Origin of the sequence: Arthrobacter sp. AG367, assembly GCF_007828995.1 — a bacterium.
Lineage (GTDB): Bacteria > Actinomycetota > Actinomycetes > Actinomycetales > Micrococcaceae > Arthrobacter.
Window position 1 is genome coordinate 871,103 of sequence record NZ_VIVE01000001.1, and the last position, 57,671, is coordinate 928,773.

48 protein-coding genes and 1 pseudogene (2 of these 49 running past the window's edge) are annotated in these 57,671 nt (G+C 65.8%); 25 read left to right on the forward strand and 24 right to left on the reverse strand.

Annotated features, from left to right (window positions below; genetic code table 11):
* From FB478_RS04030 to FB478_RS04070, 10 genes and pseudogenes are all read right to left on the reverse strand, one after another.
* Positions 1 to 25, reverse strand: the 5' portion of a protein-coding gene (locus tag FB478_RS04030) for a DUF3145 domain-containing protein (RefSeq protein WP_026265612.1). 479 nt of this gene lie to the left of the window's left edge; 25 of the gene's 504 nt are visible here — the first part of the coding sequence; the start codon lies at positions 23 to 25; the stop codon falls past the left edge of the window.
* Positions 26 to 265: 240 nt separating this feature from the next.
* Positions 266 to 1,192, reverse strand: coding sequence for a tyrosine recombinase XerC (locus FB478_RS04035; RefSeq protein WP_018768275.1), 927 nt, complete (start codon positions 1,190 to 1,192; stop codon positions 266 to 268).
* A gap of 46 nt (positions 1,193 to 1,238) precedes the next feature.
* The gene (gene dprA / locus FB478_RS04040) at positions 1,239 to 2,426 is read right to left on the reverse strand and encodes a DNA-processing protein DprA (RefSeq protein WP_018768276.1); all 1,188 of its coding nucleotides are present in this window, start codon (positions 2,424 to 2,426) and stop codon (positions 1,239 to 1,241) included.
* Positions 2,423 to 3,292 (reverse strand): annotated as a pseudogene (locus tag FB478_RS04045) (YifB family Mg chelatase-like AAA ATPase); the annotation flags it as partial. The gene dprA and the pseudogene FB478_RS04045, both read right to left, overlap by 4 nt.
* Before the next feature lie 81 nt (positions 3,293 to 3,373).
* Positions 3,374 to 3,544, reverse strand: a complete 171-nt coding sequence (locus FB478_RS21045) for a hypothetical protein (protein WP_156400141.1) — start codon at positions 3,542 to 3,544, stop codon at positions 3,374 to 3,376.
* 10 nt (positions 3,545 to 3,554) lie between these two features.
* Complete coding sequence (locus FB478_RS04050) at positions 3,555 to 4,406, reverse strand: hypothetical protein (protein WP_056387349.1); 852 nt, start codon at positions 4,404 to 4,406, stop codon at positions 3,555 to 3,557.
* Positions 4,407 to 4,524: 118 nt separating this feature from the next.
* On the reverse strand, positions 4,525 to 5,616 hold the full coding sequence (locus FB478_RS04055) for a hypothetical protein (RefSeq protein ID WP_056387352.1): 1,092 nt from the start codon (positions 5,614 to 5,616) through the stop codon (positions 4,525 to 4,527).
* 3 nt (positions 5,617 to 5,619) lie between these two features.
* On the reverse strand, positions 5,620 to 6,828 hold the full coding sequence (locus FB478_RS04060) for a GIY-YIG nuclease family protein (protein WP_056387355.1): 1,209 nt from the start codon (positions 6,826 to 6,828) through the stop codon (positions 5,620 to 5,622).
* Complete coding sequence (locus FB478_RS04065) at positions 6,825 to 8,801, reverse strand: DEAD/DEAH box helicase (protein WP_056387358.1); 1,977 nt, start codon at positions 8,799 to 8,801, stop codon at positions 6,825 to 6,827. Before FB478_RS04065 ends, FB478_RS04060 begins: the two co-directional genes overlap by 4 nt.
* Positions 8,798 to 11,497, reverse strand: coding sequence for a DNA methyltransferase (locus FB478_RS04070; protein ID WP_056387359.1), 2,700 nt, complete (start codon positions 11,495 to 11,497; stop codon positions 8,798 to 8,800). The genes FB478_RS04065 and FB478_RS04070 overlap by 4 nt, the downstream gene beginning before the upstream one ends.
* Positions 11,498 to 11,852: 355 nt before the next feature.
* On the opposite strand from FB478_RS04070, the gene FB478_RS04075 reads away from it, so the two are divergent.
* Positions 11,853 to 13,025 (forward strand): hypothetical protein, encoded by a 1,173-nt coding sequence (locus FB478_RS04075; RefSeq protein ID WP_056387362.1) that lies wholly within the window; start codon positions 11,853 to 11,855, stop codon positions 13,023 to 13,025.
* Here FB478_RS04075 and FB478_RS04080 read toward each other — a convergent pair.
* Entirely contained in the window at positions 13,006 to 13,497 is a 492-nt protein-coding gene (locus tag FB478_RS04080) for a helix-turn-helix domain-containing protein (RefSeq protein WP_082581619.1), read from the reverse strand. The two genes, FB478_RS04075 and FB478_RS04080, sit on opposite strands and share 20 nt — an antisense overlap.
* Positions 13,498 to 13,939: 442 nt before the next feature.
* Between FB478_RS04080 and FB478_RS04085 the strand changes: the two genes are divergently transcribed.
* The 24 genes from FB478_RS04085 (at position 13,940) to FB478_RS04200 (ending at position 47,723) form a co-directional block, all read left to right on the forward strand.
* Positions 13,940 to 14,323 carry a hypothetical protein gene (locus tag FB478_RS04085; RefSeq protein WP_056387364.1) on the forward strand — a complete coding sequence of 128 codons (384 nt, stop codon included), beginning with the start codon at positions 13,940 to 13,942 and terminating at the stop codon, positions 14,321 to 14,323.
* Positions 14,324 to 14,495: 172 nt separating this feature from the next.
* On the forward strand, positions 14,496 to 15,797 hold the full coding sequence (locus tag FB478_RS04090) for a hypothetical protein (protein ID WP_056387367.1): 1,302 nt from the start codon (positions 14,496 to 14,498) through the stop codon (positions 15,795 to 15,797).
* A 58-nt stretch (positions 15,798 to 15,855) separates the two neighbouring features.
* The gene (locus tag FB478_RS04095) at positions 15,856 to 18,147 is read left to right on the forward strand and encodes a phage tail tip lysozyme (protein ID WP_144599818.1); all 2,292 of its coding nucleotides are present in this window, start codon (positions 15,856 to 15,858) and stop codon (positions 18,145 to 18,147) included.
* Between the two features lie 133 nt (positions 18,148 to 18,280).
* On the forward strand, positions 18,281 to 19,255 hold the full coding sequence (locus FB478_RS04100; protein WP_144599819.1) for a hypothetical protein: 975 nt from the start codon (positions 18,281 to 18,283) through the stop codon (positions 19,253 to 19,255).
* Positions 19,255 to 19,977 carry a hypothetical protein gene (locus tag FB478_RS04105; protein ID WP_056387377.1) on the forward strand — a complete coding sequence of 241 codons (723 nt, stop codon included), beginning with the start codon at positions 19,255 to 19,257 and terminating at the stop codon, positions 19,975 to 19,977. The genes FB478_RS04100 and FB478_RS04105 overlap by 1 nt, the downstream gene beginning before the upstream one ends.
* A 73-nt stretch (positions 19,978 to 20,050) precedes the next feature.
* Entirely contained in the window at positions 20,051 to 20,854 is an 804-nt protein-coding gene (locus FB478_RS04110) for a hypothetical protein (RefSeq protein WP_056387380.1), read from the forward strand.
* Entirely contained in the window at positions 20,851 to 21,582 is a 732-nt protein-coding gene (locus tag FB478_RS04115) for a hypothetical protein (RefSeq protein ID WP_056387381.1), read from the forward strand. Before FB478_RS04110 ends, FB478_RS04115 begins: the two co-directional genes overlap by 4 nt.
* 57 nt (positions 21,583 to 21,639) lie before the next feature.
* Positions 21,640 to 22,176: a hypothetical protein gene (locus FB478_RS04120; RefSeq protein WP_056387384.1), complete on the forward strand. Its 537-nt coding sequence runs from the start codon at positions 21,640 to 21,642 to the stop codon at positions 22,174 to 22,176.
* Positions 22,176 to 23,192 carry a hypothetical protein gene (locus tag FB478_RS04125; RefSeq protein WP_056387386.1) on the forward strand — a complete coding sequence of 339 codons (1,017 nt, stop codon included), beginning with the start codon at positions 22,176 to 22,178 and terminating at the stop codon, positions 23,190 to 23,192. Before FB478_RS04120 ends, FB478_RS04125 begins: the two co-directional genes overlap by 1 nt.
* Before the next feature lie 94 nt (positions 23,193 to 23,286).
* Positions 23,287 to 25,563, forward strand: a complete 2,277-nt coding sequence (gene mobL, locus FB478_RS04130; protein WP_160141486.1) for a relaxase MobL — start codon at positions 23,287 to 23,289, stop codon at positions 25,561 to 25,563.
* 160 nt (positions 25,564 to 25,723) lie between these two features.
* On the forward strand, positions 25,724 to 26,263 hold the full coding sequence (locus FB478_RS04135; RefSeq protein ID WP_056387390.1) for a hypothetical protein: 540 nt from the start codon (positions 25,724 to 25,726) through the stop codon (positions 26,261 to 26,263).
* Between the two features lie 87 nt (positions 26,264 to 26,350).
* Positions 26,351 to 27,145: a hypothetical protein gene (locus FB478_RS04140; protein WP_142133568.1), complete on the forward strand. Its 795-nt coding sequence runs from the start codon at positions 26,351 to 26,353 to the stop codon at positions 27,143 to 27,145.
* Positions 27,146 to 27,170: 25 nt separating this feature from the next.
* Positions 27,171 to 27,443, forward strand: a complete 273-nt coding sequence (locus FB478_RS04145; RefSeq protein WP_056387396.1) for a hypothetical protein — start codon at positions 27,171 to 27,173, stop codon at positions 27,441 to 27,443.
* A gap of 153 nt (positions 27,444 to 27,596) precedes the next feature.
* The gene (locus FB478_RS04150) at positions 27,597 to 29,363 is read left to right on the forward strand and encodes an AAA family ATPase (protein ID WP_144599820.1); all 1,767 of its coding nucleotides are present in this window, start codon (positions 27,597 to 27,599) and stop codon (positions 29,361 to 29,363) included.
* 132 nt (positions 29,364 to 29,495) lie between these two features.
* Complete coding sequence (locus tag FB478_RS04155; protein WP_142133567.1) at positions 29,496 to 31,565, forward strand: hypothetical protein; 2,070 nt, start codon at positions 29,496 to 29,498, stop codon at positions 31,563 to 31,565.
* 50 nt (positions 31,566 to 31,615) lie between these two features.
* Entirely contained in the window at positions 31,616 to 35,785 is a 4,170-nt protein-coding gene (locus FB478_RS04160; RefSeq protein WP_200953125.1) for a type IV secretory system conjugative DNA transfer family protein, read from the forward strand.
* 166 nt (positions 35,786 to 35,951) lie between these two features.
* Entirely contained in the window at positions 35,952 to 41,513 is a 5,562-nt protein-coding gene (locus tag FB478_RS04165) for a hypothetical protein (protein ID WP_056387406.1), read from the forward strand.
* On the forward strand, positions 41,485 to 43,278 hold the full coding sequence (locus FB478_RS04170) for a hypothetical protein (protein WP_142133566.1): 1,794 nt from the start codon (positions 41,485 to 41,487) through the stop codon (positions 43,276 to 43,278). The genes FB478_RS04165 and FB478_RS04170 overlap by 29 nt, the downstream gene beginning before the upstream one ends.
* Positions 43,279 to 43,308: 30 nt before the next feature.
* On the forward strand, positions 43,309 to 43,674 hold the full coding sequence (locus FB478_RS04175) for a hypothetical protein (protein WP_056387413.1): 366 nt from the start codon (positions 43,309 to 43,311) through the stop codon (positions 43,672 to 43,674).
* Between the two features lie 109 nt (positions 43,675 to 43,783).
* On the forward strand, positions 43,784 to 44,155 hold the full coding sequence (locus FB478_RS04180) for an HU family DNA-binding protein (RefSeq protein WP_056388141.1): 372 nt from the start codon (positions 43,784 to 43,786) through the stop codon (positions 44,153 to 44,155).
* Positions 44,156 to 44,299: 144 nt separating this feature from the next.
* Positions 44,300 to 45,358 (forward strand): hypothetical protein, encoded by a 1,059-nt coding sequence (locus tag FB478_RS04185; protein WP_056387415.1) that lies wholly within the window; start codon positions 44,300 to 44,302, stop codon positions 45,356 to 45,358.
* A 111-nt stretch (positions 45,359 to 45,469) separates the two neighbouring features.
* Positions 45,470 to 45,667, forward strand: a complete 198-nt coding sequence (locus FB478_RS04190) for a hypothetical protein (RefSeq protein ID WP_056387418.1) — start codon at positions 45,470 to 45,472, stop codon at positions 45,665 to 45,667.
* A gap of 228 nt (positions 45,668 to 45,895) precedes the next feature.
* The gene (locus FB478_RS04195) at positions 45,896 to 46,915 is read left to right on the forward strand and encodes an ATP-dependent DNA ligase (RefSeq protein ID WP_056388143.1); all 1,020 of its coding nucleotides are present in this window, start codon (positions 45,896 to 45,898) and stop codon (positions 46,913 to 46,915) included.
* Between the two features lie 28 nt (positions 46,916 to 46,943).
* A complete protein-coding gene (locus FB478_RS04200) occupies positions 46,944 to 47,723 on the forward strand; it encodes a hypothetical protein (protein WP_056387420.1) in 780 nt (259 codons plus the stop codon).
* Positions 47,724 to 47,793: 70 nt separating this feature from the next.
* On the opposite strand, the gene FB478_RS04205 is transcribed toward FB478_RS04200, so the two are convergent.
* The 13 genes from FB478_RS04205 to FB478_RS04265 form a co-directional block, all read right to left on the reverse strand.
* A complete protein-coding gene (locus FB478_RS04205; protein WP_142938892.1) occupies positions 47,794 to 48,036 on the reverse strand; it encodes a hypothetical protein in 243 nt (80 codons plus the stop codon).
* An 11-nt stretch (positions 48,037 to 48,047) separates the two neighbouring features.
* Positions 48,048 to 48,389, reverse strand: coding sequence for a hypothetical protein (locus FB478_RS04210; RefSeq protein ID WP_142133565.1), 342 nt, complete (start codon positions 48,387 to 48,389; stop codon positions 48,048 to 48,050).
* Between the two features lie 54 nt (positions 48,390 to 48,443).
* Positions 48,444 to 48,950 (reverse strand): hypothetical protein, encoded by a 507-nt coding sequence (locus tag FB478_RS04215; RefSeq protein ID WP_056387430.1) that lies wholly within the window; start codon positions 48,948 to 48,950, stop codon positions 48,444 to 48,446.
* The gene (locus FB478_RS04220; protein WP_056387433.1) at positions 48,943 to 49,314 is read right to left on the reverse strand and encodes a hypothetical protein; all 372 of its coding nucleotides are present in this window, start codon (positions 49,312 to 49,314) and stop codon (positions 48,943 to 48,945) included. Before FB478_RS04220 ends, FB478_RS04215 begins: the two co-directional genes overlap by 8 nt.
* Positions 49,315 to 49,471: 157 nt before the next feature.
* Positions 49,472 to 49,966 carry a hypothetical protein gene (locus FB478_RS04225; protein WP_056387434.1) on the reverse strand — a complete coding sequence of 165 codons (495 nt, stop codon included), beginning with the start codon at positions 49,964 to 49,966 and terminating at the stop codon, positions 49,472 to 49,474.
* A gap of 28 nt (positions 49,967 to 49,994) precedes the next feature.
* Positions 49,995 to 50,279 (reverse strand): hypothetical protein, encoded by a 285-nt coding sequence (locus tag FB478_RS04230; protein WP_056387438.1) that lies wholly within the window; start codon positions 50,277 to 50,279, stop codon positions 49,995 to 49,997.
* Positions 50,276 to 50,539: a hypothetical protein gene (locus FB478_RS04235; RefSeq protein ID WP_056387441.1), complete on the reverse strand. Its 264-nt coding sequence runs from the start codon at positions 50,537 to 50,539 to the stop codon at positions 50,276 to 50,278. The genes FB478_RS04230 and FB478_RS04235 overlap by 4 nt, the downstream gene beginning before the upstream one ends.
* A 2-nt stretch (positions 50,540 to 50,541) precedes the next feature.
* Positions 50,542 to 51,243, reverse strand: coding sequence for a hypothetical protein (locus FB478_RS04240; protein ID WP_056387443.1), 702 nt, complete (start codon positions 51,241 to 51,243; stop codon positions 50,542 to 50,544).
* Between the two features lie 36 nt (positions 51,244 to 51,279).
* Positions 51,280 to 52,221 (reverse strand): hypothetical protein, encoded by a 942-nt coding sequence (locus FB478_RS04245; RefSeq protein ID WP_056387446.1) that lies wholly within the window; start codon positions 52,219 to 52,221, stop codon positions 51,280 to 51,282.
* Between the two features lie 62 nt (positions 52,222 to 52,283).
* Positions 52,284 to 52,904, reverse strand: a complete 621-nt coding sequence (locus FB478_RS04250) for a hypothetical protein (protein ID WP_056387450.1) — start codon at positions 52,902 to 52,904, stop codon at positions 52,284 to 52,286.
* A 107-nt stretch (positions 52,905 to 53,011) separates the two neighbouring features.
* Entirely contained in the window at positions 53,012 to 55,801 is a 2,790-nt protein-coding gene (locus FB478_RS04255; RefSeq protein ID WP_056387452.1) for an AAA family ATPase, read from the reverse strand.
* Positions 55,802 to 56,129: 328 nt separating this feature from the next.
* Positions 56,130 to 56,339: a hypothetical protein gene (locus FB478_RS04260; RefSeq protein WP_142133563.1), complete on the reverse strand. Its 210-nt coding sequence runs from the start codon at positions 56,337 to 56,339 to the stop codon at positions 56,130 to 56,132.
* Between the two features lie 106 nt (positions 56,340 to 56,445).
* Positions 56,446 to 57,671: the 3' portion of an AAA family ATPase gene (locus FB478_RS04265; protein WP_144599821.1), read on the reverse strand. It continues 718 nt past the right edge of the window; 1,226 of the gene's 1,944 nt are visible here — the last part of the coding sequence; the start codon falls outside the window, past its right edge — the gene reads right to left on this strand; its stop codon occupies positions 56,446 to 56,448.

Genomic DNA, 57,671 nt, shown 5'->3' on the forward strand with positions numbered 1-57,671 from the left:
CACCGCGGGTCATTGCAACAGACATTCCATCCTCCATAGCTCTAGGTACGTCTTCCCCAACGACCTCGGCCTGGATGGAACTGCTTGCGCCCTGCACTGCGGCGATGGTTCCCTGCCTGTATTCAGATGTATCAGATTAAGCTGTGTCCGGGCTTGCCGCGCGGTCCGAAGCCGTATGAGCTTCAAGCCGCACTTGAAAGTTGCCGGACGTGAATCTTATTGTGCCGTACGCCATGGAATTACGCCAGTGCGATTACCTCGGCGATCAGGCCCTGGGATGCGCCTGCTGGTAACTCTTCCGGAGCCGGTCAACCGAGACGTGTGTGTAGATCTGGGTGGTGGCCAGGCTGCTGTGGCCAAGAATCTCCTGCACTGCCCGGAGGTCCGCGCCGCCGTCGAGCAGATGAGTGGCCGCCGAGTGGCGCAGGGCGTGGGGCCCGGACGCGGAGGTATCACCGAGCGCCTCAAACAGGGCGTTGACCAGGGCGCGCACCTGCCGCTGGTCGACCCGTCCACCGCGGGCACCGAGGAAGAGGGCGGGCCCGCTGGTGTCCTTCACCAGTCCCGGGCGCCCGCGCCGGAGCCAGTCGTCCACGGCCACCGCGGCCGGGACTCCAAACGGAACCGTGCGTTCCTTGTTGCCCTTGCCGATGACCCGCAGCGTCCGGCGGTCCGGGTCAAGGTCGTCGACGTCCAGTCCGGCGAGTTCGCCTACCCGGATACCTGTGGCGTAAAGGAGTTCCACGATGGCGCGGTTGCGTACAGCCAGCGGTTCGCCCTCCGCGGCCGCCCTTTCCAGGCCCTCCAGTATGCGCGCGAGCTGGGAGGCCTGCAGGACCCCCGGCAGGGACCCCTCGCGTTTGGGTGCCTTCAGCCGCAGGGCCGGGTCTGCGGTGATGAGTTCCTCCCGTACGGCCCAGGCGGTGAAGGCCCGTGCCGTGGCAGACCGGCGTGCCAGCGTCGCCCGCGAGGCGCCCGCCGAACTTTGGCTGCCAAGCCAGCGGCGGAACGTCCCCAGTTCAAGCTCCTTCAGCCCTGCCACGCCTTCCGATGCAGCATGGGCCAGGAGGCTGCGCAGGTCGCCCAGGTACGCACGCATGGTATGGGCGGACATCCCGCGCTCCCCTGACAGGTACCCGGCGAACGCGTCCAGTGCCTTGGCCAGTTCCCCGGGCAGTTCTTCATTGTCCACTCCTCCACTTTCCCAGTTGCCCGGCCGGTACCGCCGGTGGACACGGTCATGCCTTGCCGCGTTTCCAGCCGCCCCGCTCCGATACGGCGAGTCCCAGCAGCCCCAGCCTCCCAAGTCCTGCCCTTACGGAGTCCTGGCCAAGCCCGGCCACGGCTGAGAGCTTTTCCACGGACGCAGTGGAGCGAAGCGGAAGCGCGTCCAGCAGGATCAGGTCCTCCAGGGTCAGCCCGTCCTGCACTGCAGCGTCTGCGGTGGGCTGATCGGGAAGGGCAGCTCCACTCGGCGAGGCGAGTTCGGCCACTTCAGCCGCGTCGGTGACGCAGACGGCTCCCCCGTCCCGGAGGAGTCGGTGGCAACCGGCGGAGTTGGCACTGTGGACGGATCCGGGTACGGCCCCGACGGCTCGGCCCAGGGTCTCTGCGTGATGGGCGGTATTAAGCGCCCCAGACCGCCAGCGCGCCTCCACCACCACTGTCACCGCGGAGAGGGCAGCAATGAGGCGGTTCCTCTGGAGGAAGCGGTAGCGGGTAGGGGCCGACCCCGGTGGTACCTCGGCCAGCACCGCACCCTGGTTTGCCACGGCCCGCAGCAGGTCGTCATTACCGGATGGATAGAAGCGGTCCACTCCCCCGGCCATGACGGCGATGGTGGGGACGGCGGAGGAACTGCCGGCGAGGGCGGCTCTGTGGGCATGAGCGTCGATACCGTAAGCTCCGCCGGAGACCACCGTGAAACCCCGCTGCGCCAGCGAGTAAGCGATGTCCCCTGTCACGGACGCACCATAGCTGGTGCTGTCCCGCGATCCCACGAGGGCGATGGATTTGTCCGCACCCGGCAACGGTTGTTCCTGCCCGCGCCACCAAAGGCAGATGGGCTCCTGGATTCCCAAGTCGGCAAGTTGGGCCGGCCACAGCTCATCACCGGGAATGATGAGGCGTCCGCCGAGCCGGGCCATGGTGGCCAGGTCGCGTTCGGGCGCAAGGTCGGGCAGCCGTGGCCGCCAACGCTTCAACGCGGCTGCCAGTCCGGCCCAACTGCCGGCAGCCCCGCTGTCAGCCAGCAGCGATGTCATCCCGCGCTCCAGGTCGGGCCCGGGTGCCACCTCACCGGCAGCGATGCGCAGCGCGTCCGTTGCCCCTGCCATCTGGACAAGGGCCAGGCCCGCGGTGTCCTGGGGCTCCATGAGCCGTGACAGGGCGGCCCGGGCCAGCCGTTCGGCATCCCTGGGTGTCATGCCGCGGCCGCCGAAGCCTGCCGCAGGCCCAGGGCCTGTCCGATGTCGTTCGGGTCCGGCGTATCGCGGTGCCCCAGGTCCGCCAGCGTCCACGCGAGCCGAAGGACACGGTCATACCCGCGGGCGGTGAGTACCCCCCGCTCCAGGGACTGGTCAAGGATCCGGGTCGCGGCCGCGGGGAGACGCAGTTCACCGCGGAGGATGCGCCCCGGCACCTGGGAATTGGTCTCCAGGCCGAAGCACCGTAACCGTTCCGCCTGCCGGGCACGCGCATCCAGGACCCGGCCTGCCACTGATGCAGTGCCCTCTTCCGCGCCCGCTTGGCCAAACTCGGCCAGGGATACGCGCTCCACCTGCAGTTGGATGTCCACCCGGTCCAGCAGAGGCCCGGACATCCTGGCCAGATAGCGGCGGCGCATCACGGGTGTGCAGGTGCAGTCCAGCCCCTTGCCCGATGCCTTGCCGCAGGGGCAGGGGTTGGCGGCGAGCACCAGCTGGAAACGGGCCGGATAGGCGGCTGTTCCGGCTGACCGGTGGATAACCAGCTCCCCGCTCTCCAGCGGCTGCCGCAGCGCGTCCAGGACACGCCGCTCGTACTCCGGTGCCTCATCCAGGAAAAGCACGCCCCGGTGGGCACGTGATGCTGCCCCCGGCCGGGGCAGGCCGGTCCCGCCGCCGATGATGGCGGCAGCGGTGGCTGAGTGGTGCGGGTTCTCGAACGGCGGCCGGCGCAGGAGCTGTACCGAGGATGCGGGCAGGCCGCACAGCGAGTGGATGGCCGTGACTTCCATGGACTCGTGGTCGCCAAGGTCCGGCAGGAGGCCCGGCAGCCGCTCGGCCAGCATGGTCTTGCCGGCTCCTGGGGGACTGCACACTTAAGTATGCATGCGCGCTGACCTGCGGTTATGTCCGAAAACGGACATCGCAGCGTGGGAGTTTTTGGAGGCTCAGCTCTCGTCGAACGGCAGGCCGACGACCTCATCGCCCGGGTCTTCCGGACCTGCTGGCGGAGCCGCGCTCGGGTGGTCCTGGTACAGCGCGTCGGAGGCGCTCTGGTCGTAGGCGTCGGAGAGGTCTGCACCCTTGGTCCCGAGGACCTGCTCCCAGTTGAATCCCATACACACGACTTTATCGGCCGGTATCGAACTCGCGAAGGATCGCCTCGACGCGCGCGGTGAGTTCGTCGGCGCGTTTGAGGATCTGCTCTTCCTCCTCATGTGACATCTGCCGCCGGGGGCTGGCCGGCATCGCAGCTGCAGCAGGCACCGGCGCAGGTGCGGGCTCCGGACCGTCGAGCAGCAGGGCCGCGGCACTGATGACCGCCGACAGCGAGGATGGGTGCATGGAGCGGTAGGCATCGATCCATCCCCAGCGGTCCATGGCTGGCAGCAAGCCGATGGAGAGGTGCCAATCCGGATTGGGATCCGGCCGCAGGTGCCGGTGCGCGGAGCCTACTTCGTCGCGGCGGTGTCCCAGGACCCGGACGGAACTGTGCGACCACCCGCTGTTGGTGCCGATCACATCAAGCCACGACCAGGTGGCGCACGCCGGGCAGGCGCTCGGGTCCTCGGCGATGCCAATCCACTGGCGCAGCTCGCGCATGCTGTCCGACCGCAGTCCCAGCGCACCTGACCTGTCCAGTCCGAGGCCTCCGTGGGAGCGCGGTGCGAGTAGCACCGCAGCGAACAGAATCCTACGCAGCCGCAGCCGGAAGACCCAGTGCGTGCCGGGGTGCTGGATGATCGCCGTCCCACGCCGGATCAGCCGCTGCAGTGAGCCGGCGTCCTCCCTGTGCCCGCGCGGCCACGCCGGGGCTGGTGGATCTTTGGGAGCCAGCCGCCGGCGCAGTGTCATGAGGACAGCCCGGGACGGCTGTACTTGCTGCACAAAGCGAGAGACTGTGGCCTCGTCGATTCTTCCGGCAGGCACGCCCGTGACCGAGCACCAGTCGGTCCAGAGGTCGGGAAGCGCCGTCGTCATCCTAACGATTCTCCTACCGCGGCTTGGTTCGACACGAGCGTCGCCTCAGGCGAGGGTCAGGCCTGCTATTCGCGACCGCTATTGTCCGCATAACTCTCGATGGGCCATCCGCCGATGCTCAGCTATCAAGCCCGAAAGCAGCGGTGACGTGCTCGATCGTGAACTGGTTTCGCAGCCTTGTAGCCGTGTTCTGGTTGGCGAAAAGACCCGTTTTCCGCACGGCCTCCGCTTGCGGAACGGCCCGTATCCATTCGACCGGAACAACCCATTCAGCATTGTCGTCGTTCTCATCACCCTCGTGGCGATAATTCCCGGAGAGGTCGAGTTCACGCAGCTGTCGCTCGGCCCCGTTCACGAGAAGCGTGCTTTGGTCGTATCGCTGGGCTTCGCCGGCGACGGTACCAACTCCTACATACCCAATCTTGGGAATGTAGGCGAAGACTCTGGCACCAATCGGCAGATTCTTGAGCGTCTGAGAGTACCTCTTGCCGCCACCGCCCGAGACGAAACCGTACTTCATGCCGTCGACCCATTGCCGGCCTGTTGGCTCTTCACCAAATGAGACGTACCAGTCAGACCCGTTCCAAGGCTCACGTGTCTTATTCTTCCGCGAGATCGCGGAAATGGACGACTTGGCTTGTTCGCTCTGATCGACCAGCCAGCTGCGGGCAAGGTACGAAGATCCGTTGTCCTGAAAATGTCTGAAGAAGACGACGTTGATGGGAACATCGAAGTCTTCATTGAGGAACCGCACGATGCGCTCGGTAGCGTTGTCAACGCTGGCGGCAACGATTGTAAATTCTTGTGCAGTGTTGACCTCTTCAGGAAGAGTGTCGCCGAAGCGATCGGCAAACGCTTCTTCAAGAGCAAGGCCTGGACGGTAGGTGGCGAAGATATTGTCGATATCGCTTCGGCCAAGGGTTGCTGCCCAGGAGCCGTAATCGAGGGTTTGAGCGGCAACATCGCGTGGAGTTTTGTCGCGTTTGAGTTCGATTACGTGCAGCGACGCCGTTTCGTCCAGGGCGAGCAGATCTACGAATCCCCCGTGCGCGGTCGGAACCTGCCGGCCAATGACGAGAAGCGGCTCGCCAAGCACTGACGGGTCAGACTCGATGTAGCCCTCCAACTGGGATTCCAAGCCGATTGATGTCGGCACTATCCGGCTGAGTTGGCCGCCCTCTGCCCGCCACAAGCCCATCTCAACAGCCATTCGTCATTCCCATCCTGCCTGTTGTCGTTCGACGAGTTTCTTGAGCTGAGCGTCGTAGACATAGTCGGTGATCTCGCCGGACATGATCATTGCGACGGCTTTGTTGATGGTTTCCAGCGGCACCACGAACCACTCCGATGGGTCGTAGTCGCGTCCCTTCCGGTCGACCTGCGTCAGGTCCAGACGCACCTCGGCGAACACCCGGTGCAAGAGGTGCTCCAGCCACGACGCACGCACATTGTAGAGGCGGTAGTCTGCCAGCACCTTCACGGGTGCCATCAGGTAGGTCGGCGACTTCGCCGCGTTTTTGATGCGGGTCTCGACTTTGGTAGTCGAGAAGCCGATCTTGTGGAGATCCTTCATCCCAGCGACAACAGGATCCTTGCTGAGCGACTGCAATACGTAGATGTGGCCGCTCTCCACGTCGGCGTCGAGGGCTTCGGTAGCATCGTGGCCTGTCCGCGCCAGGACCTGGCCCTGTGCTTCGTACATGCGGGTCATGAGGCTCTGTTTGTACATCGCCGATTCAGTGCCGTTTTCGAAGACGAGGCGGAGCCGCTGCTTCTGCCTGGGCTTGCCGCCGACAATCAGGTCCACGTCTTCACCGACCTCAGCGACAAAGCACATAACGCCACTGAGAACGAAGAACGCACCCTCACGGATAAGATCCATGCCGGTGAAAGGCACCAGACTATATGTGCCTTCGGCCAGCTCGGCGTGCTTCGCTTTGAACAAAGGTTCGAACAGGTCGAAGTCCTCGGCCTTTACCCGCTGAGCGACCGAGTCCGGAGACTCGGGCCGTTTGATCACGGGAAGATCCGATACGTCGAGGATGCCACTGTCGTCGCCGAGCAGATCGTCCAGGTCATCGCTGTCAAGAAGCTCGTCCAATGACTCTGGCGCTGCCTCTACAGCCAGGAGTTCGAACTCCGTGTCGAGGTGTTTGAGCGCTGCGATCTTTTCGTCGTTGGCCAGGATGCCCTCCAGGCGGGCCCCAAGCTTCCGCTCGGCGATCTCCCTCGTCGCCGAGCTCGGCAGACGCTCGTGTGTCCGGCGGAACTCCACGATCTCTAGGAAAGCCCGCTCAAGGCGGTCAGACGAGGTTACCTTCTTGGCTTTCTCAGGCACGTTGAGCAGGCCATCGAGGTCGTTGTCGATGAGGTCTTGCAGGGAAGCCGGCGCTTCCTCGAAAATTTCGTCGTTATCGATCATTCGTCCGTTGCCATTTCAGTCGCACGCTTTTGGGCTTCAAGTTTCTGCTTGGCCCGCTGGAGCCAGAGCAGCGCGTCGGCGTATCGTTTCTCAGTCGGTTCCTCGGCACGGGAGTCTGGCCGTCGATTGTTGACCTTGATCCAGTTCTTGATCCGGGGAACAAGAGCCAGAGCCTCTTCCTCAGTGAACTCGACGCGGGTAGCCGTGATCTGGTCCTGGATGATCCGCAGTACGGAGGGAGTCACCGACTTGGACATGACCTCGAAGGCGCGCTGGAAGGGGTTCACCGAGTCGATGAGGTTGATGGAGAGTTCATCGATGTTGACGAACTTCTCTGCCATCTTGATGAAGCGTTTGTCTCCGACTTCGCGGACCTCACCGTTCTTGACCACTGAGTCCACGACGACCTGCTGCCGCACCTCCTCAACCTGCGAGTCGCTGAGGTCCGGGTACTTTTCCCGGATGATCTTCGGGATCAGGAGCTTGTTGGCGGTCTCAGCGTCGATTGAGCCGGCAGCTGCGCGAGCGAAGGTGTCGTCTTGCAAGATCGTAGCTTTCAGGTCGTTCAGGTCCGTCTCGACGATCTGCCTGACACGCTCCGTCGAGGGCTCCTTGAAGCCCTTGATCTTCAGCTGACCGGGGATCTTCGAGTCGTCACCATCGAACTTCTTAGTTTTGAAGGTGAAATTCTGTGCGAGTACCTGCTCCATAAGCAACGATGCCGTAATGGCCTTCAGCATGTTGTTCACCGAGACCTTCACTTCACCCTGAGTGGCGTCGGGCTCAGCGATCAGGTTCGTGAACTGGGCATGCTCCTTGCCGGGGCTGTCGCGGGTAACGCGGCCGATGATCTGGATGACCTCGGTCAGCGAGGCACGGTACCCGACGGTCAGGGCGTGCTCGGCAAAAGGCCAGTCGAAGCCTTCCTTCGCCATGCCCAGGGCGATGATGATGTCCACAGCGTCGCGCTCTTTCGAGGCGACATGGGAGAGATAGTGGAGCGTGTCAGCACGTTTTTTCTGGTCAGTGTCATCCACGAGGTCGGCGACGCGAAGAATTTCACCGGTATCTTTGTGGCGAATGCTGATGATTCCGGTATCGGGGTCAGTGGCTTCGACATGGCCGATCGCATCGATGATGAACCCGACTTCTTCGATCTTGTCCTTGGTGGACTCCCCCGAGTTGACGTTCGGAATATGAACGATGGTCTTCTTATCCAGGTGCAGGACTTCACCTATAGCGTCCGTATAGCGGCCCTGGTAGAAGTGATGGCCGATGCCGAGCGAGTGCAAGTGCTCATAACCGTTGAGCTGGTCGTAGTAGTTGAACGTGACCGGCGTGAACTGTGCCTCGTCTTCAGCGGACAGAACCGGCACTGAGTCTCCGCGGAAGTACGAGCCGGTCATTGCCACGATGTGCACGTCCGAGCCGTTCATGACTTCACGCAGGAGCGCGCCGAGGCGGTTGGCTTCAGTATCAGCGGAGACATGGTGGAACTCATCAATCGCCAGCACGATGCCGTTGAACGCTTCCGGTGCGAGTTTCTCAAAGGCGAACCGTAGCGTCGCGTGCGTGCAGACCAGTGTGGCGTCGGGGCCTTTGAGAAAGTCGATGAATGCTCCGACCTTGCCCTGCGAGGAACCGGCGTCGCAGAGGTTGTGCTCGGCTTTGATTTCCCAGTCTGCGAAGAATCCGTGCGAGGTGAGCTTCGTCGAGGAGAAGGAGGCTCCGATGGATCGCTCGGGGACGGCGACGATGACCTTTTTCCGGCCCTGGTTATAGAGCTTGTCGAGCGCAACAAACATCAAAGCCCGCGACTTGCCTGAGGCCGGCGGGGCCTTGACCAGAAGGTGCTGGGCATCTCTCTTGGCGAAGACGCGCTGCTGCATCTCTCGCATACCTAAGGCATCGGTGTTAACCGACGCCTTGGTGCGGGCATAGGTCACGTCGACGATGTTGATCGGCTTGTTCACTTCTTCTTGCTCCCCTTTGCAGATTCCGCTGCCATCTCTTCATACATAGCAAAGAGGTCCGACAGTCTTTGCTCATCGGTCTCGTATCCGCGCTTGGAGTAGATCGAATCCACCAACACATCAATCTCGGCATGCGCCGTCCGCAGGTCCTCCGGCATAAAGTCCGGATCGTACAAATCGGCGAAGTTGCTCTCGCAGTGGTACTCACGTACGTCAAGCACACGCAATGCCGTAATGGTCAGCTTCTCCTTCATCGCATCCGACAGGGGCGGCAGCGGGAAATTGTTGTAGACGATCGTATTCGAGTAGCGGATTCGGGTTTCCAGTTGCCCGCCAACAGCTCGGGTCCAAACCATGTGCATCCGAGACATTAACAAAGCGAAGACCCAAGGCTTCGCGTCATACACAGCGTTCGCCGAATCTCCGACAACGGTCTCTGGCCCCAGATAGCCAAAGGGTATGTACTTGCGTCGCTCGGAAGAGTGCCGAGGGACAATGATGGATTCCGTCGGCTTGTAGCTAATTTGTACAAATCTATGAGGTTGAGAGGCGTACGCGGCCGTGCTGGCCGCTTTGCTCTTGCTTCGTTCCTCCGCTACGCGGGCCAGTCGGCTGGCGATTGGTGCGATGGATAAGGCAGTCGCAGCGAAGCCGTCAGGAATCCAGAGGCAGTAGCGTTCTCCATCGTTGATCACTTCGGATGTTCCCATGAATCGCTTGATGAACTGACCGCTCTGCGGGTCGTTGTCGATCATCTGCTGGCGCTCATCCGGAGACAGTAGGAGACCACCACCGTCACGCGGCATCGAGCCGAAAACCATGTCGGGCAGCTGAGCACTGAGTGGCTTCTTGCGCCGTTCCATGACGACATTGGGTCCATCAGCGAGATAGCCGTTGATGTTGTCCGCTGTAATCTGAAGGTCCTCGGTATAGAGGTACTTCGGCTCCGTCCGAGCCATTCGCAGGCTGATTACTGCGACGGTGACGCCGGCGTTGCGTTTGGCGTTGTTCTCCCACTTGAAGGACGTGTAGGCGAACCCGATTTCTATACCCTTGGTGAAGATCATCGGGAACATCAGGCCAACGTGTTCGCCCTGAGACACCGAGTTCGTAGTGACGAACGCGAGCTCGGCTCGCGTGCCCTCGATATAGTCCGCACCCTTCAGGAACCAGAGCGCGATGTAGTCCAGGTTCTTCGAGTATGGACGGCGTCCGAACACGAAGTCGTAGTCCGCCTTTTGATCCTTGGTCTGGGTCTTCGCCCCGACGTACGGAGGGTTTCCGATGAGATAGATCTCCGCCTGTCCGTTGTTCGAGCAGACCGTGTTCCAGTCGGTACGTGCGGCGTTGCCAGCCTGGATCTGTCCGGTCTCCTTGAGCGGGATCAGCGGGATAGAGATGTTGAACTTATCTTTGAACTCTGCATTCATCTGGTGCTTGGCGATCCAGAGGGAGAGGATCGCCACCTCGACTGCGAAATCGTCGATCTCAATACCGTAAAAACTCTCGATGTTGATCTTCGACTCGGCATACAGCATCTGGTGCTTCGGATCGATCTCGAAAAGGCGTTCAAGGATCGCGTGTTCCAGCCGGCGCAGTTCCTTGTACGCAATGATGAGGAAGTTGCCGGACCCACAGGCAGGATCGAAAACTTTGATCGCGCTGATTCGCTCGAGCAGTGCTTCAAGCTTTTTGACTGAGTCGAACCCTGCATCGAGCTGTTCCTTCAAATCATCCAGGAACAGCGGCTCGATGGTCTTGAGGATGTTCGGCACTGACGTGTAGTGCTGGCCCAGGTCGCTGCGCTTGCCCGGGGTGACAATGGCCTGGAACATCGAGCCGAAAATGTCCGGGTTGATGTCACGCCAGATCAATGTGCCCAACTCAATCAGCAGGTCGCGGGCCTTTTTCGTGAAGACCGGAACGATGTGCTCAGATGACATCGTGAACAGTCGGCCGTTGACATACGGGAACCCTGCCAGGTGTGTGGGCTTCTCGGCGGCATCTTCAGTATCCAGTGCCAGAAAGACCTCGGTGAGGAACTCCGCGACGTCGGATCCATCAAGCTGAGTATGAGAGCCGACTGCATTGACGAAGACACCCTCTTCGAAGATGCCGGTGTCTTCGGCGAAGAAGCAGAATAGGAGCCGGGTGAAGAACACGTTGAGCGCGTGACGCCCGTGCGCCATGTCGAACATTCCGGGGTTCGCCGCCAGCAGTTCGTCGAACAATTTGCCCATTTTCTCGGCAGCTTTGACGTCAGCGTGCGCCTCAGCGACATATTGTGCCTTCTCCATGCCGGCCCAGGGCAGGAAGAACGTGAAGTACTGGTCGATGTCCCGGATCGGGATCATCAGGTTCTCGCCGGTCTTCGTATCGATGGCCAGCAGTTCCGTGTAGTCGGTGACGATCACGAAGCGGGTGTTGTATCGGACGACCAGCGGTGAAGTCTTCAGCTCGTCGATGACGGCGAGAGGATCACCGGTCGTCTCCTTGAAGTAGACGACGTTCTTTTGTGCCACTTCAGTGGACGGGTCATGGGCAACGTTGAGCGAACCATTCCGCAACCTGGTCACGTTGCCTTGCGGCTTGCCGTAGGCCAGCAGCAGGCTGAAAATGAACTCGCGATCGTAGGATTCACGGCCCCCGAGCGGGGCAACGCGTTCCTCGACGGCTTTCAGGTTGAGCTTCACCATGAACGAGTTTCCTTCGCGAACATGATCCCATCATGGGCCGCGGTGCAATTGGTGATGAGGCCCTTGTCCCTGGCACTAGCTGAAATACCGTCGGCAGACGACCACGGTTCACACACGTTGTTACTCCTTACATGGCAGGGCGGGACGCTCTACCTCCCCGTGATCTTATCCGGGACGGTGCGGCGGTTGTTTTTCCCTCACCGCGTCACGCGAGGGCAGTCTTCCTCCATGCCCCGATAAGCGCCCTTACCAGAGACCCGGTTCGAAGCCGCCCCGTCGATCGCGGGTATGGGGAATCGCCACTGACAGACCATTGCGACTTGGATTCTCCGGCCAGTGAGTCGAGACTGGAGTCATGGCAGTACAGGTGAGGCTCGCAGCGCTCAGCGCTCCCACCGTCCCACCTGAACCGGAGGTGGACGACGAGCTGCGCGAGCTCGAAGAAATTTCGCGGTCTTTGGAAGGACACACGCTGTCTGCTGCCACCCGGCGCGCCTATGCCACGGCGTGGCGTGCCTTTGATGACTTCTGTACCGGCCACGGACTGGAGGCGCTGCCTGCGCATCCGGAGACCGTGCGCTGGTACGTCGCCTGGATGTCCACGCAGCTCGATGACGACGGGCTCCCCCGGTTCTCCGTCGCGACGATCCGCCAGCGCCTGGCCGGTATCGGCGAGAGGCACCTGCGCGGCGGGCTTCTGGATCCCACGGCCCACCGCGGCGTGGTGGATCTCGTGCGCGGGCTGGCCAAGCTGCGGGCCACCAGGCCCCGGCGCAAGCGCCCTCTGCTTCTGGACGACGTGGTCCGGATCATCGCGGTGATGGAGCACGACACATATCCGGCAGGCGTGTCAGCCACCAGGGACGCCCTGGCGGTGTGGCTCGGGTTCGCAGGGGCCCTGCGCAGGAGCGAGGCGGCGGCCCTGACGCTGAACCGGCTCGAGCTGCACCCGGTCGATGGTGTCCACGTTCATGTGGGGGCCTCGAAGGCCGACCCGGAGAACGCGCTGCCGGACGTGGTCGTGCTGCCGTTCGGGAGCTCGCCGGCATCCTGTCCCCCGTGTGCGGTGCACCGTTGGGTCGTGCTGCTCGGGCTCGCCCGGCAGGACGATGCGCGCACACGGCGTCGCGGGATCATGCAGCAGCTGTTCTCGTACGGTCTCGAGGAGCACGTCTGCGGAGCCGCCGGCTCAACGGCGCTCATCAGCAGCGCCGACCTGGCCTCGGGCGCGCCCCTGCTCCGGGCAACGTACCGCAACAGGAAGGACGCCCGGATCCATGCACGGGCGGTGAGCGGCGACGCGCTGCACACGATGCTGCTCTCGCGCATGGTCGAGGCGGGGATGAACCCTGCTGCCTACGGCTTCCACTCGCTGCGGGCCGGGCACGTCACCCAGGCGCGGCGCAACGGTGCGAGCACGGAGGAGATCATGCGCGCCGGCCGGTGGAGCCGGGCAGCGACGGTAGACGTTTACGACCGCGAGTTCAATCCTGCGGCACGCAACAGCGTCATGCGTCTGGGGTTGTAGACCCCTCGATGCCGGGGGCAAGCCGGTGCCCGTACTGGTCGTCCTCCTCGACCGGGACGCGGGCGTCGATGCTTTCCATGAGGCGGAAGTCGACGACACCTTTGAGTTGAGCGCCGCCGCCGAGCACTTGAATGGCCTTGGAGAGCCGCAGCACCTCCAGCCTGTTCTTCTCCCACTCGCGCTGGGCCGCTGCCAGGTCGGCGAGGTACTGCTGCAGCTGGGCCTCGCTCTCTGCCTCCGGATCCTCGGCGACCAGGATCGCCAGGGGGACGTCCAGGGCCTTGGAGGCGGCGACCGCCTCGTCCAGGCGGACGGCGCGGATTTGCTGCTCTATCCGGGTCACCGCCGAAGGGTCGACGTTCGTTCCAAGGATCTCGGCAATCCTGCGGGCCAGCTCAGCCTGGCTGATGCCCAGGCGTTCCCTCTCCTGTCGCAGTCGGCGGGCGAAGAGGTCTCCGGGCAAGGCGTTCATCTGGTTTGGGCTCCTGGTCGGGTACATGGGCGCGAAGGGCTCAGCAAGAAGCGTATGCCGAGCCGTGCCGGAGCCGCACACCGCGCGCCCCGTCATGTGAAATCTACACGTTTTTGAGCAGAACGTCAGTCCTCCCGCCGACACCTCGTTTGCGCTGGTCTTCGAGCACATTTTGGACTCGTATCCGACTCGTCACGGATACGACTATGACTAATGACTCGAATGATGTAGATTGGTCACTGAAGATGTGCACGTATACGAGTCCCTAGAGAGGGGTCGGCCGCATGATTGCAGGCATGTCGTCCCGCTCAACGGGGAGTCACGTCGCATCGGGAGAGACCATTGATAGGGCGCTGTGCTCTGTCTAGGCGAATCGGTTGTGCCAGTCGCCTCGTGACACATGTCATGCAAGCGACCATTCGATAGGCGAGAGGAAAGAACCATGACGAAGATTTACGAGGCGGCACTCGAGCGGGTCGCCCTGCCCACCGCGGCCTGGGACCTGACGAGCTTCCTGGAGAACGCGAAGTCCCAGATCCAGCTCTGGGGCGGGCTGCTGCTCATGCTCCTGGGTGCGGTCGGACTGGTCTGGGGCGGCGTGCTCCTGATCAAGAAGCTGATGGCCACCCCGCAGTCCGCGGGCCAGCAGCAGGGCTGGGGCACCATCGCCCTGCTCATCCTGGTCGGCGGCGCGCTCGGCACCGGTGGGTGGTCGCTGATCAACACCATCGGCTCCGGCGGCCAGAAGACCCTCGAGGACCTCGGCGGCGGCTCTGTCCTCGTGCAGACGGTCAGCCACGTACTGACCAGCGGCGTCCTGGGCTAAGCCCGGCGCGGCAGGAATCAACGGCCGGGCACACAAAGCGTCGACGGACCGCACCGGGTCGGTTGAGGTCACCAGGCCTCAACCGGCCCGGTGCGTCGTTTCCGGGGTCGGACGACGGCGCTGACGACGAGCAGGACAGGCAGAGCAAGGAACAGGACGAACGGGAACGGACATGGGGATCAAGGACAAGGCGCTGGCCTTCGGCAAGCGGTTCAAGCTCGACTCGCACCACGCAATCGAGCGCTTCGGGGTGTTCTTCGGCATCTTCGCTGTGATGGGGCTGGTCGTGGTGGCCGGCTCGGGTGCCGCCGCCTTCAAGGCGGGCAGCGACGCGGTGTCGCACACCGCGCTCTACAACACCGAGTTCACCTCCTCGAAGACCCAGCTCAAGGGCACGGTCGACGGGGTCTACACCAATCACACCGGCAACAGGGCACTGGTCATGATGCACTTCCCCGCCAGCGCGGCGATCTCGTACAACGCGGCGGACTACCAGGCCTTCCTGCTGGGCACCAACGACAAGCTGCAGACCGAGAAGGTCAGTACCAGCGGAATCAGGGGCACCTTCCACGTTTTCGGCTCGACCGGTTACGTCGGGGTCCTCCTGGACGCGGACCGGCCCTTCGACCGGCAGGTGCTCAACCTGACCGTCCGCGCGAACGCCGAGCTGACCTACGACGAGCGGCAGCAGAGCAGGGATGACCAGGTCGTGGGCGACTCGAGCTTCAAGAAGTACGACCAGTGGCGCGTGATCATCAACCCGGGTGCGTCGGGCACCACCGACATCCCGGCCCTGGACGCGGCCAGCTTCGACCCGGCCCGGGCCTATTACGACGTCGTGCTGAAGACCCAGGAGCAGCAGACGCGGGACAAGCTCGACCAGAAGCTGCTCGCGATGCGCACGAGCCTGAAGCAGGTCGAGTCGTACACCTCCGACCTGGCGACCACCAAGGTCGATGGGCTCTTCCTCCGTCCGCCGGCCGTTCCGACCTCCATCGCAGGTGATCAGGTGGCTGGTGTCTCGGCGGCCGAGGCCAAGGACGGGAAGGCGACGCTGGAGCTGAAGACGGGCCATGTCGTGCCCGGCGGATTCGACTTCAACTGGCGCGCGGGCAACGTCTATGCCGGCTACCTCGACACGCTCGTGCCCGCCGGTAAGGGCTATGTGCAGTTCCTCGCCGACAAGCGCGCCGAGGGCAGCGACAGCACGAGCCAGCAGGTCTCGGACATGAAGTGGGTCCTCTCCGACGGCACCGACCTGAAGAAGGACTACCGGTCCTCCGAGGTGACGATGCGCCCGCTCACGAACGTGATGAACAACCTCTCTCAGGCCTACCAGGACTACGGCAAGGCCAAGTCGGAGTACCAGTCCGGGCTTCTGCTCGAGCTGCTCGGCCTGGACGTGAAGCTGCGCGATGTGCAGTCCAACAGCACTGCGAACTCGGCCGGGGACTTCCTGACCGTCTATCACTGAGCGCGCTCCACGGAGCGGGCAGTCACCACCCAGGCATCGAGCCGGAAAGGACAAGCTTATGGCCATCGACCAGCCGACGCGGCGGGATGACCCGGCCCGGCGCGCTGCATCGCCCCGCGGGGACCGCAGGTCCGCCGACGGGGGTGCGAAGGAGGAGTCGCAGCCCCCTCGTCGTGAGGGGTCCGGCGTACGCCGCGCCGGGCCCCGTACCGGAGCGGCCTCCGCTCCTTCCCCGTCCGGGGATGCAGCCAAGGGTCTGCCGAAAACCCCGGGGGCCGCCCCCGCGCCGCAGCCCGTGGACCCGACGCCTGCGGGCCGCGGGTCGAAGCACCTGGGAGCCGCACCGGCCCCGGACGCAGCGGCTGCCGCTGGCAAGGCCACAGGTGCGGCCGACACAGCCAGCAAGACCAGCAAGGCCGCCAAGGCTGCCAAGAGCCTCGACGGTGTCGCCGCCGGGGCGGCCGGGGGAGCTGCCCGCAAGGCGGTCGAGGGTGACGGCAGCAGCGCGGTCCGCCGCGGTGCCGGCCGGTACGCGGGAGCGGCTGCCTCGGGAGCTGTCGCCGGGGCGCAGGCCGGAGCCGCCGCCGGTGGTGTCGGCGCGCTGCCCGGGGCAGCGGTCGGCGCTGCCAAGAATGTGGGCCTGGAGACCGGCAAGGATGTTGTCGACGGTGCGTCCAAGGTCACCGGCGGAGGTCCGGACGCCGAGCCTGCCGACAAGCGGCTCGGTGCCGGGGGCACCGGCTACGAGCGGACCTCGCAGAAGGAGAAGGACGGCCAGCTGCTGTCCAAGACCGCCAGGGGTGTCGCCGTCGGCGGCACCGCGGCGGCCGCTCCCCCGGCTGCGGGGCTTCTCATGGTCATGACCTTCCTGAAGTGGCTCAAGACCATGTTCTTCGCGATGCTCGCGATGGCCGCCAACGCGGCCAGCATGATCTGGGGTTTCATCCTTGGGATCGCCAAGGCGGTCGGGCACACGATCGCCGCACCGTTCATCGCACTGGGCGGGCTGGTCGGCAAGGCGGCAGGAGCCGTGTTCGGGGTCACCGTGACGGCCACCGTCGCCCCGGTGGCCACGGCCGCATCCGGGGTGGCTGCGACCGTTGCCGCGGTGGCTGTGCTCAGCACGGTCCTCACGGGTGTGCTCGACCAGGCCGGCCTCGATGGCGGCCGCGGCTCGACCATGACCAACTGCATCGTCAATGTCAGCCGCAACGGCCCCGGCGCTGACGTCCCGGCGAATACCGAGGCGAACGCCCGGGCGGTCTACTCCGTGCTGAAGACCTGGGGTATGCCCGAGGAGAACATCGCGGGCATCCTGGGCAACTGGTCGCAGGAGTCGGGCGTGGACCCCACCAGCGTGGAGGGCATCTACAACGAGCCCTACCAGATCGGCCCGCGCAAGCAGACCGCCTGGGACGGGAACTTCACCCACATCCCCGGCCAGTCGCACGGCGGCATCGGTCTGGGCCAGTGGTCGAACGGGCGCACCACGATGCTCCTGGATTATGCCAAGTCCAAGAACCTGGACTGGTACACCATCAAGGCCCAGCTGGCATTCATGGCGGAGGGCGACAGCCCGGGGGACGTGGCCGTGTTCAAGGACATGATCAAGACCTCGCAGGGCTCTCCCTCTGCTGCTGCACTGCACTTCCACGACAAGTGGGAGCGCTCGGCCGACAACGCTTCACAGCTGCAGGAGCGTAAGGCCGACGCCGAGATGTGGTTCGGCAAGATGAGCGGCTGGACCGTCGACACCTCGGTCGTGGGCGGGGTCCAGGACATCGTGGGCGGCATTGTCGACACGGTCGGCAGCGGGATCCGCTCCATCTTCGGCAACTGCGACAGCGACACCAAGGTGCGCCCGGGCAGCCTCGTCGACGGCGGCATGAACGAGGAGCAGGCCCGGCAGCTGATCGACCTGTACAACCAGGAGGGCGACAAGTTCCTGGACGACAAGTACGGCGCTGGCGGACCGGGCTCCTGCGGCGACAACCACGCCATGAACTGCGTGTCGTTCTCGGTCTACTTCATGAACAAGTACACCTCGTTCCAGCAGTACCCGCCGGGCGACGGCATCCAGACAGCCCACGCGATCGCGTCCATGACGGGCAAGCAGGTCTCGAGTACGCCGACGGCGTACTCGGTCGGTTCCGGGCCGGGTACGGGGTCCGAGGGCCACACCCTCGTGGTGCTGGGCGTGCAGGGCGACAAGGTCATCCTCGGTGAGGCCGGCTACTGCGCGTTCATGGGCCGCGTTCGCGTTGACAGTGCGGAGCGGATGAAGTCCGAGGGGTGGGTGTTCGTCGACGTCACGGACCTCATCACCACGGGCGGCAACCTGCCGGCGTAGCCGGCGGAAGCAGGGCCGGTGTCCGGACGATCCGGGCACCGGCCCTTTCTGCGTCCCGATCCGTGCGCAGTGACCTGTCGAATTGGGCAGACTCGTTATTGAATGACCATTACAGATAGACTTGGAGTCATATATGAGGACAACACGAGAAAGGGCGGGCATCGTGACGAGTGCGGACGATGATGCGCATGGCAGGGCCGGGGACACGGTCAAGGACGAGGACGGCGCGCCGAAGAAGCTGAAGGCCCCCGCCACCCGCAGGCGGGTCAGCGGGGTCGAACTCGAGGCCCGCTTCGAGGGCTGGCGCTCCGAGCGGCGCGGAGAGCGGCAGGCACGCACTCCGGAGGAGTCGGCGCGGCGGACGCGCCTGGTTTTGAGCGCCGCAATGGGCGTGGCGATCCTCGGGCTCGCGGCGGCCGCGGGAGTGAGCGGCAAGGGATTCGAGGTGGAGCACGCGGCCAACGCCGACCGGATCTCCGCGCTCCAGGTCCAGATCGAGGATGCCAGGAGCACTCCGGTCGCCCCGGATCTGCCCGGAAAGATGACGCGGCTGATGGAGGCAGCCGCAAAGGACGCCCAGAAGGTCGCGGAGGCCCAGCAGCGCTTCGCGCAGCTGCACCACGAGGCGGCGACACAGCCCAATGCGGGCAACGGTACGCCGAACGCGGCGACACTGCAGATCGCCGAGCACCGCCGGACGCTGGCACCCCTGTTCAGCCCGCGCTCGTTCCTGGCCGACGAGAAGGGGGCCTACTCCTGGACCTCTGTGACGCCGTTCGACCCGAGCACGCAGATCGACCCGCGGTTCCCCTGGTACGTGCGCTACGAGGGTTTGAAGGCTTCCTCGCCCGGAGCGTACGCCTGGTCGGTCGAGTCGGTAATGCCGGACCTCGCCACCCAGGACGCCACGGGCACCACGCGCACGGCGCGGGTGATCTGGCTGTGCCGGGACACCGCGGGTGGACAGGTGCTGGCGTGGGCGAACGCGGCCTACTCCTACGACGGGAAGGCCGGGACTTTCGCGGATCTCAAGGTCTTGGTGACCGCCGCCGGCGCGGAGCACCAGCAGGGCGCATCGACGACGGGTAACGGAAGCGGAGAGGGCTGATGATGCAGGAGCAGCAGATTGACGGCACGGACGAAACGGCAGCGCCGGAACCGGGCTTCATGCGGCGCAACGCCCTGGTGGTCGGGGTCACGGTACTGCTGGTTACCGCCGTGACGGTGACCGGCCTGACATGGGGGTCCCAGCGCAGTGCACTGGATCAGCAGCAGCAGACGATCACGGGCCTTCAGGGCCAGCTTGCCTCGGTCGGGACCGCGAAGTCCGAGCAGGTCGAGCAGGATGTCATGCAGTCGCTCGGCGTGAGCCAGAGCCGGATCCACGACGACACGCAGATCGTGGACCGCCTGGTGAAGACGGCATTCACCTGGGACTCCGGCCAGGCCTACGAGGCCGCTCGCCGGGACCTGAAAGAGCGCTACCACCTGTCCGAGGACGAGCAGTTCCTGAAGCAGTTCATGCCGCCGGCGCGCTTCAACGAAGACGCCGCGGGCAAGCGCTACTACTACATCGACACCCAAGGGCTGAACTCGGCGGTCAATGCCGACGCGGACCTCGAGGTCGTGAAGGTCACCGCGGACGAGTACACGTATGCCGTGCAGATCGAGGTGGCGGCTACCTCCGATGCGGTGTCCCAGAACAAGGTGGCACCGGACCGGGTCAAGTCGTACCGGACCGTGCTGGTGTACCTCACCGTCGACGCGCAAGGGAAGGTCTCTGGCCTGTCCGCCATTCCCGCTGGCGGTTCGACTCGTCATTCCAGATGATCCGACTCCCTTTCGACTCATCTTCTTGATAGAGTTGTACTGGTATTCGAGACGAAGAGCGAGTTGAGGGGCAATGGCATCGACAAAGATCGGCCAGTCGGGTGTGCAGGCTGACAAGCCTGTCCGCAAGACCCGCTTCGTGGCCGCGCCGGACGCCGGTGCGGCACCGGGCGACGCCGACCCCACTGGGGACGGAAATGTCCCGGGTGCGCTGATGAGCCGCCGGGCGGCCATCGGCGGGGTGTGCACGGGGGCAGCTGCGCTGCTCTGCTTCCTGGTCGGCGCAGGTCTCTCTGGTGGCGAGGCCACCGTCAGCCAAGACAAGGCTCAGCAGATCGTCTCCCTGCGCGAGCAGATCCGCACCGCCGAGGTGCGCACCGACGCCCTCCCGGAGGCCAAGGACGCTGACCGCGCCCTGGTCACGGCACAGGGAGCTGCGGAACAGATCGCCCGGTTGCAGAACGAGTACCGCTACCTGACACCCTCGGTGGCGGACTCGGGCGGGACGCTGGACCAGGCTGCCGCCGAGCCGACGCGCCGGAACCTCACCCCGTACTTCGCCCCCGACGTCGGGACCACTCTCCAACCCTGGTACCTGCTGGCCGCCGACAAGGACGTCGCCGCGGGCAACGAGATTCCGATGAGCTTCGACTCCGGCTTCAAGTGGGTCGCCCAGCGCCCTTACTCGGTCGAGGTGGACGGCACGATCCGGGTCACCTGGTTGGCGGTGCAGACCCGCCCGGCGGCCGGGCAGGCCCCGGCGGTACTGGCCTGGGCCCGGGCTGACTACGACATGACCCGCAAGAGCTTCTCCGGGGTCCAGACCGGAACGACGACCACGGGCGAGGCCCTGCGGCAGGAGGTGAAGGCACCGTGATCGAGGACGTGAAGGACTGGGTGCGCGCGAGGGCCGGGAAGGTCCTGGTCTGCAGCACCGGAACGCTGCTGGCGCTGTCGCTGCTCTCTCTGGCCCCGGCGCTGCTGGCCGACGGTTCGGCGGACGCCGACGCCAAGGCCGACCAGCTCATCGTCCAGCTCCAGGGCAAGCAGGAGGACGCGCAGGCGGCACTTGAGACCAAGCATGCCCGGTTGCTGGCTGCCCTGCCGGGGATGGATGCCGAGCGGGCCGACCGGGACCGGGCCGCAGCGCGCTCGGTGCTGCTGAGCCTGACGGATTCTTCGGCCGCCTCGCGGACCGTCAAGGAGACGCAGGCCGCCCTCGACGCCCGGTACGGGTTTCTCGGGACCTCGTCCCGGGCCCTCACCGAGTTCATCCCGGAGTGGATGGCAGCGACCGGTGCCGGAAAGGGCGCGGGGACGGCGTACCAGCTGGCCGACTTCGACGTCGACGTTGCCGCGGTGAAGGGCCTGGACTACTCCGTCATCGGAGTGGCGCGCCTGGACCCGGTGTCCGCCGACGGCAAGTCCACGGCCAAAAGTGAGTACGTGGTCTTCACCTTCGCCACCGGACAGGACGGCACGGTCGCCTCGTTCGAAGCGTACCGGGCCTCGGGCCGGACGCGGGACCAGCTTGCCGCGCAGAGGCCACCTGCCTCTGCTTCACCGGTCGATACCGCCAGCCCCGGACCCAGCCACAGCGGCTGACCGGCGGGACACCCGCACAGACACGACACGACACGACAACCACGAAGGACGAGACGAATGACGATCCAGACTCTGGACAAGACCGGCAGCGCGACCGAGCACGAAGCCCGGGTGGAGGCTGCCACTGCAGTCCCCGTCGAGAAGGCCCCGGTCAAGCCGAAGGCCGGGCGTGGCCCTTCGAAGCTGGCCGGCGCGCTGCGCCGCCTGGCCCCCGGGAAGGGCTTCGGCGGATCGCCGGTGCTGATCTGGGCGGTGTTCTTCCGCTCGGTCGTGCTCATCGCCGACTACGTGCTGGCCTCGATGACTGCGATGGTCGTGATCCCGATGCTCGGCGCGTGGCTGCACCGGCAGTCGGGCGCAGCAAGCGGCGACCTGACCATGGCCGGGACCGTCGCGATGTGGATCGCCCCGCTGCTGTTTGTGGTCCTGTTGCTGGCCGCCGCGGAGATCGCCGCGATGCGCGGGATGTGGCGCTGGTCCACCCGCCGGATCCGGGCTGTACGCGACGCCCGCACCCCGGCGCTGGCCCCGGCCACCTCCGCCCCCAGGACCACCCGCCCGAGCAAGAAGACCAACCGGAAGAGGAGCAACTGATGCGCACTGCTGGACTGATGATGAATGACGTGTGGGCCGACCGGGCCCTGCGGGAGCGTGGCGTGCAGGCGCACCGCTACGACGGCCTCGATGCCCAGATCGGGGTGCTGGTCGACTCTGTCGAGCTCAAGCACCGCGGCAAGGAGGAGAACTACCGGCCCTACCTGCACGTCGTGGGCGAGCTGCGCTCGATCACTCCCGCCGAGCCGCTTCCGTACGGGATCACCCAGGTGACCTACTCGCACGGCCAGGGCGAGAAGGTCGACGCCTTCTACGAGTTCGACGACGAGCAGCTGGTCGCACTGGCGGCCAAGGGCTACTTCAGCCCTTCGTTCACTGTGCCCGACCAGCTCACGGGGATCGAGTGGGAGCTGCCCGCCAGGGCGGATGCCCTCGTGCTCACCCCGTCCGGGGACCAGGCCGATGCCCCCGTGGTCTTCATGAACGTGCACCGCATCGCCGATCTCGAGATCGACCTGGCCTCCACCGAGTACGACCTGGCGGCCTACTTCGCTGACCGCTCCAAGGATGGTCATGGTCCGGTCGAGTCCGTCGTCGACCAGCGGGGCCTGCGGGCCCGCTCCGACGCGATCAACTCGCTGTTCAGCGAGGACGAACTCGACTTGGTCGCGCAGGCGGAGAACCTCCAGCGGCCCGAGGAGCAGCAGCCGGCTGCCGAGGGCGTCACCGCGCAGTTGCTGGCGGTCGAGGCTGAGATCACCGCGGAGCGCGAGCGGTATCAGGCTGAGCTGGAGCGCACTGAGGGCACGCCCGAGCACCTGTACCACCAGCGTGTGGCCCCGGCCCTGCACCTGGACGGACCGGAGGATGCTGCCGTCCCTGCGGACGCGGAGCCGGATGCCAGCGCGACCCACGATCTGGACTTTGGTCTGGATGAGGAGGCCACCGGGCAGGAGGTGCCCGCGCCGACGCTCGAGGAGCGCAAGCGCGAGGCCTCCCGCCGCGCCGCCGACCTCGACTTCGGCGAGGAAGACGGGCACGGCCTGGGCCACTGAGGCCGAGGCGGGCAGAGCAGTCAGGACGGGCCCCGGTCGCTGGAGGACAGCGGCCGGGGTTCTGTGCATTCACACGACGGAGGGATGAGGCGGGATGGGCCTGAAGCAGTCAGTGGTCATCGTCAACGAGTTCAGTGTGCCGCTGCCCGGCGGCAAGGGGTCCCGGGGCGGCACCCCCGGCGACTACGTCACCCGGTACATGGCGCGCGAGCAGGCGACTGAGTCGCTCGCGCCGATCCAGCGGCTGCGCACGGACGACTTCATCCTGCGCTACATGGCCCGCGAGAGCGCGGTCGAGCGCGCCGGGACGAGCAGGGTCGAGGCCAAGACGATAATGCGCCAGGCCCAGGGCGATGGCGGCGTGGCCTTCGGCTACGGCTCAGTGTCGCTCTCCGACGAGCAGCTGCGGGCTGCATCCCGGGACATCCAGAAACACTTCGAGAGCGGCAAGACGGTGCTGAAGACCGTGCTCTCCTTCGATGAGGAATACCTGAAACGGCACCGCATCGTCGGCGAGGACTTTCACTGCGAAGGCCGCGGGGACTACCGCGGCCACATCGACCAGATGAAGCTGCGGATGGCGATCATGCACGGGCTGGAGCGGATGAGCTCGGGCACGAGCGGTTTCGACGACCTGCGCTACGTCGGCGTGATCCAGGTCGACACCGAGCACGTCCACTGCCACCTGGCGATGGTCGACGCCGGACACGGCCACCTGGCCAAGGACGGCACCCAGCGGGGCAAGCTTCTGGACCGGCACAAGTCCCGGTTGCGGCGCGGCGTGGACGCCTGGCTGGACGAGAAGCAGGCCGTCGCGCACCTGTCCAGCGCCGTCGGTTACGAGCGCAGGAACGTGACGACCTTCATCAAGCGCTGGGCACACGAGCGCATGCGCTCAGAGGCCCTCCCCCAGTTCCTGTTGGCCTGCCTGCCCGCCGACCGCTCGCTGTGGCGCGCCGGAACCAACGATCTGCGGATGCGCAAAGCCAACCGTCTGGTCTCCGAGCTGGTGGCCGAGCAGCTGGAGCGGCCGGGCTCTCCGCTGCCGGCGGCAATGGAGAGGGTCGTGGAGTACGCCAATCAGCGCCGGGAGGCCGAGGGCCTGCCCACCGACGCGTGGCAGCGCCTGGTCGACGCGGGCCGCAACCAGATCACCGAGCGGGCGGTCAACGGGGTCTACCAGATGCTGCGCGCCCTGCCCGAGGAGGAGCTGCGGGTGCGTACGCCGATGCTTGAGGTGATGGGTATGGACTACGCCGAGATGGCCGCCCTGGCCGCAGAGCGCCAGCAGCAGCACGGCAGCTCGGAGGACGACGTCGTCTCCTTCGGCTTCCGGCTGCGCAGCTATGCCTCCCGCCTGCAGCATCACAAGTCCAAGGCCAGCGCCTACCGCGACCTGGCCCGGCAATGGGAGCGTGCCGAGAAGGCCGAAGTGGCCGTAGAGGACTCCCGGCCGCTCTACGACTTCTACCGCTACGAAGAGGACTGGCACCGGCGGGTGATGAGCAAGTACCAGCACTTCCTGCCGTTTGTCGGCGACGCCAGCCAGTGGTACGCCCAGCAGCAGGAGGTCGCCGCGTACGGCCAGCGCCTGCTCTCGCTGATGGCGCTGCGCCAGGACGCCTCGCTGCAGCGGATGAAGGACGCCGACCAGGCCGAGGAGATGGGCCGCGAGATCTACGGCCAGCCCGGCGGACGGCACCTGACCGCGGGCAAGGCCGGACGGGCGGTGCTGGACGCGCGCATCGAGACGATGAAGCAGGTCTACGACGAACGGCTCCAGGAGCTGCGCACCGACCTGGCCGACTCGGGGCTGGTGCTCGTCGCCGGTCCTGCTGACCAGCGCAGCGCCGTCGCCGGCGGGGATCCGGAGGTCTCCACCCAGCTGTCGATCGAGACCGGGACGGCGCACCCCTTCGACGACGTCAAGGCACTGGACCTGCATCACCTGGGCTACGACTTCGTGGCCGATGTCGAGATCGGCGAGCGGGCCCGGCGGGAGTTCACCGCAGCCGCGGCCGAACGCCGCCGGCTGCTGCTGGCGGCCATGGAGTACCTCGACCAGTCAGGCCAGTCTGAGGCGATCGCCGACCTCCCTGTCGACGACATCGCCGCGATGACCCGGGTCTCGCGGGAACTGGTTCCGGTGGAGGACGGCTCCATGCGGCCGCTTCTGCGTTCGAGGATCGCGGCGCTGCGCGAAGAGCAGGAACAGGCGGCCCGGATGCGCCGTTCGAAGGCCTCCTCGCTCGACGCCGGCCTGGTGGTGCGTGTCCAGCAGCGGGTCGACGCCGCGGTGGCTGGTGCCGGGGTCCTCCCCGGCCCCGAGCAGGAGCCGGCAGGCCGGTCCGACGGTATCCAGCACGAGTAGGGACACGAGTCGAAAGATCATTCGAATGGTTGCGGAATGCTCTATAGGAGTATTAGTGTATAGAGCAGTTCGGCACTGCACTTCGGGGCTTTGCTCGGACGACGTGAATGATCAAGGCCGTTCTGCCGAGTGGCGGACGGAACGACGAAAGGACGAGATCATGGCACTTCTCAAGGGCAAGGGCGCAATGACCGGGGTCAACCTCATCGCCAAGGTCTATGACAACGGCGCGACCAAGGACGGCAAGTCGCACTACGCCGACATCCAGGTCGACGCCCGCGACTCGCGCGGACCGGAGCAGAGCAACCTGCACCTGAAGTCCGAGCGCGTGAAGGGCCCGGACGGCAAGGAGCGCTTCGCCAACACCGCCCCCTACTCGGTGGGCCAGCTGGAGGAGATCGTCAAGGCCGCGGGCCCGAATACGGAGCCGCTGCTCAACAAGGACGGCGAGAAGGTCGGCACCGTCTACGGCTTCAAGGGCAACGTGATGCCGGCCTCGCGCGGCACCGGTCTGGTGGTCAACACCAAGTCCGTGGAGGCCAGCGACTTCAAGGTCGACGCCAAGACCCTGGACAACCAGTTCGCCTCCATGAAGGCGGCCAAGGAGACCCAGGCGGCTGCCAAGCAGAGCCAGGCCGGTCCGGAGCAGACCGCCCAGGCCGAGCAGGTCGTCGAGGCCGAGGCCCCCGCGGTCGGCTGACACCGATCCACGGCTCAGCAGAACTCATTGAAAGGCCCCCGGAGAAACCTCTCCGGGGGCCTTTCGCATAGAGAGGAACGAATCATCATGGCAGATCTCAGTAAAGGTTCCCAGGGCCGACCGGAGCACGGCCAGCGCCCGACGTCGTACACGCCCGAGCAGCTGGCGGCGATCCGCGGGGCCACCCCCGATACCGGAGAGCAGCGGGGCCCGAGCTCGCAGGCGGGCCTCGGCGCGGTGCGGGGTCCCCGATACAGCTTGCCCTCCTCCCCCGCTCCCGGCCAGCCGGGCTCGAGGTTCAACCCCAACGTGGTCGAGCGGCGGCCGCGCCCGCAGGCTGAGCCGGCACCGGGGATGATCACTTCAGCGGATGTGCCGAAGCCGGAATCGTCCCGGCAGGAGCAGCCCCAGGCGAAGCAGGCCCATGCCGGCGGCACGGTTCAGGGTCCGGTGAAGGTCCCGCTCACCCAGCGGGCCGCCGGGTCGAAGGTCGGACAGGCCGTGCAGTCCGCGGGCCTCCGCGAGGGAGCCAGGCGGCTCGGCACCGAGGCCATGCAGGATGCCGCGGCCCACGCCCAACGTGCCCAGCAGTCTGGTGCATCGACCAGGGGCGTCGCCGCCAGCGCCGCCAGGGGAGCTGCCGTGGGTGCAGCCCGCGGGCTGCACACGGAGCTGGCCGGACATGGCGGACAGAAGGCCCCCCAGGGCTCCGCTGCCGGGGCGGACCTGGTCGGGCGGATGGGCTCGGTTGTCGGCCGTGGTGCTCAGGAGCAGCTGCCGGGCACCTCGCCGCAGGGACGGAAGCCGGTCAGCGAGAGGTACGACTATCAGTTCGAGGGCCAGGGCGGGCCCGAGGGCACCGAGCAGCAGCGCGGGGCCTGAGACAGGCACGGAGGAGGAGAAGGCTATGGCGACGAACGATCCCAGCCCACTGAGCGGCACGAGCCTGCTGGAGCTGGGCCTGGACGAGATCACGGCCCCGGACGAGGGCAAGGACATGTGGGCGGAGGCCGGGCGCGCACTGGTCGACCGCGTGGGTGCCTCGATGCGTCAGCAGCGGGAGGCGAACGAGCGGGCACGGCGCGACCGGGAGTCCAGCAGGCCGCTGAGCGAGCGGTACGACTACCAGTTCGAGCAGGATGGGGCTTCGTCCCAGGAGGACCGCCAGCCGGGGCTGTGACAGCACCCCTACGGAGTGAATGGCCAGGAGGCCCCCGGATATGAGTCCGGGGGCCTTTCGCTGTCCTATCACAGTCGAGCCGAATGGTGCCATGATAGACTTTTGACTGATCTATCAGATGAATTCAAGTCTTGGCGAGAGGTCTTCCACGGCATGTTCCATGAAGTGCACCTGAATGAGGGCTATCCGCTCCTGTCGAAGCTGTCGGACCCGCTCAAGAGGGCCGAGCGCGAGATCGTCGGCCGCGAGCACGAGAAGCTCCAGCTGCTGGCCTCGATGAGCAGGCCGGAGCTCTGCAACGCCCTGCTCCTGGCCGAGGCAGGTACGGGTAAGACCGCTCTCGTCCAGGCCACGATGGCCGCTGACGCCGAGCGGCTCTATCTCGAGGTCGATCCGTCCCGGATGATCTCCGAGGCCGGCGACTCGGACCGCATGGCCGCCATGCTCAAGGGCTTCTTCGACGAGGCCGAGCACTTCGTGGCGGACGAGAAGCAGGAGCTGGTCCTGTTCATCGACGAGTGCCACCAGATCATCCAGCTTTCCGATGCTGCGGTTGAGGCGATCAAGCCGGTGCTGGCGGCTTCCGGGGCACGCGGCATCCGAATCATCGCCGCGACGACCTATGACGAGTTCCACAGGCACATTGCGCCGAATCAGCCGCTGGTTGAACGGCTGCAGCGCATCAACCTGACGCCGCCGGACCAGGAGACGACGATCCGGATTCTGCAGGGCATGGCCGAGCACTACGACGTCGCCGACCAGTTCTACGACGACCACATCTACCGGCAGATCTATGAGTACACCACGCGCTACATGCCGGCGAGCTCGCAGCCGCGCAAGTCGATCCTGGTGCTGGACAGCATGGTTGGCTGGCACCGCCTCACCAAGCGGGCGCTGGACCGCGATCTGCTCTCGGACGTGCTCCAGGAGTCTCTGGGCGTCAACGTTGCCTTCAAGGTCGACGGCGCGAAGATCAAGGAGCAGCTGGACTCGAAGGTGTTCAGCCAGGACCTGGCCACGCGTGCGGTCGCGCGGCGGCTGCAGCTGTCGGTCGCGGACCTGAACGACAAGGGCCGGCCGGAGGCCTCGCTGCTGTTCACGGGGTCGACCGGTGTGGGTAAGACCGAGCTTGCCAAGCAGCTGGCACGGCTGCTCTTCGGTGACGACCAGCGCCACCTGATCCGATTCGACATGTCCGAGTACGCCCAGGACTCCTCGATGGACCTGTTCCGCTCCGAGCTGACGAAGCGGGTCTGGGACCTCTCGCACGCCGTACTGCTGTTCGACGAGGTCGAGAAGGCCTCGGCGATGGTCACCCGCCTGCTGCTGCAGGTGCTCGACGACGGCCGGCTCTCCGACGACAACAATCGCGAGGTCAGCTTCCTGAACACCTACATCGTCATGACGACGAACGCAGGCTCGGAGATTTACAAGACCATCGCGCAGTACGCGGCCGACGACACGGGCTCGGGCGAGCAGCTGCTGAAGTACGACAAGCTCATCCGCCGCTCGATCACCGAGACCTCGGCGGATAACCGCTTCCCGCCCGAGCTGCTGGGCCGTATCGACGCCATCGTCCCGTTCCAGCCGCTCTCTGAGGACACGCAGCGCAAGATCGTGCGCAACAAGCTGCGCCACATGGTGCAGGAGGTCCTCATCAAGCACAACGTGCGGGTAGACATCGACCAGAGGGTCCTGCAGTACCTCATCGACGACAAGGGCGACACCGACTCCAATGCCGGCGGTGCCCGTGGCGCGGTGGCGAAGATGACCGACGAGGTCACCACCGGAGTGGCGACGTTCATCAACGAGCATCCCTCTGAGCGGCGGATCCGGATCGACGTCGTCGGCGAGCTGGCGAGCGACCACAAGGACATGCTCACCTCCGATGCGTGCATCGAGGTGAGCGCCGTGCGCTGATCTGCGCCAGCGGCCATTGTGGGTCATTCGGCGTCGTGTCGAATTGTCTATCATTGCACCTATCGACTCATAAGCGATAGGATACTCATAAACCAGGCGAACTGCGTTTCATCATCGAAGGGATCGACACCAATGGGCATTCTGGGCACGGCTGCGGGAAGCCGGAACAAGGATCGGAAGAAGAAGCCTGACGAGCTGCTGTCGTCCGTGGTCAGGGAGACGGCGATCCCCGCAGCAGTCGAACTGCTGCGGTCGAACGCGAAGTTCGTCTTCCCCAGCGGCACGGCGTGGGTCATGCTCGTGCTGGCCGCCGAGTCCATCGGCGGGCTGAGCAAGCGGCACGGCCGCGACGAGGCGAAGGGCTCGCTCATCGAGCTCATTGACTCCGACCAGATCAAGACCGTCGCCACGGCAGAGATGTTGGGCGAAGAGGTCTTCGGCATCATCCCCAACACGGAGACGCTTGCGCGCATGGAGGAGTACTCGCTCCTGGCTGGCGCGGAGTACTCCTGGGCCGTCGTCTGGCAGAAGCCCAGCGGCGAGCTGCTGGTGGACCTGGTCGCCGAGGCCACGTTCAAGCAGGCCCAGGAGGTCGCTTCCGGCACGCTGAGCCTCGAGGAGGCTGTCGGAGCGCAGGCCTGGCGCGAGCACAGCGGCGTCACCACCGACGAGCCCGGGACCCGTCCCGCGGCGGACGCGGACGCTGTTGCTGCCGTGGATACCGCCGACGAGGGTGACCCGATCTTCGACTCGATCTCCGGCGGGGACGAGGGTGCCGGTGACGAGCCGGTCTTCGACGCTGCGGGCGATGAGCCCGTGTTCGACGACGAAGCCGTCGACTTCGGAGACGAGGACGCGGCCCCGGTTGCGGTGGAGCCGGAGCCCGGCTTCGACGGCACGGCCGGCTTCGAGGAGTTCGACGAGGAGTCCGGTCCCGTGACCGCCGACGATACGGCGTACGCCCCGGCCGAGGAGGAAGCCGTCCTGCTGGAGAACCAGGAGCAGGTGCGTGAGGTCATTGCACGCCGCTTCCTCTCCGAGGACCTGGACCTCGACGTGCGCCTGGACGAGTTCAATGCGACCTTCGCCATCGGCGCGCCGGTCGTGCAGATCGAGGTGCCGCAGGGTGCGACCGAATGGCTCGGCGACCAGGTCGCCCAGCTCAACCGGCAGGCCAACGCCGACCTTGCCCAGCTGCGGTGGGCGCACGAGGACGAACTGCGCACGCTGTACGTGAACCTCATGTCGGCCCACGTCGAGCAGGTCATCCGTGACGTGGCCACCGACCGCGAGGGCTCGCGCTACAAGGCACTCAAGGACGGCACCGAGGCGGCGCACCGCGAGCGGGAGTCCGAGAAGGAACAGCGGATCCGCACCCGCAAGGCCGAGATCGTCCAGGACTACGAGGCCCAGGCGAAGAAGCTCGCCGAGCAGGCCGCCCTCCAGGCGGAGATCCAGTACAAGGAGCGCAACCGCTCCCGCATGGAGCGCGAGCAGGCCGACGCCGTCGCCGAGATCGAGCGGGTGCTCGAGAACTCCTACTCGCACGACCGCCAGGAGATCCTGCGCGTGCGCCGCTCCGACGCCGCCCTGAAGATGCAGGTCGGCACTACGCGGATCTTCGAGGTCCTGGCCGAGAAGCAGAAGGCCTACCTCGAGGCCGAGGAGCAGCGTCTGGGGCAGTGGAAGGCCGAGATCCAGCGGATCGTCGACGACAACCGCAAGGCGGACATCGCCCAGGCCGAGGCTCTGGCAGAGCACCAGCGCACCACCGACGAGATCGGCGTCCTGCGCCGCGAGCAGGAGGCGCTGCTGGAGTCGATCCGCAACGAGCACGCCGACCGCATCCGCCGGATGGAGGACGAGCTCGACCGCAACCGCAAGGACGCGATCACGCAGATGCAGGCCCGCGAGACGGAATGGCAGCACAGCCTGTCCCTCGAGAAGGAGAAGACCGACTCGGCCACGCAGCGCAACACGGACCTGCTGCAGCAGATGGAGGTTGTCGAGGACTCGGTCAAGCGCCGTTACGAGGCGCGGCTGGAGGAAATGGCTGCGGACAAGGAGTCCTACGCCAGCGAGCTGGCAAGGGCTTCGGAGATCCAGAGCCGCTACAACAAGATGCTCATCGCCCTGATCGTCGCGCTGCCCGTGCTCGGCGGCCTCGCCGGCTTCATCGGCGGGGCGGCCATGGGCGGCTGATCCGACTCGGAGATCGACGGGGGTCTGACGGCGCATGGGGCTCGCACCCCGTGCGCCGTCGGCGTCTTCCGGATCACAACAGGCGCAGGACACACAGACACACGCGGAAACAGGCAGGGAGAACCATGGCAGGCAGCAAGCGCAGGGCGGCACGGCCCAAGGCCAGCGGCTGGGAGAAGATCTCGGCGCGTCGGCCGGAGGAGACGCTGACGAACCGGGACGTCTATGAAGACCAGCAGCTGGACCGCGGCGAGCGGCTGAGCAAGAAGTCGAACACGTCGGGCCTCGCGCTCGCCGGCGTCGCCGGCCTGCTGGTCGCGATCGTGGCGTGGGTGCTGTACTCGGTCATTGCTACGGCAGTGCTCACGCTCGGGGCGACGATGGGCGGTGGCCTGGGCGGAAACAGCAGCGGAAAGCCGGACTCGTACTACGTGGAGGACACTACGACAGGCCAGGGCGGGGCCCCGATGACGTGCTACCGCGCCGTCAACGAGAAGGGTAACCCCGAGATCGGCTCGAAGTGCTACCCGGATCTCAAGGACGTCCCGGTGCCAGCGTGGTGGACCCACGCAGGCAGCGCCGCCCAGGACGCCCCGGAGGCTGACCAGGGGGCCACGCCCACGGCGACGAACGTGGGCGGGCAGCTGGGGTCCGTCACCGGGTTCAAGCTCTTCCTGACGCTGGGATCGGGCGCGCTGGTCATGATCATGATCTCCACCTGGACCGGACGCCAGGTCGCCAAGCACAACGCGACGGTCGACCACACGGACATCAACGACCACCGCAACGACCAGCACATCGCGCTGCCGGAGGAGGTCCAGCAGAACTACGACTGGTTCCCGGACGCCGGTGCGCACTCGGGGGTGCAGGTCAGCTCCATGATCAGTCACATGATGCTCAGCAAGAAGGGGCTGGGCACGGTCAAGGTCTCCCGGCGCGCAGAGTCCGACGTGATTGACCAGGACGGCAACGTCGTCTACTACAAGGGTGAGGTCATGGACGGCGACGACGGCGAGCCGCTGGTCGAGACCCTGCCGCTGATCGACGAGGAGTTCGGCGAGGCGCTCTTCGACGCCTCGGGCCTGCCCCGGGACAAGCGGCTGCGCCGGAAGTATGACGCAACGGTGATCCCGTACAACCCGCCGACCGAGGAGAGCCGGCGCAAGGCCAAAGAGGCGATGGACCCTGGGAAGCTCCAGGGCGCGAACCGTGACAAGCTCGGGCCCTACCGTACGGTGTCGGACCTGATCACTGATGATTGGGAGTTCCCGGCGTACGAAGTCCAGCGCCCTGCCGGTGCCTACATCGTCGACACTGCTCCCGTGAACACGATGGTGCTGGCCATCACCCGGGCGGGCAAGGGCCAGACCTACATCGAGCCGATGATCGACATGTGGTCGAGGGAGAAGGAGCCCTCGAACATGGTCATCAACGACCCCAAGGGCGAGCTGCTCGTCAAGAACTACATCCCGCTGGTCACGCGCGGCTTCGAGCCGGTGCAGTTCAACCTGATCAACGCGATGAAGACCGACATCTACAACCCGCTGGGCATGGCCGCCGACGCCGCCCGCGAGGGCGACTCGACCAAGTGCGCGCTCTACATCGAGAACATCGGCGAGGTTTTCTTCCCGCTGGACGGCGGTGAGGACCCGGTCTGGCCGAACGCGGCGAACAACGCCTTCAAACGGGCCGCCTACGGTCTCATCGACTACTACCTCGAGGAGGAGCGTGAGCTGCGCGAGTACGCAGCAGCCACCGGCATGGACCCGGGCACGCTGGAGCAGCGGCTGGACGACATGTGGGGAAAGGTCACGCTGTACAACTGCTACCAGCTCTTCGTGCAGCTGACCTCGAAGAAGTGGAAGAACCCCGCTGCCGAGCTGGAGAAGCGCATCAAGAACGGCGAGTTCGAAGAGGACGAGGACGCCCTGGCCGAGGAGCAGGCCAAGGTCGCCGAGAAGGATTTCCTGTGGGAGGGCAAGGCCGAGCAGGACCTGCTCACGCTCTACTTCAACGCCACCCAGGCCCTGCCGCGCAACTCGATGCGCACGCTCGTCGGCAACGCCCACAACGCCCTGGTCGCCATGGCCGGTGCGGAGAAGATGATGTCCTCGGTCTACGGCATCGCGATCACGGGCATGAGCTTCTTCACCGACCCGACGATCTCGACCCTGACCTCGGGTAAGCCGAGCCAGAACACTGACCTGGCGGGCCTGTCCTTCCCGCGGCGGCTGGGCGTGCGGTTCTCGCCGAACTTCATGAAGCGCGACCACCTGCTCGGCCAGATGGCGAGCTGGTCGGCGTACGCGGACCCGATGTTCATCCAGAACCTTGGCAAGGACTTCGAGCACTCGGAGATTGTCGGCCGCGTGGGCTGGGCGCGCTACAACTTCAAGGGAATCTTCCCCGGCGACGAGGCCTGGCTGAAGCTGGAGCTGAAGAACCCGCAGAGCGGCATGCTCGTGCGCACTTTCTACTTCCACTTCCGCAAGAGCTACCAGCTCTCCCTCAACGGCCGGCACTTCGTGGTCGAGCCGGTCACCGGCAAGAAGATCGTGAAGAACGGCGTGCTGCGCGAGCTGCGGCCGGTGCGCGAGGGCGGCACCCGCGACAGGAAGATCCTCTCGTTCCAGCCCGGCGACACGACCTTCCCGAGCCGCAAGCTGGACTTCTCCGGTGGCGGGCACCCCGAGGAGGTCGAGGTCCGGGCGCGCGCGATCACGCAGACGATGGCGCGGTACTCGGAGTCGCCCAAGGCGGTCTTTCTCGTCACTCCCCCGCACCTGATGAAGTACGCCAAGCTGATCCTGATCCTGGTCAAGCAGCTGGTGGACGTCTCGTTTGACCAGTCGTACATGACCAAGTCGAACCAGAAGCCGCTCTACCGCACCCGGTTCATGCTCGACGAGCTCGGCAACCTGCAGTCCGACGGCAACGGCATCGCCGGCTTCGAGACCATGCTCTCCATCGGCCTCGGCCAGGAGCAGCAGTTCACGCTTATCCTGCAGACGCTGCAGCAGCTGCGCGACGTCTACGGCGAGTCGGTCGACAAGATTGTGCAGGGAAACACGAGCAACATCGTCTTCCTCAAGTCGACCGACGACTCGATGATCGAGACGCTGGAGAAGATGAGCGGCAAGACCCACCGTACCCACGCCAGCTCGAAGCAGATCACGCAGAACTTGGACAAGGTGGTCGGCGGGAAGACGGACGGAGCGATTTCGCGCACCTGGTCGACGGAGGAGGAGCCGCTGATCAAGTACAACGATTTCGCCTTCCTCTCGCCGCGCAACTCGATCGTGCTGCGCGCCGGCGACGCGCCGGTCTGGAACCGCAACGAGACGATCCTGCCGATGTCATTCAAGCTGCTCGGCAACACGATCACCCACCCGGGGCACGAGTACTCGCTGCAGACGATCCCCACGCTCAGCTCCGCGATGGAGTTCGACGTGCGCATGAACCAGCCGGACTTCGTCAAGATGCTCGACAAGCGCATGGCCCAGGCGGTCAGGGCGGCCGACGCCAAGACGCTCTACCAGGAGACGTACGACTACAAGGACATCGACATCGAGCGCCTTGACCCGGACGTCTACTCGGACGAGGTCATGGAGGTCATCACGCGCATGGTTTTCACCGACGAGAGTGGCGACCCCAACGCCCCGGTGGTCGTGGACCCGGACGACTACGAGGCCATGATGCTGGGCAACGACGAGGAGTTCCTGGAGGACGTGGAGGTGGCCGCGACCGTGGCTGCCCACCAGGCGACGCAGAAGGACCACAAGCGCCTGGTCTACGCCGAGGGCACGGTCAGCAAGGAGATGCTGATCAATCTCGACGGCTCGGCGAAGGTTAAGGCCCTGGACCTTGAGATCGGTGAGGCGTACAAGACCGCGCTGGTGGAGATGCAGCGGGACCGCGAGCACTTCTCAGTCGGCGGGGACGGCGAGCTGCGCAGCGCCGACGGGTCGAAGACCTACATCAGCCAGGTCCGCTCCGATGCCTACACCGACGCCGCCCGCAGGATCAACGGCCAGATCAGCGACGAGGGCTCGCGCGTGTTCGCCGAGCAGGACGTGACCGAGGAGGATCTGCGGTCGCTGGCCACGGTCAAGGTGCACGCCGCCTTTTACACTTACCTGGCCTCGCTGCCCAGCTGGGAGGTCCTGGCCGATGGGGCTTTCGACCGGGCCATGGCCGTTGAGATGAAGTCCCGGGGGTAGTGCCGGCGGGTCTATTCGCTCCGTGCCGGGACGGTCGATGCAATTCGACTGTCCCGGCATTCGTCTTTTGGCTCGCTTCTGATTCATCTATCGCTTCCATTCGAATCATCAGCGTATGATCTATACATAGTTATGTCCCCGAGCGTCCACAGGAGGCTGAGTAGCAATGAAGAAGGCACACGGACTGAGGCGGTACTTCTACGAGTACGTCTTCTACAAGGCAGTCGAGCAGGCCCGGGAGCAGAGCGGGGAGATCATTCCGATCTCCCAGGCGAAGGCCATCCGTGCACGGGTCGACCAGATCCTCGGCCAGCGCGGAACCGCCCTGGCTGATCCCGGACTCGGCGTCACCGCGTGTCTGACTGCGATCGACACGGCCTTCTCCGAGCGCGTCCCGGACTACGAGCCGCAGTTCGGCGACCACTCCCCCGCCAACGAGCGCTACCAGACGCTGCAGCGCGAGTTCACCCGTGCCACGGGCGTCGGAGCGGAGATCGACCCGCGTTCGGCGCGGCTGCCGATCAGCCCTTACGACCCGGCCTGGTCCGAGCGCGCGACGGTGAAGCGCGCAGGTACCGAGCTGCTGTACATTCCCGACGAGACGATCGTGAAGAACGCCGGCGGCGAGGTGGAGTCCTTGTCTGAGCCGCGCCGCGGGAACATGACGCTCTGGCGGCTCGACGAGGACAGTAAGCCGTACGAGGCCGGCCGTGCCATGACCAACGACGACGCCGCAGGCCTCACGGCGCTCATGGACAAGATGAGCCGCCAGGAGTACGACCAGGTCCGCGAGTGGGTCATCGACGGCGGACGCGACCCGCAGACCGGCCGCGTTGACCGCAACCGTTTCATGTCCCAGCGGGCGGTGGCACGCTCGGCGGCGTTGCTCGAGGAGCTGAAGTCCCAGGGCGTGGCCTACGAGGTCCTGCGCGACCGTGAGCCCGGACAGATCAAGGCCCGGATCTCCGGGACCGGCATGGAGATCCGTCTCACTGACACGCGCCAGGAGGAGTACGCCGGGGCGCGCATCTACGACAACGGAACGGTGCTGCGCTACAGCACCAATCACCGGGTGCCCGGCGGCATGGCCGTGCCCGCCCCGACTCCCGAGGACGCCGTGCGGCTGCTGCGTTTCGCCCAAGGCCTGCCCATCGAACGCGAGGACCGTCCCGGCACGGTGGTTGGCGTCGTCGGCTCCAGCCACCCCGAGCATGGCCGCGGCCGCTCCCTCATCGACGTGCCGGACAGCTATCACGTCGACCGCGAGAGCATGTTCGTCGTCGCGGACTATGTCGTCCCCGGTGAGAGCGCCCCGCGCCCCGGGTCCAAGGTCATGCTGCGCCGGGATGCCAAGAACCGCTCCCTGCCGACCTTCTTCGTGGACGCAGAGCCGGCCGAGGCCTACGGTCGCGAGGCCGTGGACACCGCGCGGGAGAACCTGCGCGCCGCCCTGGGCGTCGAGGAGCTGATCCTGCGCGCGGAGTCTGAGCTGCAGCGCACCGAGGGCGCGCTCGACGAGATCGAGCCCCCGGAGTATGCCTCTGACCCCGAGGTCGCGGCGATCCAGCGCTCTTACTGGGACGTGCTCACCGGAGCACGCAGCGAGCTGCTGCGTCCGGGCGCGACCGAGGAGATGTACCAGGAGCGCCTGGAGGAGATCGGCGAGCTGCAGGCCGGTGAGCTTCCGGACCTGGGCAACCTCGTCTATGGTGGCACGGCCGCCGACAAGGTCCGTGCGCACGCTGATGACGTTCCGTTCGAGCTGGTCGGCACCTGGGATGCCGAGCCGCACCTGATCGACGGTGAGTGGCTCGACCAGCGCTTCGACCCCGCCCGCGTCGCCAAGTACATGACCAGCCCGACCGGCCAGTGGTCTAACCTGGACAACCTCGCCTCGGCGCTGCGCCGCTGCGGGGTGCCTCCCACCGAGCTCATGGGTACCAGCTTCCAGGCGACCCGCTTCAAGGACCGGATCGTCTCCTTCCATGCGGCCACCGCCGCCCCCATCGCCGAGCATCCCTCGGAGTTCATGCGCCGGATCGGTCAGACCGTCCGGGAGAGCATCGAGCGCAACGCCGCGACGCCGGGTGAGATCCTGGTCGACGCGCAGGGCGTCATCAGCTGGACCGCCGAAAAGCTGCGTCGTGACGGCAAGGCCACGCCGGTCTCCGGTGAGATCGGCCAGGTCTTCGATGTCGGCAGCCATGGGGAGATTGTCACGCGCTTCGCCAGTGGCGAGAACGCGCTGATCGTCCCCGGCTACGAGGCGCGGATCAAGGCCCAGACCCCGGGCGAGGCCCCCAAGTCGGTCGAGGAGCGCACGGTGCTGCGCGGCTACGAACAGCTGATGCACGAGCGCATCCAGTACCAGCTTGCCGGTGACCTCGTCTCCGGCCGCAGCCGGACCGGCGTGCCGGCCTCGCTGAACGCGGTGTACTCGCAGCTCTACGGCACCAAGCACCCGGTTGACTTCATCGAACGGGCCACGACGTATGAGGTCGACCCTGCCACCGGCAAGGCCACCGCACGGCTGGACGAGTGGACGGCCTCGATCCTCGAGACCGAGGCCAAGCGCGTGCGCTACTCCAACGAGATCAAGCAGGGCTCGACGATCTACGCTGAGTACCGCGCCGAACGCGATCGCACCGACCCGGCCGACGACAACGTCTTCGACGCCTGGCGGCTCACCGGTGGACGGAACATGACGGTGCTCACGGGAACCGACCGTAACCATGTGACGGCTCCCGGCGGCTTCTTCGATCCGGTGATGACCGGCGGCGCGACCAACCAGGGCATCGTGCGCTACCTCACCGAGGACGCCGCCGTGCGCCCCGACGGCACGATTGAGCCGGGTGACCCGGAGACCGTGACCGGCTCCCGCGCCCCGCTGATGAGCCGGCCGGAGCTGGAGACGCTGCGCTATGACCCGTTCGACCGCCAGCAGATGACGGCCTCGACGATCATGCAGTCTTCCGAGGTGACGAAGCCGACCGGCACCGCTCTGATGACCTTCGGCGGCTGGACGGCCGACGACCCGATCGTGGTGTCGACGGAGTTCTCCGAGCGGCACCGCATCCGCGGGGCCGGTGGCCAGCTGCGCGACCTCGTCGTGGGCGACAAGATCAGCGATCTGCACGGCAACAAGGGTGTCGTCTCTCTGGTGGTCGACCGCCACATGGACCCGGACGAGGCGCGTGCCCAGGGCCTGGAGCAGGAGGTGGCCTGGTTCAGGGAGAACCCGGGCATCGACGTGGTGATGAGCCCGTTCTCGCTGATCTCCCGCCGCAACGCCGGATCGGCGCGCGAGCTGATGGGTGGTGCCGTGGGCGACATCCGCCGCCCGGCCGTCCAGGGCCCCGATGCCGGGCCGGTCGACGGAGGGTTGGGCGAGATGCGGTTCGTGGTCACCCACATGGCTGTCGACGAGAAGACCAAGATCTACGACGACGAACAGGTGCGCGCCGGCAAGGGGCGCAAGGCCTCCTCGCAGCTGGCCTGGGCGCTGCAGTCCCAGGACTGCCCGGCGATCATGCGCGAGTTCTACGGCCACAACTCCGGTGCCGAGTCGAACCTGCGCGAGTATCTGCTGGTGGCGGGACTGGACATGGAGGCCGACGGCACCCTGCGTGTCGTGGGCCAGGCCGAGAGTGTCGACGAGCGGCCCGAGCGCCGTCTGATCCCGATGCCGGAGCTGATGCGCACGCAGCCGCGCAGCGAAGGCGCGACGCCGGGGCTGAACACCACGGCCATGCGCAAGTCCTTCGGCGACCTGATCGGCGATCGTGGCGGCGACATGGAAATCCCCTTTCCGCTGACCTACCCGACGAGTCAGCTGACCGAGACGGTCAGCGCGACTTCGTGGAAGCTGCCGGTGCTCTCTTCGCACCTGCGCAGCGGCCAGGAGTTCGACGACGGCACGTCCGTCACGCACGACTACACGCGCAGCTATCAGGACGTCTTCGTCGAAGCCTGCCGCTACCGGTACATGGCCGAGCAGCTGGATGACCACGGCCTGTCGCCGGACAAGCGCGCCGAGGTGCGCCGGGGCATGAGCGAGTCTGTCTCGCGGGCCCAGCGTGCCTTCGAGGCGATCACCACGGACGTGCAGAACCGCGTGCTGACCGGCAAGAACAACATCTTCAAGACCGGGCTGATGAGCTCGCGCCTGTCGGACTCGGCCACGATGGTCTGGACCGCCGACCCTCGGCTGGACATCGATCAGATCGCTCTGAGCTCGGTCAAGGCCGAGCAGCTGGGCCTGGCCGAAGGCGATCACGCGCTGGTCTGGCGCGACCCGGTCCTGCGCGACGCCGGCGTGCGCTACATGCGCGTGGCGATCGACGACCGGCTCACCGGCGCGGCGATCAACCCGGTGATGGACCAGTGCTTCGACGGCGACTTCGACGGTGACGCGGTCGCCGTCGTGAGGCTGCACAGCGAAGCCGCCAAGGCCGAGGCGATGGCCAGGCTCTCGGTCGGAGCGAACCTCCTGGACACCGGCGTGGTGAAGGCCGACGGCTCGCACCCGCTGGCCATGCAGGTCTCGCTGGACACCCAGGTGGCAATGTCCAAGAGCCCGGAGCTGGCGGAGAGCCTTGAGAGTGCCGTCAGGGAGGCGAACCGCCTGCGGTTCGTCAGCGATCCGCACGAGGTTGCCGCCGGCCACGAGGTCCTCGTCGAGGAGCTCAGCGATCTCTATCGCTCAGCACAGCGCGGCGAGTTCGGCTCGGCGCTGACCTTCAGCAGCCGCGAGGCGCACCTGCAGAGCGTGCGTGAAGTCTGCGTCGAGACCGGGGCCAAGGGCAGCGAGAAAAAGCTCGCGGACTACTCCCGCAACCTCGGCGACGAGCAGGGCACGCCGGGCATCACGCAGGAGGACCAGGAGGCCTCGATGTTCGCCACGGCGATCAAGGCCCACGGCACGGGACTGGGTGGCTCGTTCTCCCAGCGTGCGGTGCGCGCCCTGCGTGGCGCTGACCTGAAGGCGGTGCTTGAGGTGACCTATCCGGTGACCCAGTCGATCCTGCAGGCCAAGCACGACGCTGCGGAGGCACGGCACAAGTACGAGATGCTGCAGGGTCCCGGGCGCGATCTGTGGCGCGGCCGCAAGCTCGAGCACCCCGGCCCCGGCCAGTGGCGTCCCGAGTTCGCCGACGGCGAGGCTGTCCAGGCCACGGCCGAGGAGTGGGAGGCCCAGTTCGTCGAGTTCTACGAGGCCAAGGACGGGTTCAACGTTTCGGTCAACCCGGACTGCGTCGCCCGTGTGGCCCGCGCGCTGGAGGACCCGAAGTCGGGCCTGGTGCGCAACCTCGAGGAGGACCCGTCCCTGGCGGGCACGGTGATGGACCGTATGGCCTACGGCGGCGACTTCGAGGCGCTGGTGCAGGTCGCGAAGAACCGCGAGAGCGTCTTCGACGGCGAGAAGAACGAGCAGTTCGCCTCAGCGGGCACCCGCCGTGCCCGGGCCGCGGCGGCGCGCGAGCTCGACGCGTTCGCGGCGCACGGCCTCGACGGGCTGGACGGCCTGGACTCCGCGGAGGCCGCGGTGGATGCCTCGGTCCTCAAGCGTGACGTGCTCGCGCAGACCGGGGACGGGGCCGCCAGGGCGCGCGGTGCCAGCCGGCGCTCGGCACACGCCGTCGGCGTGGGCGGCCGTCGCCCGGCCTGGACGCCGAGCTACGAGACCGGGCAGCAGCAGAATGACGACGACTATGGACTGGGAGGCTGACATGACACAGGACACGGAGCAGGAAATGGGTCCGGGCGGCAGGGGCCGGGGGCGCAAGGCACTGCCTGTCGACCCCTTGGGCCACGTCCATCCTGTGTACGGGATGGACGCCGGGGAGGAGGACATCATCGACGCGGAGATTGTCGACGAGCCGGACACGCAGGCCGGACACGACACCTCACGCGGGCAGCGCGAGCGGCTGCGCGACCGTGCCCGCGGCTTCTTCGGGGCCACGACGCGGGAGCGGACCGAGGAGCGGGAGCGCCAGCGTGCACGCGACCAGGAGCGCGCTGCGGCCGACGATGACGGCCTCGACGACCGGGAGCGGCTGCTGAAGCTCCGGGCGGAGACGCGGCTGGCGGGCGAGGCGTACATGCAGACGCTGCGCGATTCGAAGCTGCTCGTGCCCGGCTTCAACGACGGGGAGCGCACGAAGGAGTTCGACGCGATGCACGCGGTCTACATGCAGATGATGATGCAGGGCTGCCTGCGTCCGCTCACCCGCGGCGTGAACCCGAACTCGGTCATCCAGGCCGCCGGCATGATGATGGCAATGCGGATGCTCGCTCCTGACTTCAGGAAGGAGATGGACTCCTACCTGCAGCCGTTCAAGGACAAGGTCCAGGACCGGATCGACGCGAAGACCCGGCACATCGGCGAGAGGGCCGAGCGCCAGGCGGCCCTGGTCGGAGATCTGTTCGGGGGCGCGCCGGAGGCGCAGGAGGCCTCCGGCGACGACGGCGACGACGGCGGGAAGCAGTCCGGGAAGTCGGGCGGGCGGTGGGGCACCAGCAGGGACGACTTCCTTTCCCGGCGCTGGCGTACCCGCCTGGAGGACCTGGAGCGCCGCGAGCGGGGCAACCGTGAGTTGTTTACTCCCGAGTCGGCGGCCATGACCGAGGTCGCACTCATGGAGAACGCCTTCTGGAAGATGCGTGACCCCGAGCAGGACGCGAAGCAGATCAACGCCAGCTACAAGGCCCTGCGCAAGCGCCTGCGCCAGCAGATGGAGGACGACGGGCTCGACCGTGCCGAGGTGGTCAAGCGCGCCCGGACGATCATCGGCGAGCGGATGGAGTCCGAGCCGGAGCTGCGCCTGATGTTCAACGGCGTCGCGCACGGCCGCATCGTCAAGGCCCCGCCGCACGAGGCCCGCCTCGCGGGCACCGACAGGGTACGCGAGGTCTGGACCGGGGAGTTCGACGACCACCTGGGCCGGCGGATCCCCGACGAGGGCATGTTCACGCTGCGCCTGCCGATGGAGCCGGACGAGCACCAGGTGCAGCTGGCGGAAACCATGAAGGCGGCGATGCTGGACGGCGTCCAGCGTGGCGACGGACAGGCCCTCGGCGGCAGTGTCATGGGCTACATGATCGGTTTCGCGGCCAAGAAGCAGGGCCTGGACACCCGCGGGCTGCCCGAGGACCTCCAGCAGCGCCTCGACCAGTCCGAGAGCATGCTCGCAAGCATGGAGATCGATGGTCTCTCGGACGAGGAGCAGCAGCGTGTCTACTCGAACGCCTACGTGGACGCCATCGAGGAGCTGAACAAGGAGGACCCGGATTTTGAGCACGAGCTCAAGCTGGCCCTCGGCGAGGACTGGCAGGACACGATGCGGGCCGCGGTCGACGATCCCGCTACTTTCCTGGCGGCGCAGCGCACGCGGCCCCAGCCCTTCCGACAGGGGCCCGGCCCCTCGGCCCGGCCGGGGCCGGAGGGCCAGTGGAGCCGCGACCGCGGAGCCGAGGACTACCAGCCGGCATAGTCCGGAAACGAACGAGAAGGAGACAGGACCATGAGCGACGACCAGCAGGTAGAGCAGCAGGAGCGGTACGGTTCCCGGCTCGCCCAGATGTTCGGGTACGTCACGTCCGAGGACCGCGGTCGCTGGGAGCAGCAGCGTGCGCAGAACAAGAAGAACGTCAACGTAACCAAGCAGGGTGCGAAGTCCTCCGTGAGCTCGATGATGGAGTTCGGCGACAAGAACATCAACGCCAAGCTCAACGCGGCCCACCGGATCGCCGACCAGCAGCGGTTCGACGAGTCCCACGACAAGATCGTCAGCACACGGCGCGATCCGAAGACTCGGTCGATTATTGAGTCAGTTGACTACGAGTACAAGGACGACCGCCAGTCCATTGATCCGGATTTCGAGCTTTAGTTGAATGAATACCGACAGGTCTGTGGATCGCTTTTCGACAGGCCTGTCGGATAAACTGGTTTTCAAGCAGGAAGCGGACGACGAGGGATGATAGGACAAAGGTGTGGGCATGAAGACGACGGTTCATCCGCGGATCAGCAAGCGTGGATTCATCTCGAAGGTGGCCGGCCGCAGCGGACAGCCGATAAGGGTGGTGAGTGAGGTGTACGAGTCGCTCATCGCGGAGCTCACCGACGCCGTGCGCCGTGGAGACACCGTCGTGCTCACCGGCTTTGGCCGCTTCGCCCGGCAGACGCACAAAGGCCACAAGGTCCGGTTCGGCAAGAAGGACGTGGATGACTACTCGGTGCTGAAGTTCTCAGCGTCACGCAGCATCAATCGACGGCTCGATCCGGACACTGACCTGGGCGGCCAGGAGACCTTGAGGCTGATCGATGAATTTGACGAGGCTGAGGAGGTCCTTGCCCGGGTGGCGGGATAGACGACGGGCAGCTGCTGACAGAAAAAAAGAAGAACCCCGGCGATGCGGAAGCATCACCGGGGTTCTTCTGTCCGTAAGGGGCTGCAGGTGCCAAGACCGGTCCCTGTGCACGGCGCATCGTCAGGGGTCGCTTATGATCGCTCGGTGATCTCGTCTGAATTCCTCACCTGTACCTCCCATGTGCCATTGCTCCAGTCAGTGGTGCAATGCGATCCATTCAGTGTGATTGTCAGGTCGGCGGAAAAGGACTGGGACCCGAGCACTTTGTTGTCCGCCCTCAGCCAGGCGTCGGCCGTTCTGGTCGCCATCATTGGTGGTTTCCTGGTCAGCCGGCTTGTCGCGATCTCCAGCGAACGCGAGGGTATCAGGAGGTTAGTGGAAGCAGCCACCGGCCGTATTCAGCACATTGAGTCGGACCTGGACCAGGCCCATCAGACGCGATTGAACAGGGCAAAGAGCTATCTCTACGAAGAAGCAGTGGAGAAAATACTCGAAGATCCGGCTTTGGATCTCGACTCCTTGATCCAAGGCCGCTTGCTAGGGGGAACGGCAGTGGATGAGCTCAAACCGTATGCGCTTTCGCTTCGGCAACGCGTGCAGGACGCGGTGAAGGCTATCAACGGGAAGCTCAGGAAGGGTGACACCAAGGCGTTGGAGCTTGAAGCTCTTGTCGAGCGGGGTCTGGTGATTGCTGACGCCGATCAGGATATTTACGAACAGGCCTTCAAGCATCGGCGACGCAGCCTTCCCTCTCCGGCGGGTCTGGCGATGTTTGGACCGAGCAGCTATGCGGATTTATCTTCGGTACTTCGACCGGGGATCATTTCAGATGCGGCACACGCGGCAAGCCTGCGACGGCAGGACGAGGAAATCAAGGCTGAGGCAGATCTGCGGACGCAACTCCGGGCGGCTGTGGCCGAGCGGGACCGCTTGGATGAAGAGCTGGCCCGCGTCGGCAAGCCTGTGGGTGTGGCTGCGGCCATGTGGATGCTGGGCCTCCTCTCGCTGGGAATCCTCGTACCGTTGATCATGATGGCCTTTGAGCCCAAGGGCCTGGACGTCGTGTCCAAGATTCTGCTGCTTGGCAGCTTTGTCATCGGACTGGTGGCGATTCTTTGGTATGTCGGTTGGTTCTGGCTAAAGATCGGCAAAGACAAAACACAAGCCACGCCAGGAAGGTCCTCGGAAGCCCCGCCCCGGTAAAGGCCAGTAGTCACGCAATCTTGATGGCCGCCTTTGCCGACGTTTTGCCGTTGCATTGCGAACCTCGGCGGCAATGCTCCAGGCAGCCGTTTCCGCAGTTCCGTTGGCCGGATGCACGAGAACACCGTGTGGGCCCGTGAGGCTTTCACCTGTACGGGTGCTGGCGTGCACGCAGTACCTGCGCTGGTTGTGCACGGTGTAGGTGAGTTCCAACTCCAGTTCGACATCCCAGATGTGCTGCTGGTCCCGCAGAGCTTTCCTTGTCGCCGCCAGGAACATCAGGGCCGCGGCATCTTCAATCTGCTGTGAGGTGGGTTCCTTGTAGCGCCGGCCACCGGCAGTCCCGGCAGACCCAGCGGGGTTTGTAACAGCTTCAGTGGACATGACGACTCCTGTTTCGAATGTGGTTGGTTTCCCTGATCGAAGAAGGACCCGGTCACAGCTTTGCTGTGACGCTTCCCGGTGCTTGGTGCTGTATCCAGCCGGGAGGAAGCCTTGTTTCCACCCCTGCTTCGCTGGGCTTACGCTGTGCCCACGATGTTCGAAGGTTTGCCGGCCGCCCTGCATCCTCCTGTTGCCCTTGCTTTGGCCAAGGCCGTGGAGTCGATACCACGCGGTGACGCACTGTCCGGCGGCTCAGTCTTTGAGATGAAGTTCGACGGTTTCCGGGCAGTGTGCCTGGTCGGTTCGGATGGGGCGTGGCTCTACAGCAGACAGGGCAAGGATCTGAGCAGGTACTTTCCGGACGTGTTGGCTTCCGTGCGTGAGCAGATCCCTCCGGGCTGTGTTGTCGATGGCGAAGTTGTGGTGTGGTCCGAAGGGCGGCTGGATTTCGATGCGCTGCAGATGCGCCTGGTGAGCTCAAAGGCGGCTCTTGCGGAGCTCGTGATGAAAAGCCCTGCCTCGCTGATCGCCTTCGACGTCCTGGCAGTGGCGGGGCAGGATACCCGCGGGCTTCAATTCCGGGACCGCCGGGCTCTGCTCGAGGAGCTGGCGCGCGGGTGGGTTCCGCCACTGCATCTGTCACCGGTGACCAGCGACCAGGCCCTGGCGGCCACGTGGTTCAGTGACATGACCGCCACGGGCGTGGAAGGAATTGTGATCAAGGGTGAAGGGCAGACGTACGAGCCCCGGCGAATCTGGCTGAAGGTCAAGAGCAGAAGCGCCCTTGATGTGGTTCTTGCGGCGGTCATAGGTCCCATGGCGCACCCGCGGGCAGCGGTGGTGGGTTTGCCGGTACACGGACGGCTGCGGATTGTCGGCCGGTCCACGTCCTTGACGGCTCGTGCGGGAAGGGATCTGGCCACATATCTTCGTCCTCCCCGGGGAAGGCATCCATGGCCGGAGGAAATCAGCGAACGGGTGCTGGACCGCTTCACCAAGGAGGGCGGCACCACTCGCTTGACTTTGGTGGAGCCGTTGGTGGTTGAAGTCTCGGCCGACATAGCCTGGTCGGGTCAGGCATTCCGGCATTCAGTCCGCCTCATGCGGGTCAGGCCTGAGTTGTCGCCGACGGAAGTATCCCTCCCGGAAGGCTTCCAGCGTGCCTGGCGATAAAGAATGTAGCCATGTGAAGAATGGAGTCATGCGACGAGAAGATGAACCTGAAGAGTTCGAGATTGCCGACTCGTATTTTCAGGAGCTGAGGACCTGGCTGGGCTTCCGGGATTCCCACGAGGCATGGATCCCGGAAGCCGGAAGCCGTCTGGCGCAGGACGATGGGCTCATCAAACCCCACCAGGCGTCGCACAACATCGCCAATGCGGTAGTCAGCGCGATCGATCATTTGCACGCGCTGGACAGCATCATGCTTGGTGCCGGAGCATCACATACTCTTGCCCCGTTCTCGCTGGTCAGGGCAGCCATTGAGTGCGCCGCACAGGCCGCCTGGATTTCAGCGCCAGAAGAACAGGCGACCAGGATAGTTCGTTCGCTGTCTCTGTCGCTGAAGGTAGCCAAAGACCGCGAGACTGCGTACAGCGAACTGGCACGTCGCCATCCGAATCTTCAGGGAACGCTTCCGGACTTCGACAGCGACAAGGCGCAACTGCAGGCTATTCTCGATGCCTCCGGGGCCGCTGGAAAGTTGATTCTCCCCAGCAGCACGCACATACTCACGCAGGTCCGCGACCTGGTGCCCAGGACGTCCGCCTTGTCCGTATGGCAGCTGTGCTCGGGTTTTGCCCACGGCAGGCGCTGGGCCGCGGATGCCGTGCTGAAGCCGGCGCAGTCAACTTCTCTGCCGGATGATGTCATCGCCAAGGAAAACCGGCCGACCATGAGGCTGCTTGTCTGGGCCCTTACCCCGGCTATGGATTTGATCCGGTACAGCCTCGAGCGGCATTCCGAGCTGTCGCGGGCCTAAGCAGCCAATTTGTACCCGCTGAAGCAAGAATCGGCGGCCGGAGCGGGTACTGCAAAAGATGCCGCGCGACTCAGTTATCCGCGATGGCGAAGATCACGACAATGATGATGATCGGGATGAGCAGCACGCCCGCGCCGGCGGCGAGGTGCTCCCAGCTGAACGGCGAGTTGAGGAAGGCGATGAAGCCATCCCACAGGCTACGGACGGAGCCCACGGCCCAGGCGAAGAAGCCGGTAGCCCAGCCGATGACGGCGGTGACCGAGACTCCGCTGAGCGCGCACAGCCCCACGATCGTTCTGGTGTTCCTGAGCATGGCCAGTCCCCTCATTTCCGGTCCTCGAACAGCAGGTAGTAGAGCCCGATGTGCGGGATGACGAGCACGGCGAAGGCCAGCCAGGCCCGCTTCGGATCCTCGATCACCCATGTGATCCCCTCTTTGACGGGTTCGGCGTACGCGAGCACCGGCGCAAGAACATCGGTGCGGAAGACCACATGGAAGATGCCGTAGGCCATTCCCAGGGCGATCGCCAGGGCAAGGCTCCGGCGGATTGTCAGCTGCGCCCGCGGGCTCATCCCCCGGCGTGGTTCCGCGACTGCCGGATCCCAGGTCTGGTGGTCCGTGTCGTAGTCGTGCATCACTTCATCCCGTCTCCATCGAATCATCATTCATGTCCATTCTATGAGAAAGGCTGAATGACGAACAGAAACGAGGCCCAATGGTCAGTCGAACTCGAGGTCTGCACCGACTGGTGCGGGTGTGTCGAGCCCCCTGCCCGCCTGCGGGGCATGATTCTTCGCCGCGGATGCGCGGCGCTGGGCGGCGAGCTGGTCGAGGGTGACCCCGACGGGCCGCCCGAGGCGCTGGCCGGCTGTCCGGTAGACCTCGCTGTCGCGGCGTGCGCCGATGGCGACGATCTCGCGCCGGGTGATGCCGCCGGGCGGCTCGGGCCTGACGTCGCGTGAGACGATGCGCAGCGGCGGCTTCTCATGGGGGTCCGCACCGACGTAGGTTGTGTCGCAGTCGGAGAGGTCGGCAAAGCGGGAGTCGTAGTCCAGCGGCTTAGTCGGGTGGCGGCGGCCGTTGAGCCGGTGGAGCATGACGATGGTGGCCTCAAGGAGCGCCTCGTCCCGGCTGTGCGGATTCTTCAGGGCGCGCTGGTTGAGCCGTTCGATGTCCTGGCGGGCCCCGGGGCTGAGATGGACCTTGATCCGCAGCCCCTCAGTCATCGTCGAGCACCTTGCGGATCATTGACCGGGCAGGCTCGCCCAGCTCATCGCCGAGCTCATCGAGGGTCAGGCCGGGCTCCTCGGAGGCGTCGGAGGCACGGATGCGGCGGGAGAGCTCGGCCTGGAAGGCAGTCTCGTCGGCATGGACCCGCCGGAGCAGGTCGACGAAGTCGGCGAACGGGATTACGGCGGCCTCGGGGACGTTCCCGTCACCGAAGATCAGGGGCTCGGCATCCCCGGCGCGGAAGCGCTCGAGCAGGGTGCCCAGGTCGGCGGCGGTAATCTTCTGGGTCGGGGCGACGTTCACGGAGAACTTCGGCAGGGAGCCCTCGCGCGGGGCCTGGGGGGTCTTGTCGTCAGTCATGGTTCCAGTCTATTCGTGGTCGACTGGGATGCCAGTGCCTCATATCCCACCATTCCTGATGGACACTGAGTCGCTGGGGAATGGCGTAGCGGGGCAGTTGAAGAGAAGCAGGCCCGCGCCCTGCGGCCCACTGCGGGTCGAGGGCGCGGGCCATGCATCAGAACTCGCCCGAGCCGGGCTGGACGTCGAACACCGGCACGCCGAGGGCCTGCCAGGCGCGGATCACCCTGGGCCGGTCATCCAGCGCGAGCCGGACGTCCCACCGCCCGCGGATGAAGGCCTCGTAGATCTCGGGCTTGACGATGTCGTCCGGCCGGCGGTCGCCCTGTCCGCGCATGAACAGAGGGCAGCTGGCGGTCCACTCCCCCACATGTTCGATGAGCCAGGCGTAGGTCGCGCGGCCGACGTCCCAGCCGTTGTCGTCCAGGACCGGCCTGCCGGAGCAGAACACGATCTCAAGTCCGGCAGCGTACAGGGCGCGCACGGTTTCGATCACTGGCGGGTTGGGCAGGTCCCAGGGGACGAGCCGGTACTCGTGGTGTCCCCTGATGAAGCGTCCGTCGGGAAGTGTGTGCGTGGCGACTGTCCCGTCGATGTCGACGATCACGGCCGGCGAGAGGACCGCGGTCGTGGCAGTGCTGATTTCTGTCATGGTGGGTCCCTCCTTCCGGGCGGTGAGGCTATTCAGTGGACGGACGCTCGGCCTCGACGTCGAGCGGGACGATCGTCCCGAAAAGTCCTGCAGCATGCTGTGGCCCGTGCGGGACTGCCAGCGGGTCGGGACCATCGGGCATGACCCCGGACTCTCCGCATGTGGGACACGTCCATGTCCAGGTGACAGGCGCGTGCACGACGCGCCTGTCGATGATCATCCAGTCGAAGCGGTCAACCCAGTCCTCGCGGCCGAGAGGCTGGCAGAGATCGGCGTCGAAGAGGGCATCGGGCACTGGTGTCCGGCTGCTCATCGCACTCCTTCTTCGGCCGGTGCGGGACCGGGCTGGGCCACCCAGTACTCCCCGAGGGGCTGGATGGTCCCGTCTTCATGGCCATGGCAGGTCAGTTCGAGAGAGCCGGCCCATTCGTGGGGACCCTGGGTGATCGCGGTGCCAGCCGGCACCTGCAGCGGAGCGTGGTCGTGGCCGTGGTAGTCGCGGCAGGCCGACTCGTCGTCGTTCGCGAGCTTGAGGGCGCAGCACGCGCAGAGGATGAAAACACCACTGGCCAAGGTCAGTCCCCGCCTTCCTGGTTGTCGTACTGGCTGACATAGCCGATGAGAAAGTTGTCGTCGACCGGATCGAAGCCGTGCTGCTCCGTGAACTCCGCGTGGTACTCGGCAGGGTCCCGGTCTCCCGGGTGCGGCCGGACGGAGCCGATCGCGTTGGCGATCCACTCCAGTTCGTCGGCACCGGACCACTCCGGCTTGGTGCCGAGGCCGAGGGCATTGGCGTCGACGATGTCGGTGTCGGTCACAGGTCCGGGGTTGCCGTTGGTCCGGGACAGCGGCCTGCGGCAGTCGGGGATGAATCCCATGGCAAGCAGGACGGTCACCGGCAGGTGGTGGGCGTGCCAGATCGCGTCGGCGGCGTCGGTGGGGGAATCGCCCGAGGAGAGTCCGCCGGAGAGGTACAGCCGGTAGCCGGCGACCTCGATGGTGTCCGTCTCGCTGGAGTCCAGCACCTCTTCGAGCTCGTCGATGATCCTGCGGCCGACGCGCTTGATGACCTCCGGGGTCGGCTCGCCCTCGGCGTCCAGGTGCATGTCGGGGTCGAAGTCCTCGACCAGCTCCTCGAGCTGGGACTCGGGGTCGTCGAACCGGAACGATTCAGGGTCCGCGGTCTCCTCGACCATCAGGCGGCCGCGTTCGAAGTCGATCGGCTTGGTGCGGTTGGCCGGGACGGCGATGGCCGCGGTGAGCATATCGGCGCTCATGGGTTCTCCTTGGGTCGGGATGTGGGTGGGGTCGGCTCAGGCGGCGGATTGCTGTGTCTTCGCGGCGGCGTGCTCGCGGTAGAGGCGCACAGCCAGGTCGACGCAGTAGCAGGTGAACAGGAAGTGGATGTCCCAGTCGCGCAGGTCCCACTCCCAGGTGTCGGAGCCGACGGTGTCCTCGTGCTCAGCCAGCCATTTGTGGGCCTCCGACTCGCTGTCGGCGTGCCAGCGGGCGTCTTCGATGATTTCCATGCGCCGCTCGGCAGGGGAATGTCGTGGGACCTCGATGTCGGCGATCTCCATCCAGTTGTGTTCCTCTGTGAGCCGGTCGAACTTCTCGTCGGGGATGCCGTCGGTGCTCCAGAGGGCAGCACGCGCCGCAGCGGCCGCGTTCCGGCGCTCGTGGTTCAGCACGGTGTCGGTGGCCGCTCGGTGCTCCTGGGCGGTCCAGTGGGCCTCGAAGAGCGCCAACTGTGCGTCCCCGTCAAGGCCGCGCAGTTCGTGCAGGCGCGCCAGCAGCGCCAACTGCTGATGGTGGACCTCCTGGGCCTCGGTGCCGAGTCCCTCGCTTTCTTCGAGGTGCTCCCGCACCAGCTGGATGAAGAGATCCGGGTCGTACTGCTTTACTTCGCGGGAGCGGCCGCCGCAGAGCTTCTCGGCCCAGTAGCGGAAGTCGATGCTTGGCGCACCGTCGGAGTAGTAGCCCTCGCTCTTGCCGGCCGACGCGAAGAACCCGATCATGTCTGGTTCTCGGGTGAACATGTAGCCGTCGGCGATGTCGCCGCTGGTGGCCAGGTGGCCGGGCCAGGTGGTGACGTCCCAGGACCACATGCGGGTCCCTGGGGCCTGGATCCTGAAGTGGCGGTAGAGATCCTCGTCGTGCAGAACGACGAGGACGTGCTCCCGGGTCTGGGCGAGAAAGTCGGCGTACGTACGGGCGTACGGGTTCTCGGGCTTGACGGTGTCAGGTGCGGACATGGCGGGTCCCTTCCGGGTCTGCTGGTCAGGGTTGTGGTCGGGGCCGTCCGCTCGGGCGGTGCTCAGAGGATCGGCAGTGGCCGGCCGGAGGGCTTGTAGTGGCCGTCGGCCTCGTCGAGCACGGCCTCGGTGAGGAGCACGGTGGCGGGCATGAGGAACGCACCCACGAGCGCGGCGAGGCGCTGCTCGTCGGCCAGCACCCGCTCGGGGATGCTGCCGCGGGAGCTGAAGAACATGTCGGCACGCTCGATGAGGCTGGCCCGGCGGGCCTCTCTGGAGGTGAAGTGCTCGGCGATGGTCTGTCCGGGGCCGTACTCGGTGATCACCGAATAGAGCGCGGCGGGAACCTCGGTCTTCTTGCGGGTTGTGCTCACGTAGACCTGGACGCCCCATCGGCGGCAGAGCTTGGCGATGGCGTTGACCACGCTGTCCGGGGCGCTCTCCCACTGCCCGGAGCTGGACTGGTACAGCTCGTGCACTTCGTTCGCGGCGGAGGCGTCGATTGCGCCCAGGACGACGTCCGAGGCGGTCAGCAGCTGCGCGCACATGCGCAGCCGGAATGCTGGCGAGGGGTAGTGGTTGTGGAAGACGATCCGGTCGTCGTGGCAGATGACCAGGTCGTAGGCACTGTCGGGGCCCGGCACGAGCTCCTCTGAGCCGGCCTGGATTCCAGTGGCGGTCATGGCGTGCTCCTTCGAAGCTGCATTGGCTGTGTTTATAGGATGGGAAGCAGGAGGCGCGGGCGCTCCGACCTCTCGTGGAGGTGGAGCGCCCGCGCCGGTGCCGTCGGTCAGACGGCTTCTGCGACCTGCTGCTGGTCGCCGGCGGTACCGGCGTCCTCGTCGTCGACCAGAAGGGTCGGGTCGATGCCCGCAGCGCGCTGCGCGTTCTTCTCGTCACGCTCGGTGAGGGCGTTGACGATCTGTTCGTAGCTGCTCTGGATCGGCGGGTTCTTCGCCGTGCCGTAGGAGAGCACGTACTGGCTCTTCATGGCGCGCGTGAACGCGACGTAGAACATCCGCTTGGTGTCCTGGGTCATCTTCGCGTCCTCCTTGTAGAGGACGACGACGTTGTCGAACTCGAGGCCTTTGGCACCGTGGATCGTCGAGACGACGAGGTCGGCCTTGGACTCGAGGTTCTTCCGCTTGCGCTCCTGGTTCTTCTGCTTGTTCACGTTCAGCTTCTGCTGGTTGCGCGTGATCTCGAAGGACAGGAGGTTGTCGCGGAGCCGGTCGAAGAACACGTTCGCAGGCAGGCTGCCCTGGTTGCACAGGGCCACCCAGCCGTTGATCGCGGCGCTGTTCTCGACCCACCACTCGGAGATGGTGCGCAGGATTGCCTTCTCGACGTTGACGTTTCCGGCATTCTTCGTCAGCTTGCCCATGTTGTCCTTGATCCCCTGGGAGACCACGAACGAGGCGTTGGCCGGCTGCACCTGCAGGACGTCGTTCCAGAAGAACTTGATGTACTTCGAGAAGATGTCCGTGGCGTAGACGCGGTCGCTGACGAGCGAGGCCACGTGCTTATTCGGGTAGGCCTTCTCGAGCACTTCCTGGATCAGCGCCACCTCACGGCGGGCGTAGGCCAGGAAGGCCACCTGCTCGCCGCGGTCCAGGCAGGCTTGAACGTACTCCGGGATCACCGTGTTGCGCACGAGCGGCTGCAGGTCTTTGGCGATGAAGCCGGTCAGGCGGGCCACCTCGTGGTAGTTGAGGGTGACCTTCTCCTGGAAGGAGTCGACCGTGGGCACCGCCAGCGAGTTGGCCTGCAGCTGGATGTTGGCGAACTGGTTGGTCTCCAGACCGCCAAGCACGACGTTCGCGAAGTCGAGAATCTCCTGGTTGCTCCGGTAATTCGTCGTGAGCCGGAAGGTCGCGAAGACCCCCGAGCCCTCCAGCGTGTTGAGCGCCCTCGGGTTGGCCGAGCGGAACTCGTACAGCGTCTGGCTGGCGTCGCCGACGATGAACAGCGACTGGGCGTGCTTGGTGATGTACTTCAGCACGTAGATGAACTCGAAGACCGAGTTGTCCTGGACCTCGTCGATGATCAGGTACTTGCTCTGCACGTGGGCAGGCTCGGACATGTCATCGATCTTCTGGTAGCAGATGATGATCTGCAGCTCCAGCGAGGTCTGCTCGATGCGGTCGAGCAGCGCGATCACCTCGTCGAAGTGGTTCTCGACGAAGGTGTTCAGGGCCGTGAACGCGCCGGTCTTGTTCTGGTCGACCTCCAGCAGGCGGTGTCGGAACGTCGCCGCGAACTGGCTGTTCGGGTAGAAGATGTCGATCGAGTTGATGATCGTGTCGATGGCCGAGACCTTGTGGGTCGGGTGGTTCATCGAATAGATGTCGATGATCATCTTGGCGATCGTCATCGAGCCGACGTTCGGGTTCTTCTCCGTGATGTTGTCGGCCGCGGCGTTGGTGAACGACAGGACGGTGATGTCGCTGGCGGGCACCCCGCAGGTCTCGAGGTACTTGATGCGCTCGAGGATCACGGTCGACTTGCCTGTGCCCGCGCCTGCCTGCGTCATCACGAGCGGCTCGTGCGTGCTGAGCGCGTCGAGCTGCTGCTTGGACAGGTGCGGCGGGAAGACCGGGGCCGTGGCCGGCTGGGGCGGCGTGATGAGCTGGCCCTTCATGCGCTCCAGGTGGTCGAGGGTGTGGTTCATCAGCAGGCTGAGGTTCTGCTTGGACAGCTTCGCCGCGATCGGCGCGGAGAACGTGGTGTCCAGCTGCTGGTGGATCCGGCGGTAGGCCTCCAGCGGGACGTTGTAGTTCTCCAGGTAGCGCAGCTGCACCGCGAGCATGTTCAGCTGCTCCTCGGTGGGGCTGGCCGGCATGTCCTGCACGTACTGGCAGACGGTGTCCGAGATGGCCTCGGAGTCCCAGATCTGGGCCAGGCGCGTGATGCGCTCGTAGATCGGGTACTCGTCCATCCAGTCGGCGAGCTTGTCGAGGTTGGTGGCACTCAACCCTGCGGCCGAGAGCACATCCTCGATGACGTCGCGGGCATTCTCTGCGGGGCTGGTGTCCCACTGCAGGAACACCGCCGCGTCGTGGTTACCGTAGCCGATGGAGCGGGATACCGATACGGCACGCTCGGGCTCGGCCAAGCCCTGCTTGAGGAAGTAGAGCTCCAGGCGGTACTGGATCACCAGGTCACGGCGGATCTTGTCGCCGGACTTGTCCTCGTACACGGTCAGGGCCTGGGGGGTCATGTCGAAGTGCACGTCCCAGGAGTTGGTCGGCGTGGCGATGTCGAGCTCGAAGCGGTCATCGACATGCGGTACCGGCAGCGTGAACGACCCGCCCGAGAGCAGGGAGCGGCGCGTGATCGGGGCCAGCGGCACCAGCGCGGTGGTGATGTCGTGGTGGGTCGAGCTCTGCTTGACCTCGATGTCGCGGTCAACCGCGTAGGCGGTGTTGGTCGCAGTGTTGATCGGCCGCAGGCTCTCATTGAGCAGGCCGGTCTTCTTGCCGGACCCGGTCAGGCGCGAGGAGAAGAACTTCGGGTCGACGGTCTTCTGGGCAGCGACGGCGGCTGCGGAAAGGTCGATGTCGTCAAGCAGAATAGGCATGGTGTCGTCTTTCTTCGAACGAATCAGTAGGCGGGTCGAGAGGGTTTGTCGAATGGAAGCCGCATAGACCATGCTCACAGGAGACGAATGGTCAGTCGAATGCTCGTAGACGAGCGCTTGGGTCACGGGCGCGGGCATGAGAGCGGGAGGGCTCGCCTCTGGCGACGAGCCCTCCCGCGCTCCTCTCAACCCACCCGTCAGGGGCCGTGAGGCCCCTGAATCCGGGCGCGGCGGCGTCAGCCCCGCGGACCCGGACACCGCGCACTACCCATGCGCGCGGCGGTCAATCGCAGGCTCACCTCTTGGGTAGGCCCGGCGGGAAGCACCTTCAGTCGGCGTTCCAGGGATTGGCCTTGGTGACGGACCCGGAGGGGTCCACCTCGACAAGGCCGAGCATGAGTGCGAGATCACGGCAGTCGGCCGCGTCCGCCGAGTGGGCGGAGACCAGCAGCAGTGCGTCGCCGCAGATCTGCTCGCTCCTGTCTTCGGGCTGTGCCGAACGGACTGTGCCGACGGCGGTGGTGGTCGTGGTGGTCATGGCAGTGACGTCCTTCTTCCTGTGTTCGAACGCGGTGCGCGCACGCACGAGCGCCCCCACCCCAGGTATCCGGGACAGGGGCGCTCGAACGCAGTGTGGTGCCGGATCAATCGACGGCCAGCGGCTCCGGCTCGTCGGAGACGGCGGCTGCGGGTGGGATGAACGCAGTCGACGCAGCCGACGCAGCCTGGGCGGCGAGCAGCCGGTCCTCGATCCACACGCGCACGGCCTTGCCGGCCGGACGCGCACCCTGGGAGTCGACGTAGGTTTCCTCGGCGACGGCACGCAGCTCGTCGTCGGGGATCGACGCGGGCAGCGTCTGGCCCAGGCGGGGCCTGGCGTCCAGGATCCGTTCGCGCTGGCGGCTGTACTCCGCCGCGAGGATTTCCCGGTAGGCCTGCTCGTCGACCGGGTTGAAACCCACGACGAGTGAGAACCGCCCGAGCAGCTCTGCGTCGAAGAACTGAGCCAGCTCCTTGGTCAGGGACCGGTGGGAGACCGCCGGCGGGGCCGAGCCGAAGCCGACCGGCTTGCGGTTCAGGGCTTCCCGCGCGGCGTTGGTCGTGCAGATCACCAGCGCCTTGGAGAAGTCCAGCACCTTGCCGTGGGCGTTGCGGATGTAGCCCTCGTCGAAGGCCGAGAGGAATAGCCGCTGCACGGCTTTGTCCGCCTTCTCGAACTCGTCGAGCAGGATCACCCGGTGGGGGTTGGACTCGAGCGTGTCGAACGGCAGCTCGCGGTTGGAGTCCGAGCCCACGTAGCCGGGAGGTGCCCCGACGATCTTCGCGGTGTCCGAGGGAGTGTGGAACTCCGTCATGTTCAGAATGATCGGCTCGGTGCCGGTCATCTGCTCCGCAATGATCTTCGCGGTCTCGGTCTTGCCCACGCCCGAGGCTCCGGCGAGCATCCAGGTTGTCGGGGTCGACGTCGGGAACAGGTCCAGCTCCTTGCGGGCCAGGCGGTCCACGAGCTTCTCGAGCACGTCGTCCTGTCCGCGCAGGCGGCCCAGCAGGGTCGCCCGGAGGGTTGCGACGTCGAAATCCGGACGCTGGGCGTTTCCGGTCATCAGACGCTTGGCCACGTCCAGGACGCGTTTGGTAGTCAGCGGTACCTGCGGGATCGACCGCAGGGTGTTCACGAGTGCCGTGTCTCCGGCTGCCTCGGCCTGGACGATGAGCTTCTTCTGCTCCAGCACACGGTCGGCCATCGCCCGGTCCAGCAGCGTGATGGCGCTGTCGGGGCGGTGCTGCCCGGCACGGGAGTTCTCCTCCGCGATCCGGACCGTCTCCGCCAGGACATCGTCGGAAACCGCGATCTGGTGGCGGTAGTGCG

Excerpts from the sequence above, each read along its gene's own strand:
- dprA (WP_018768276.1), bottom strand. The coding sequence starts at position 2,426 with ATGACACCCAGGGATGCCGAACGGCTGGCCCGGGCCGCCCTGTCACGG.
- FB478_RS21045 (WP_156400141.1), bottom strand. The coding sequence starts at position 3,544 with ATGGGATTCAACTGGGAGCAGGTCCTCGGGACCAAGGGTGCAGACCTC.
- FB478_RS04050 (WP_056387349.1), bottom strand. The coding sequence starts at position 4,406 with ATGACGACGGCGCTTCCCGACCTCTGGACCGACTGGTGCTCGGTCACG.
- FB478_RS04055 (WP_056387352.1), bottom strand. The coding sequence starts at position 5,616 with ATGGCTGTTGAGATGGGCTTGTGGCGGGCAGAGGGCGGCCAACTCAGC.
- FB478_RS04060 (WP_056387355.1), bottom strand. The coding sequence starts at position 6,828 with ATGATCGATAACGACGAAATTTTCGAGGAAGCGCCGGCTTCCCTGCAA.
- FB478_RS04070 (WP_056387359.1), bottom strand. The coding sequence starts at position 11,497 with ATGGTGAAGCTCAACCTGAAAGCCGTCGAGGAACGCGTTGCCCCGCTC.
- FB478_RS04075 (WP_056387362.1), top strand. The coding sequence starts at position 11,853 with ATGGCAGTACAGGTGAGGCTCGCAGCGCTCAGCGCTCCCACCGTCCCA.
- FB478_RS04080 (WP_082581619.1), bottom strand. The coding sequence starts at position 13,497 with ATGAACGCCTTGCCCGGAGACCTCTTCGCCCGCCGACTGCGACAGGAG.
- FB478_RS04085 (WP_056387364.1), top strand. The coding sequence starts at position 13,940 with ATGACGAAGATTTACGAGGCGGCACTCGAGCGGGTCGCCCTGCCCACC.
- FB478_RS04090 (WP_056387367.1), top strand. The coding sequence starts at position 14,496 with ATGGGGATCAAGGACAAGGCGCTGGCCTTCGGCAAGCGGTTCAAGCTC.
- FB478_RS04095 (WP_144599818.1), top strand. The coding sequence starts at position 15,856 with ATGGCCATCGACCAGCCGACGCGGCGGGATGACCCGGCCCGGCGCGCT.
- FB478_RS04100 (WP_144599819.1), top strand. The coding sequence starts at position 18,281 with ATGAGGACAACACGAGAAAGGGCGGGCATCGTGACGAGTGCGGACGAT.
- FB478_RS04105 (WP_056387377.1), top strand. The coding sequence starts at position 19,255 with ATGATGCAGGAGCAGCAGATTGACGGCACGGACGAAACGGCAGCGCCG.
- FB478_RS04110 (WP_056387380.1), top strand. The coding sequence starts at position 20,051 with ATGGCATCGACAAAGATCGGCCAGTCGGGTGTGCAGGCTGACAAGCCT.
- FB478_RS04120 (WP_056387384.1), top strand. The coding sequence starts at position 21,640 with ATGACGATCCAGACTCTGGACAAGACCGGCAGCGCGACCGAGCACGAA.
- FB478_RS04125 (WP_056387386.1), top strand. The coding sequence starts at position 22,176 with ATGCGCACTGCTGGACTGATGATGAATGACGTGTGGGCCGACCGGGCC.
- mobL (WP_160141486.1), top strand. The coding sequence starts at position 23,287 with ATGGGCCTGAAGCAGTCAGTGGTCATCGTCAACGAGTTCAGTGTGCCG.
- FB478_RS04135 (WP_056387390.1), top strand. The coding sequence starts at position 25,724 with ATGGCACTTCTCAAGGGCAAGGGCGCAATGACCGGGGTCAACCTCATC.
- FB478_RS04140 (WP_142133568.1), top strand. The coding sequence starts at position 26,351 with ATGGCAGATCTCAGTAAAGGTTCCCAGGGCCGACCGGAGCACGGCCAG.
- FB478_RS04145 (WP_056387396.1), top strand. The coding sequence starts at position 27,171 with ATGGCGACGAACGATCCCAGCCCACTGAGCGGCACGAGCCTGCTGGAG.
- FB478_RS04150 (WP_144599820.1), top strand. The coding sequence starts at position 27,597 with ATGTTCCATGAAGTGCACCTGAATGAGGGCTATCCGCTCCTGTCGAAG.
- FB478_RS04155 (WP_142133567.1), top strand. The coding sequence starts at position 29,496 with ATGGGCATTCTGGGCACGGCTGCGGGAAGCCGGAACAAGGATCGGAAG.
- FB478_RS04165 (WP_056387406.1), top strand. The coding sequence starts at position 35,952 with ATGAAGAAGGCACACGGACTGAGGCGGTACTTCTACGAGTACGTCTTC.
- FB478_RS04170 (WP_142133566.1), top strand. The coding sequence starts at position 41,485 with ATGACGACGACTATGGACTGGGAGGCTGACATGACACAGGACACGGAG.
- FB478_RS04175 (WP_056387413.1), top strand. The coding sequence starts at position 43,309 with ATGAGCGACGACCAGCAGGTAGAGCAGCAGGAGCGGTACGGTTCCCGG.
- FB478_RS04180 (WP_056388141.1), top strand. The coding sequence starts at position 43,784 with ATGAAGACGACGGTTCATCCGCGGATCAGCAAGCGTGGATTCATCTCG.
- FB478_RS04190 (WP_056387418.1), top strand. The coding sequence starts at position 45,470 with ATGCACGAGAACACCGTGTGGGCCCGTGAGGCTTTCACCTGTACGGGT.
- FB478_RS04195 (WP_056388143.1), top strand. The coding sequence starts at position 45,896 with ATGTTCGAAGGTTTGCCGGCCGCCCTGCATCCTCCTGTTGCCCTTGCT.
- FB478_RS04200 (WP_056387420.1), top strand. The coding sequence starts at position 46,944 with ATGCGACGAGAAGATGAACCTGAAGAGTTCGAGATTGCCGACTCGTAT.
- FB478_RS04205 (WP_142938892.1), bottom strand. The coding sequence starts at position 48,036 with ATGCTCAGGAACACCAGAACGATCGTGGGGCTGTGCGCGCTCAGCGGA.
- FB478_RS04210 (WP_142133565.1), bottom strand. The coding sequence starts at position 48,389 with ATGATGATTCGATGGAGACGGGATGAAGTGATGCACGACTACGACACG.
- FB478_RS04215 (WP_056387430.1), bottom strand. The coding sequence starts at position 48,950 with ATGACTGAGGGGCTGCGGATCAAGGTCCATCTCAGCCCCGGGGCCCGC.
- FB478_RS04220 (WP_056387433.1), bottom strand. The coding sequence starts at position 49,314 with ATGACTGACGACAAGACCCCCCAGGCCCCGCGCGAGGGCTCCCTGCCG.
- FB478_RS04225 (WP_056387434.1), bottom strand. The coding sequence starts at position 49,966 with ATGACAGAAATCAGCACTGCCACGACCGCGGTCCTCTCGCCGGCCGTG.
- FB478_RS04230 (WP_056387438.1), bottom strand. The coding sequence starts at position 50,279 with ATGAGCAGCCGGACACCAGTGCCCGATGCCCTCTTCGACGCCGATCTC.
- FB478_RS04240 (WP_056387443.1), bottom strand. The coding sequence starts at position 51,243 with ATGAGCGCCGATATGCTCACCGCGGCCATCGCCGTCCCGGCCAACCGC.
- FB478_RS04245 (WP_056387446.1), bottom strand. The coding sequence starts at position 52,221 with ATGTCCGCACCTGACACCGTCAAGCCCGAGAACCCGTACGCCCGTACG.
- FB478_RS04250 (WP_056387450.1), bottom strand. The coding sequence starts at position 52,904 with ATGACCGCCACTGGAATCCAGGCCGGCTCAGAGGAGCTCGTGCCGGGC.
- FB478_RS04255 (WP_056387452.1), bottom strand. The coding sequence starts at position 55,801 with ATGCCTATTCTGCTTGACGACATCGACCTTTCCGCAGCCGCCGTCGCT.
- FB478_RS04260 (WP_142133563.1), bottom strand. The coding sequence starts at position 56,339 with ATGACCACCACGACCACCACCGCCGTCGGCACAGTCCGTTCGGCACAG.